General features: G+C 48.9%; 36 protein-coding genes. 11 read left to right on the top strand and 25 right to left on the bottom strand.

The window, feature by feature from the left end:
* Window positions 1–98 precede the first annotated feature (98 nt).
* From D515_RS02350 to D515_RS02335, 4 genes are read right to left on the bottom strand one after another with little or no spacing between them, the layout of a single operon-like run.
* A complete protein-coding gene (locus D515_RS02350) occupies window positions 99–533 on the bottom strand; it encodes a type IV pilus modification PilV family protein (RefSeq protein WP_039849513.1) in 435 nt (144 codons plus the stop codon).
* Window positions 523–1,887, bottom strand: a complete 1,365-nt coding sequence (locus D515_RS02345; RefSeq protein WP_002535688.1) for a hypothetical protein — start codon at window positions 1,885–1,887, stop codon at window positions 523–525. The genes D515_RS02350 and D515_RS02345 overlap by 11 nt, the downstream gene beginning before the upstream one ends.
* A gap of 5 nt (window positions 1,888–1,892) precedes the next feature.
* Entirely contained in the window at window positions 1,893–2,549 is a 657-nt protein-coding gene (locus tag D515_RS02340) for a PilW family protein (RefSeq protein ID WP_002535687.1), read from the bottom strand.
* On the bottom strand, window positions 2,546–3,085 hold the full coding sequence (locus tag D515_RS02335; protein ID WP_039849509.1) for a pilus assembly FimT family protein: 540 nt from the start codon (window positions 3,083–3,085) through the stop codon (window positions 2,546–2,548). The genes D515_RS02340 and D515_RS02335 overlap by 4 nt, the downstream gene beginning before the upstream one ends.
* A 91-nt stretch (window positions 3,086–3,176) precedes the next feature.
* Here D515_RS02335 and D515_RS02330 point away from each other — a divergent pair, with 91 nt between their 5' ends.
* Complete coding sequence (locus tag D515_RS02330; RefSeq protein WP_239643922.1) at window positions 3,177–3,629, top strand: type IV pilin protein; 453 nt, start codon at window positions 3,177–3,179, stop codon at window positions 3,627–3,629.
* A 46-nt stretch (window positions 3,630–3,675) separates the two neighbouring features.
* Here D515_RS02330 and dnaJ read toward each other — a convergent pair whose 3' ends face one another.
* From dnaJ to grpE, 3 genes are all read right to left on the bottom strand, one after another.
* Window positions 3,676–4,815, bottom strand: a complete 1,140-nt coding sequence (dnaJ, locus tag D515_RS02325; protein ID WP_002535684.1) for a molecular chaperone DnaJ — start codon at window positions 4,813–4,815, stop codon at window positions 3,676–3,678.
* Window positions 4,816–4,989: 174 nt separating this feature from the next.
* A complete protein-coding gene (gene dnaK, locus D515_RS02320) occupies window positions 4,990–6,906 on the bottom strand; it encodes a molecular chaperone DnaK (protein WP_002535682.1) in 1,917 nt (638 codons plus the stop codon).
* Window positions 6,907–7,104: 198 nt separating this feature from the next.
* On the bottom strand, window positions 7,105–7,710 hold the full coding sequence (grpE, locus tag D515_RS02315; RefSeq protein ID WP_002535681.1) for a nucleotide exchange factor GrpE: 606 nt from the start codon (window positions 7,708–7,710) through the stop codon (window positions 7,105–7,107).
* A gap of 184 nt (window positions 7,711–7,894) precedes the next feature.
* On the opposite strand from grpE, the gene nadK reads away from it, so the two are divergent.
* From nadK to bamE, 3 genes are all read left to right on the top strand, one after another.
* A complete protein-coding gene (gene nadK, locus D515_RS02310) occupies window positions 7,895–8,776 on the top strand; it encodes an NAD(+) kinase (RefSeq protein ID WP_002535679.1) in 882 nt (293 codons plus the stop codon).
* Between the two features lie 193 nt (window positions 8,777–8,969).
* Window positions 8,970–10,637 carry a DNA repair protein RecN gene (gene recN / locus D515_RS02305; protein ID WP_002535678.1) on the top strand — a complete coding sequence of 556 codons (1,668 nt, stop codon included), beginning with the start codon at window positions 8,970–8,972 and terminating at the stop codon, window positions 10,635–10,637.
* A gap of 134 nt (window positions 10,638–10,771) precedes the next feature.
* The gene (bamE, locus tag D515_RS02300) at window positions 10,772–11,128 is read left to right on the top strand and encodes an outer membrane protein assembly factor BamE (RefSeq protein WP_002535677.1); all 357 of its coding nucleotides are present in this window, start codon (window positions 10,772–10,774) and stop codon (window positions 11,126–11,128) included.
* A gap of 80 nt (window positions 11,129–11,208) precedes the next feature.
* Here bamE and phoU read toward each other — a convergent pair whose 3' ends face one another.
* From phoU to D515_RS02280, 4 genes are read right to left on the bottom strand one after another with little or no spacing between them, the layout of a single operon-like run.
* Window positions 11,209–11,916, bottom strand: coding sequence for a phosphate signaling complex protein PhoU (phoU, locus tag D515_RS02295; RefSeq protein ID WP_039849517.1), 708 nt, complete (start codon window positions 11,914–11,916; stop codon window positions 11,209–11,211).
* Window positions 11,917–11,933: 17 nt separating this feature from the next.
* A complete protein-coding gene (pstB, locus tag D515_RS02290; protein WP_002535674.1) occupies window positions 11,934–12,752 on the bottom strand; it encodes a phosphate ABC transporter ATP-binding protein PstB in 819 nt (272 codons plus the stop codon).
* A gap of 23 nt (window positions 12,753–12,775) precedes the next feature.
* Window positions 12,776–14,422: a phosphate ABC transporter permease PstA gene (gene pstA, locus D515_RS02285; protein ID WP_002535673.1), complete on the bottom strand. Its 1,647-nt coding sequence runs from the start codon at window positions 14,420–14,422 to the stop codon at window positions 12,776–12,778.
* Window positions 14,423–14,460: 38 nt separating this feature from the next.
* Complete coding sequence (locus tag D515_RS02280; protein ID WP_002535672.1) at window positions 14,461–16,629, bottom strand: ABC transporter permease subunit; 2,169 nt, start codon at window positions 16,627–16,629, stop codon at window positions 14,461–14,463.
* A gap of 242 nt (window positions 16,630–16,871) precedes the next feature.
* On the opposite strand from D515_RS02280, the gene D515_RS02275 reads away from it, so the two are divergent.
* From D515_RS02275 to ppx, 3 genes are read left to right on the top strand one after another with little or no spacing between them, the layout of a single operon-like run.
* Window positions 16,872–17,381, top strand: coding sequence for a glycine cleavage system transcriptional repressor (locus tag D515_RS02275; RefSeq protein ID WP_002535670.1), 510 nt, complete (start codon window positions 16,872–16,874; stop codon window positions 17,379–17,381).
* Window positions 17,382–17,398: 17 nt separating this feature from the next.
* The gene (gene ppk1 / locus D515_RS02270; protein ID WP_002535669.1) at window positions 17,399–19,495 is read left to right on the top strand and encodes a polyphosphate kinase 1; all 2,097 of its coding nucleotides are present in this window, start codon (window positions 17,399–17,401) and stop codon (window positions 19,493–19,495) included.
* Window positions 19,488–20,996, top strand: coding sequence for an exopolyphosphatase (gene ppx / locus D515_RS02265; RefSeq protein ID WP_002535668.1), 1,509 nt, complete (start codon window positions 19,488–19,490; stop codon window positions 20,994–20,996). Before ppk1 ends, ppx begins: the two co-directional genes overlap by 8 nt.
* 211 nt (window positions 20,997–21,207) lie before the next feature.
* On the opposite strand, the gene D515_RS02260 is transcribed toward ppx, so the two are convergent.
* From D515_RS02260 to sbcD, 5 genes are all read right to left on the bottom strand, one after another.
* Window positions 21,208–22,161 (bottom strand): PstS family phosphate ABC transporter substrate-binding protein, encoded by a 954-nt coding sequence (locus tag D515_RS02260; protein ID WP_002535667.1) that lies wholly within the window; start codon window positions 22,159–22,161, stop codon window positions 21,208–21,210.
* Complete coding sequence (gene phoR / locus D515_RS02255) at window positions 22,155–23,450, bottom strand: phosphate regulon sensor histidine kinase PhoR (RefSeq protein ID WP_002535665.1); 1,296 nt, start codon at window positions 23,448–23,450, stop codon at window positions 22,155–22,157. Before phoR ends, D515_RS02260 begins: the two co-directional genes overlap by 7 nt.
* Window positions 23,451–23,508: 58 nt before the next feature.
* A complete protein-coding gene (gene phoB, locus D515_RS02250) occupies window positions 23,509–24,198 on the bottom strand; it encodes a phosphate regulon transcriptional regulator PhoB (RefSeq protein ID WP_002535663.1) in 690 nt (229 codons plus the stop codon).
* A 210-nt stretch (window positions 24,199–24,408) separates the two neighbouring features.
* Window positions 24,409–28,083, bottom strand: coding sequence for an AAA family ATPase (locus D515_RS02245; RefSeq protein WP_002535662.1), 3,675 nt, complete (start codon window positions 28,081–28,083; stop codon window positions 24,409–24,411).
* Complete coding sequence (gene sbcD, locus D515_RS02240) at window positions 28,080–29,315, bottom strand: exonuclease subunit SbcD (RefSeq protein WP_002535661.1); 1,236 nt, start codon at window positions 29,313–29,315, stop codon at window positions 28,080–28,082. The genes D515_RS02245 and sbcD overlap by 4 nt, the downstream gene beginning before the upstream one ends.
* A gap of 122 nt (window positions 29,316–29,437) precedes the next feature.
* On the opposite strand from sbcD, the gene rdgC reads away from it, so the two are divergent.
* Window positions 29,438–30,349: a recombination-associated protein RdgC gene (gene rdgC, locus D515_RS02235; protein ID WP_192815484.1), complete on the top strand. Its 912-nt coding sequence runs from the start codon at window positions 29,438–29,440 to the stop codon at window positions 30,347–30,349.
* Between the two features lie 72 nt (window positions 30,350–30,421).
* On the opposite strand, the gene D515_RS02230 is transcribed toward rdgC, so the two are convergent.
* Window positions 30,422–31,699: a peptidoglycan DD-metalloendopeptidase family protein gene (locus tag D515_RS02230; protein WP_002535658.1), complete on the bottom strand. Its 1,278-nt coding sequence runs from the start codon at window positions 31,697–31,699 to the stop codon at window positions 30,422–30,424.
* Between the two features lie 263 nt (window positions 31,700–31,962).
* Here D515_RS02230 and trhP point away from each other — a divergent pair, with 263 nt between their 5' ends.
* Together trhP and D515_RS02220 are read left to right on the top strand one after the other, a co-directional pair.
* Window positions 31,963–33,360 carry a prephenate-dependent tRNA uridine(34) hydroxylase TrhP gene (gene trhP, locus D515_RS02225; protein WP_002535657.1) on the top strand — a complete coding sequence of 466 codons (1,398 nt, stop codon included), beginning with the start codon at window positions 31,963–31,965 and terminating at the stop codon, window positions 33,358–33,360.
* Between the two features lie 3 nt (window positions 33,361–33,363).
* Complete coding sequence (locus D515_RS02220) at window positions 33,364–33,618, top strand: YfhL family 4Fe-4S dicluster ferredoxin (RefSeq protein ID WP_002535655.1); 255 nt, start codon at window positions 33,364–33,366, stop codon at window positions 33,616–33,618.
* A 63-nt stretch (window positions 33,619–33,681) separates the two neighbouring features.
* Here the strand turns inward: D515_RS02220 and mepA are convergent, their stop codons facing one another.
* The 8 genes from mepA to D515_RS02180 all read right to left on the bottom strand — a co-directional run bounded on the left by mepA (window position 33,682) and on the right by D515_RS02180 (window position 44,504).
* On the bottom strand, window positions 33,682–34,530 hold the full coding sequence (gene mepA, locus D515_RS02215; protein WP_002535654.1) for a penicillin-insensitive murein endopeptidase: 849 nt from the start codon (window positions 34,528–34,530) through the stop codon (window positions 33,682–33,684).
* 162 nt (window positions 34,531–34,692) lie between these two features.
* Window positions 34,693–36,624 (bottom strand): TonB-dependent receptor domain-containing protein, encoded by a 1,932-nt coding sequence (locus D515_RS02210; protein WP_002535653.1) that lies wholly within the window; start codon window positions 36,622–36,624, stop codon window positions 34,693–34,695.
* A 155-nt stretch (window positions 36,625–36,779) separates the two neighbouring features.
* On the bottom strand, window positions 36,780–37,484 hold the full coding sequence (locus tag D515_RS02205; protein WP_002535650.1) for a response regulator transcription factor: 705 nt from the start codon (window positions 37,482–37,484) through the stop codon (window positions 36,780–36,782).
* Window positions 37,485–37,592: 108 nt separating this feature from the next.
* On the bottom strand, window positions 37,593–38,459 hold the full coding sequence (locus D515_RS02200) for a sugar phosphate isomerase/epimerase family protein (RefSeq protein WP_002535649.1): 867 nt from the start codon (window positions 38,457–38,459) through the stop codon (window positions 37,593–37,595).
* A gap of 1 nt (window position 38,460) precedes the next feature.
* On the bottom strand, window positions 38,461–39,732 hold the full coding sequence (locus tag D515_RS02195) for a DUF6005 family protein (RefSeq protein WP_002535648.1): 1,272 nt from the start codon (window positions 39,730–39,732) through the stop codon (window positions 38,461–38,463).
* 9 nt (window positions 39,733–39,741) lie between these two features.
* Complete coding sequence (locus D515_RS02190) at window positions 39,742–40,998, bottom strand: AMP-binding protein (RefSeq protein ID WP_002535647.1); 1,257 nt, start codon at window positions 40,996–40,998, stop codon at window positions 39,742–39,744.
* A 7-nt stretch (window positions 40,999–41,005) separates the two neighbouring features.
* Window positions 41,006–42,727 (bottom strand): IucA/IucC family protein, encoded by a 1,722-nt coding sequence (locus tag D515_RS02185; RefSeq protein WP_002535645.1) that lies wholly within the window; start codon window positions 42,725–42,727, stop codon window positions 41,006–41,008.
* Complete coding sequence (locus D515_RS02180; RefSeq protein WP_002535643.1) at window positions 42,714–44,504, bottom strand: IucA/IucC family protein; 1,791 nt, start codon at window positions 44,502–44,504, stop codon at window positions 42,714–42,716. Before D515_RS02180 ends, D515_RS02185 begins: the two co-directional genes overlap by 14 nt.
* A 65-nt stretch (window positions 44,505–44,569) precedes the next feature.
* Here D515_RS02180 and D515_RS02175 point away from each other — a divergent pair, with 65 nt between their 5' ends.
* A complete protein-coding gene (locus D515_RS02175; protein ID WP_239643921.1) occupies window positions 44,570–46,072 on the top strand; it encodes an MATE family efflux transporter in 1,503 nt (500 codons plus the stop codon).
* Window positions 46,073–46,550: the final 478 nt, after the last annotated feature.

Here is a 46,550-nt window from a genome sequence, read left to right as displayed (position 1 = left end):
GAGCCGCTTGCCGTGTCGATGGGGCGCATTATAGGGAGGTCTCGGATTCTGGCAAGGGCTTTTTGCGAAAAAAATCACAAAAAACGATTAACCGTTCACTAATCCAGCAGGTTGGTGAATTTAGACACAGAAATCGGGAGAGAAAGGCTTTGAGCAGTGCCATTTCTGTCATTCCAGCTGACTTTAACATCCATTATCTTGGCATAGGTTGCGGCCACACCACCAGCTGGCGTGTGTTGAAGCGTTTTTGTGGGCGTCACTGAAAGACTATATAGAGAGCCTTCGTTCAGTGTTAGCTGACAGCTTTGAATGTTTTCTACCGTTTTGCCTTCGCAATCTGAACCTGTGGTATTCAATGTTTGCAGTAAAGCAATCTGAGACTCCGCAATTTGCTTTGCCTCAACAAACATAAGTGCGTTCGCCTTCTCGACTTCTAGGTGGCTATATAGCTTTAACGTTCCAACACCAGACAAAACAACGACCAATATAGCGATAAGCGTCTCGACAAGTGAAAAGCCTTTGTTAGAAGTCATGAATACTTCCTTTTACCAGCTTTGGCTCAGAGGGAAAGAATTCATCATCATCGATGCTTTCATCGTACCCTGGTTTGAAAGCGCCAAAGACCTTTGACGTTCCTTTTTCTACGTCCACAATGTAACTGCCTTTTGTTTCAAAGGAGCCATGGAATAGAAAAGGAAGATATTTCCAGTTATCCACTTCCATTCCTAATGCATCAGGCTCATTAAACAAATCACAAAAAGTTGCCATTGGACCCGATGTACAAGAAACGTTAGTTACCTTATTTCCTTCATCGTCAGTCGACTCGCTGACATCCAGCCATGAGTTTTGGAAGTCATTTCTTTCATGATTAAATTGAAAAATAGAACCATTGAAATTGGCCAAAGCACCGCTGTAGGCAATCACTCCATCTTTCACCACGATAAATACAGGATTGACACTATCGCTAGCCACTCCAGCCATATTGCAATCCCCATCGACCCAAACTGTTACCAATTTGCCTGGAGCGTGCCCTGCCCCCGCAACTATGCTATTTCTCTTATTCGTAATCGTCTTCCCACATAGCTCGACATTACTTTTTACTGTCTCTGTACCGTTACCATTGTCTATAGTCGTAGTACCCGAAGTACTGAACACTGCGTCAAAGTCATCCCTCACTTTTTCCCAGTTACTTTTGGGTTCTTGAAACTTATCTTTGAAGAGGTTCATATTGGGTTGCTGATACAAAATGTCAGACTCGAAGTCATTCATCTTTCGAGTTTTCGATGCGACAGTTGTACTGAAACCTTCTTTGCACTGCTCTAAATTGGTAGCCAGCAATTCTGATTGGAAAGTAGCGTTCGAGTCGCCGGTATCAATAGTAACGTCCCCACCAGCAACTATAGCTAAACACTCATAAATATTGATTTGCCCTTCCTTACCTACATGAGCCCCTTTGGCTGGTACCCAGGAGTTACCTCCCTCTATAACCAAGCTACCAGAAGTTTTGAAGGCAGATGCAGTCCCCCCGCCTCCACTGACCATAGCGCTATACGTTGCATAGCCTGAAGAAGACGTTAACAACCATGGACTTTCTGTACCAGAAAGCACAATTTGGCTGCCAGTCTTTTCTCTACAGTTGTCAGAAATAGTGGTTCCAAAACTTCCGTCACTTAGTGAAACTGCTGTCGGTCCATTCTGCTCAAACACAGAAATCGCACAGTCCAATCCGGCCTTTGCACTCGCTCTTTGCTTTGCATCCAAAATCTGGTTTTGCGTATTCTTAACGTCGGCTAGCCCAGAGTTCGCAACCGAAACCGCGAACAAAGCAACAATGAGCAAAATGCCGCTGACTACAGCGAGGGTTGCCATTCCTTTTTGACTGTTCATGCTTGTTAGCCATCCACATTCGGAAGTGATACGGTGAAATTCACGGTATCTTTGATTGAGCTATCATTTTTCAATGATGCAGTGATGGTCACATCAACCATTTGGGCCTTGTTGGTCGATGCGACTCCTTGTAGGAAAGTGCGTTTAAAAATAAGGCTCTCAATGACCAACCGGTCAAATGTCATATCTCGCCAATAGCCACTGTCACATTTCCAATTCGCTAACGCATCCCAGTTTTCGTAAACCTCGATTACCGAATTGTTTTTGCTATCCTTGCCTAATCGATATCCTTTAGCGTCATCTTTATTGATTGCTATAGCACCGGAACGTTTATCGTGGTTATAGGCAAACCGGATACATTCCCCGCCCTCAACCTTCGAAGCGCTGTCATCAATCAATACAGATGATGAAGCACCTGCCTCGTCATTCTTAATAAAAGGGTTCATCGACGTGCAGTCGTAGCAAAACCCTGCACGTGCTATCTCATTTTTCATCGTGTCTGCGACGATGTTTAATTGGGATCTCAGAAAGTCGTTTTGAAGTTGCTTGGTCCCAAATTCGGTATTGATGGTAAAAAGCGCCAGAGAGGAAGCCATGACAATCAAGCTGACGGTCACACCAACCATCATTTCTACCAGTGTATAACCGCGGGTACGTCTCATGATGGACACGATTCCCAACCGGTCACAGCGGTATTGCTACACCCTTTCAATCCGACATACCTGCGGATCATAATCCCTGATTCTTTGCCTGTTTCTTCTCCATGCGCTAGCTTCACCGTTTTGTCATTTGAAGGCATGCCGGATATAGGAGAGAAATAGAAAAGTTTTGCTGGATCTGTAAGTGCAGGCTCTTGGACATTAACCATCGCCCCTTTCTCCAAAATAACCTTCTGCAGACCTTCACTATCAGAACAGCTGAAGTTTGCGACTTCGGATTTTTCACTAAGCCCAATACACCCGTTATCCGTTGCACTTGAAGGAACATAGTGAACATAAATGTTGCGATGGCGCCTTAGAGACTCTGACTGTCCAACTTCCAGTACGGAAAGCAATTGGGAGGCCTTGCTTTCAACAACAGCCGCTTTGTGGGAAGAGACATAGGTTGGCACAGCTACCGCTGTGACGACTGCCAATACCGACACCGTCGTTATCATTTCAATTAAGCTAAATCCGCGCTGTAGATTCCAATATCTCACAACAAATTCCTTTAGCGTCCGCTGTACCTTGTTTCCATACTATCAACGGCGATACCGTAGGTCTCTGGAATAAAAATGGATTTTCCGCATAGTGAACCAAAAAATGACGCTGAGAACTAAGACATTACATCTAGGTATGACGTTGATCGAAATCTTGATTGCCGTGGCCATCATCGGTGCCATCACTACGATTGCGGTCCCAGCCGTGGGGGATTATTTGATTAAGTCAGAGCGCAGTAGAGTTCAGGTGGACTTGTATCAGTTACAGACCCACATCGAGCAAACTTTTACGTCAACAGGTAGCTACCCAACGAATACCACGTTAGTTTGCGCAAAATGCCAGGTTTCTGATGACTATGATTTCTCAATTACAATAGGCGGTTCTGGCAACAATGTTTACAAGATCCAAGCAAAACCCAAATCCACTTCTAGACAGGATAAAGATACTGACTGTCATACCATGGTCATTAATGCTGCATCAGAGCAGCTTAATTTCAAAAAAGATGCGAGTGCCATCTCTGACAACAGCAAATGCTGGATATAAAAAAACCGGCGAATTCGCCGGTTTTTCATTTTTCTCTCTCTGACTGTTAGCTGGTCAGATCGTCAAAGAATTTCTTCACGCCATCGAAGAAGCCTTCTGATTTAGGCTTGTGCTTTTTCGCGGCACTGCCACCCAGTGATTCTTCGAACTCACGCAACAATTCTTTTTGTTTGCTGCTGAGGTTAACCGGGGTTTCTACCACCAATTTACAGATCAGGTCGCCAAGGCCACCACCACGCACTGACTGCACCCCCTTGCCACGCATGCGGAACATACGGCCAGTTTGAGTTTCTGTCGGAACCTTCAGATTCACGCGTCCGTCCAGTGTTGGTACTTCTACTTCGCCGCCCAATGCTGCCATCGTAAAGCTTACTGGTACTTCGCAGTACAAGTTGTTGCCGTCACGGGTGAAGATGTGATGATCACGCACGTGTACCTGTACATACAAATCGCCGGCTGGTGCGCCAAATTCTCCGGCTTCACCTTCACCTGTTAGACGAATACGGTCACCCGTGTCTACGCCTGCAGGGATTTTCACGCTAAGGGTCTTGGTCTTCTGAACACGGCCTTGGCCATGACAGCTATCGCAAGGGTCTTTGATGATTTTGCCGCGACCGTGACAGGTTGGACAGGTTTGCTGTACAGCAAAGAAGCCTTGACGCATCTGCACTTGGCCTTGGCCGTGACAGGTTCCACACGTTTGTGGCGATGAGCCTGGTTTTGCACCACTGCCACCACATGGGTCACAGCTTACGTAAGTCGGGACATCAATCTCTTTGGTCACACCACGGACTGCTTCTTCTAAAGAAAGCTCCATGTTGTAGCGAAGGTCTGCGCCACGCTGGGCACGTGCCTGACCGCCACGGCGACCACCACCAAAGATGTCGCCAAACACGTCACCAAAGATATCGCTGAAGTCTGCGCCGCCACCGAAGCCACCGCCACCGCCCATTCCACCTTGTTCAAAGGCTGCATGGCCGTATTGGTCATAAGCTGCGCGTTTTTGATCGTCTGTGAGGATTTCGTACGCCAGCTTCACTTCTTTAAATTTCTCGGCTGCCGTTTCATCACCTGGGTTTTTATCCGGGTGGTACTTCATCGCAAGACGCTTGTACGCCTTTTTGATGTCACGCTCACTGGCGTCGCGGCTTACGCCAAGCACTTCATAAAAATCACGATTTGACATGTTTTGCTTGTCACCTGCTTCTATACCGGGCAAAAAAGTTAGCCCCGTATCATACAACTACGGGCGAAGGAGAAAATCCTCCTGCGCCCGTGCGAAATAAAAATGGTTAAATCTTTCGATTCAGGTCTTGCTGCTTTTCAGTCGCAAGACCTGCTTCTGGGATGTTATCCAGTCTTATTTTTTGTCGTCTTTTACTTCTTCAAACTCAGCATCAACAACGTCGTCGTCTTGCTTAGTTTGCTCTGCACCGGCGTCTTGAGCTTGCGCAGCTTGTGCTTGCTGCTGAGCCACTTCCATCAGCTTCTGAGATGCTGCGATCAGTGCCTGCACTTTTGCGTCGATAGCTTCTTTATCTTCGCCTTTACGTGCTTCTTCCAGCTCGCTGATTGCTGCTTCGATCTTCTCTTTCTCGTCAGCTGGCAGTGCGTCGCCTGCTTCTTCGATTTGCTTGCGAGTACCGTGAACCATTTGGTCAGCTTGGTTGCGCGCAGACGCCAGTTCTTCGAACTTCTTGTCTGCTTCTTTGTTCGCTTCCGCTTCCTGAACCATTTTCTCGATTTCGTCGTCGCTCAGACCGCCCGATGCCTGGATAGTGATCTTCTGCTCTTTACCTGTGCTCTTGTCTTTCGCAGATACGTGCAGGATACCGTCAGCATCCAGGTCGAAGATAACTTCGATTTGTGGCATGCCACGTGGTGCTGGGTTGATGCCTTCCAGGTTGAATTGACCCAGAGACTTGTTGTACGTCGCCTGCTTACGCTCACCTTGCAGTACGTGAATCGTTACTGCACTTTGGTTGTCTTCAGCAGTAGAGAACACTTGGTTCGCCTTAGTAGGGATAGTGGTGTTCTTCTCGATGAGCTTAGTCATCACGCCGCCCATGGTTTCGATACCCAGAGACAGTGGCGTTACGTCCAGCAGCAGAACGTCTTTCACGTCACCTGCCAGTACACCGCCCTGAACCGCTGCACCAACTGCAACTGCTTCGTCAGGGTTCACGTCTTTACGTGCTTCTTTACCAAAGAATTCAGCAACTTTCGCTTGAACCATTGGCATACGAGTCTGACCACCAACCAGGATTACGTCGTTGATGTCGTTTACAGACAGGTCTGCGTCAGCCAGTGCAACTTTCAGTGGCTCCAGTGAACGTTGAACCAGATCTTCAACCAGTGACTCCAGCTTCGCACGGGTCACTTTAACGTTCATGTGCTTAGGACCAGTCGCATCTGCAGTGATGTATGGCAGGTTCACGTCAGTTTGCTGTGCAGAAGACAGTTCAATCTTCGCTTTCTCAGCTGCTTCTTTCAGACGCTGCATTGCCAGTGGATCTTTACGCAGGTCGATGCCTTGGTCTTTTTTGAACTCGTCAACCAGGTAGTTGATCATGCGGTTATCGAAGTCTTCACCACCCAGGTGAGTATCACCGTTGGTTGCCAGTACTTCGAACGTCTTCTCGCCGTCAACTTCGTCAATCTCGATGATAGAGATATCGAAAGTACCACCACCCAGGTCGTAAACTGCGATAGTGCGGTCACCACCTTGCTTGTCCAGGCCGTAAGCCAGTGCAGCAGCAGTTGGTTCGTTGATAATACGTTTAACTTCCAGACCCGCGATGCGGCCAGCGTCTTTAGTCGCCTGGCGCTGTGCGTCGTTGAAGTACGCAGGTACTGTGATAACTGCGCCAGTTACTTCTTCACCCAGGAAGTCTTCTGCAGTTTTCTTCATTTTCTTCAGGACTTCAGCTGAAACCTGAGGAGCTGCCATTTTCTGGCCTTTAGCTTCTACCCATGCATCGCCGTTGTCAGCCTTAACGATTTTGTAAGGCATGATTTCGATATCACGCTGAACTTCTTCGTCTTCGAAGCGACGACCGATCAGTCGTTTGATTGCAAACAGCGTGTTTTCTGGGTTGGTCACTGCCTGACGTTTTGCTGGCTGACCTACCAGAGTTTCACCGTCCTGGGTGTACGCGATGATTGATGGCGTTGTGCGATCGCCCTCTGCGTTTTCGATTACGCGTGGCTTGTCACCGTCCAGTACTGCTACACATGAGTTGGTAGTACCCAAGTCGATACCAATGATCTTACCCATTTGGTTTTCTCCGAAAATTCGTCTTACGTCTATGTTGCGTTAACCCATATATGGGGGTCGCGGTTTAGGGTTCAACCCTGCACAAGAAAAATTTTTAAATTTTCTTTTTGATGCACCTTAAATAAGGGCGACTTATTGGCTTTCAAGGCCTGAAATGAAAAAAACCCGCAAAAAGCGGGTTTTTCCTTAAATTCGGTCTTATGCCTGCTCGTTCACGTTACCAGCAGCGGCTTTTGAAACCATTACCATGGCAGGACGAACAACACGACCATTCAGTTCATAGCCTTTCTGCATAACGAACATCACAGTATTTGGCTCGTGATCTGCGCTTTCCTGAATAGACATTGCCTGATGGAATTCTGGATTGAACGGTTCGCCGTGTGGGTTCAGCTCTTTCAGGCCGAACTTTTCCACTGCATCTTTCATGGTCTTCAGCGTTAGCTCAACGCCTTCGATCATCGGCTTGAGGGCGTCATTTTCTTTGTCCGCCATCTCTACTGCGCGTTCCATGTTGTCGATAACAGGAAGCAGTTCATTCGCGAAACGCTCCAGAGCAAACTTACGTGCTTTGTCGATTTCCTGCTCGGTACGACGACGCATATTTTCAATATCCGCACGTGCGCGCAGTACGCTGTCTTGTTGCTCTTTCACTGTCGCTTCACTTGCTTCAAGTGCAGCTTCAAGCTCAGTGATCCGGCTAATCATTGCATCAGTTTCAGCATCAAGGGCATTTTCTTCAGCCTGTGCTTCCACTGCTTCGTTTTGCAATTCTTCTTCCTGGATCTTGTTTTCTTCTTTGCTCATGCTCTCTCCGACACAATACACTGTGTTGAACCCCAAAAATCTCAAGGATTGGGGCATCAATCTCGACGGTTTTGCTTATTATGGGGATGAATGGTCACGTTTCAAGGTGTCTCTTGCCGCAATGCACGACAAGTGTAGGGCAATCACTTATACTCAAGCCACTAAACTGTGCAGGATCAATAAGATGTCAAAGCGTTTTAACACTATAGCTTTGGTAGGAAAACCGCGAAATCCAGAAGCGGTAGCAACCCATGAAAGCCTGTATCACTGGCTGACCCAACAGGGTTACCGCACATTGGTCGACAATCGTCTCGACAATTACCTCGATATTCCCGCTGATGATTTCCACGACTTGCTTTCGCTGGGCGCAAAAGCCGATTTGGCGATTGTGATTGGTGGTGATGGAAATATGCTTGGCGCAGCCCGTGTCCTTTCCCGTTTTGATATTTCCGTTATCGGTGTCAACCGGGGCAACCTCGGCTTTTTGACCGATCTCGACCCAGATGAATATGAAGATGCCCTGACGTCAGTATTGTCCGGTGAGTACATAGAAGATCACCGCTTCCTGCTTGAAGCAGAGGTGCACCGTCACGGTCAGGTGAAAAGCCATAACGCGGCGCTTAACGAAGCAGTGCTTCACCCTGGGCAAGTCGCCCACATGATCGAATTTGAAGTCTATATCGACGATAACTTCGCTTTCTCCCAACGTTCCGACGGCATTATCATTTCGACGCCAACAGGCTCAACGGCTTACAGCCTTTCCGGTGGTGGTCCTATCCTGTCACCGAGCATTGATGCGATTTCACTCGTTCCTATGTTCCCGCATACGCTGTCGAGCCGTCCTTTGGTCGTCGACGCTAAACGGCATATTAAGCTAGTGGTTTCACCGGATAACGGCAGCACCTTGGAAGTCAGTTGTGACAGTCAGGTCTCTTTGCCTGTTAATCCAGGGGATGAAGTACATATCTACAGAAGCCCTTCACTGTTGAAGCTTATCCATCCTAAAAATTACAGTTACTACAAAACGTTGCGAACCAAATTGGGTTGGTCGAGCAAACTCTTCTGATAAAGCAGGAAAGAACATTGTTTATGAAAAGAGTGGCTTAGGCTGCTCTTTTTTATTTTCATCACTCTCATTGCTCGTTTTTTAATCCGCATCACAATTTCATCGCGAATTCATACCTGATCATCTTTACTGTATACAAACACAGTATATACTGTATAAAACAACAGGTGTCGATAAACACAGGTATAGGCTCATGCTGGCACACATCACAATTCAAAACTTTGCCATTGTTAAAGCACTCGAACTCGACTTCCAACAGGGAATGACCACCATTACCGGCGAGACCGGTGCAGGTAAATCCATCGCTATTGATGCTCTGGGTTTGTGTCTGGGCGATCGCGCGGATGCCTCCATGGTTCGCCCTGGAGAGGAAAAAGCAGAGATCGTGGTGCTCTTCCAACTACAGAACAATCCTGCCGCGAGACGCTGGCTGGAAGACAATGAGTTGGTCGATGGTGATGAGTGCATTCTGCGACGTGTTATCACCAAAGAGGGCCGTTCACGCGCCTTCATTAATGGCAGCCCTGTACCTGCCTCCCAGCAAAAAGCACTGGGGCAACACCTTATCAATATTCATGGTCAGCACGCCCATCAGCTTTTGATGAAAAACGATTACCAACTGACATTGCTCGACCAATATGCTGGTCATCAAAACCTGCTCGCCATAATGCGCCAGCGTTATCAAGACTGGCGTGCCGCACGAAACGAGCTCAAACAGCTAGAAAAGAACAAAGAAGCGTTCGAAGCCCAACGCCAGCTTTTGGAATACCAGGTAAATGAGCTCAATGAACTGGCGTTAGGTGAAACCGAATATCCAGAGCTGGAAGCGGAGCACAAGCGCCTTTCCAACTGTGGCGACATTGCGATTTGCAGCCAAAGTGTCCTGCAGGCATTAAGTGAAGATGATGAAAACAACGCGATGCAGTTGCTGCAGTTTGCCCAGCAGAAGCTTGCCGAACTCGCTGCGATGGACAGCCGTTTTAACGATCTAACACAGATGCTGGACGAAGCTTGTATTCAAGTTCAGGAAACCAGCCACGAGATCTCAAGCTATATGGATAGCCTGGATATGGATCCTGCGCGCCTGAGCTATTTGGATGAGCGCATGGCGACCATAATGCGTCTTTCACGTAAACATCAGGTTTCTCCTGAAGAGCTTTTCACTTCCCATCAGTCTCTGGTAAATGAGCTTGAAAACCTCAATGACAGCGATAACCAGATTGAACAGCTTGCCGCTCAAGTCGAACTGAAGCACCAAGCTTGTCTTGCAGCAGCAGAAAAACTCAGTAAGAGCCGTAAGCGTTATGCCAAAGAGCTGGATAAGCTGATTTCTGCCAGCATGCATGAGCTCAGTATGCAAAACGGCAAATTCCATATTGCACTGGATAGCCAGCCAGAAAGTCATTTGTCACCGCTGGGCTTCGACAGTATCGAGCTTTTGGTTTCCACCAACCCAGGTCAGCCAATGCAAGCATTGGGGCGCGTAGCATCCGGTGGTGAGCTTTCCCGTATTTCTTTGGCAATTCAGGTTATTACTGCACAGAAAGTGGATACACCAAGCCTTATCTTCGATGAAGTGGATGTGGGTATCAGTGGGCCAACAGCTGCCATTGTCGGCAAACTGCTTCGCAAGCTAGGTGAGTCAACCCAAGTAATGTGTGTGACGCACTTGCCGCAAGTTGCCGGCTGTGGTCATCAGCAAATGTTCGTGGCGAAAGCCAGCGAGAAAGGGAAAACCACCACCAGCATGATCCCGCTGGATACTCAGTCCCGCGTTCAGGAACTGGCGCGACTGCTCGGTGGCAGCGAAATTACTGAGCACACACTCGCCAACGCTAAAGAGCTGCTTATTGCGGCATAGAGGCTCTTAGCCTAAAGAGAAAGAAACTTTTCCCTAATAGCACGGTCGAACAAGCAAGTTGAGACAAGAGTTTTTTACTTCTCTCACTTGCTTGTTTATCATCGTCCCCTATTTTGGAAATGAAGTAAGAAGTCATGCGTTGGAAACACATCGTTGCGGCATCCCTTGTTCTGGCTAGCCTCTCAGGCTGTTCTTGGGTTAACAAGCTGGTTTATCGCATAGATATTAATCAGGGAAATTACATCGACCAAACCGCGGTCGAAGAGCTCAAATTTGGCATGACCAAAGAGCAGGTTAAGTTCTTACTTGGTCCACCTATGTTGGTTGAATCCGGCTATCCAAATACTTGGTATTTTGTTCAATATCTGAAGCCTGGACATGACGAACCAGAACAGAAAGAACTGGTTCTTTCTTTCGACGACAACGGTCAGTTGGTTGGCATGAAAGGTGACTATCAGCCAGGTACTGGATTTTTCGAAGCCGTTCGTTAATTTGATGCCTAAATGCCAGAATAAAAAACCCGCTAATTGCGGGTTTTTTTATTGTCTTTGTACTCTAATTTCCTAAAGCGCTATTTCAGCATTTTTTCCAACTGTTCTTTGTTGGTATGGCGGATGTCTTTACCTTTCACAAAGTAAATGATGTATTCGCAGATGTTCTGGCACCTGTCACCCACCCGCTCAATCGCGCGAGCAGACCACATCACTTTAAGAACATTAGGAATAGAGCGCGGATCTTCCATCATGTAAGTCATCAACTGACGTATAATCGCTTCGTACTCTTTATCCAGATGGTCGTCGCTGTGGTAAACCTTCATTGCCGCATCCACGTCCATGCGCGCAAACGCATCCAGCACATCATGCAGCATACGTGCAGCTTTGTGGCCCAGGTTTTCCAGTGACACCAAAAACGGCTGTTGATGATTGGAAAAATTATCCAACGCCATCTTCGCAATACTGTCCGCGACATCACCAATACGTTCAAGGTCGGTAATGGTTTTAATAATCGCAATCACCAAACGCAAATCACCTGCTGTAGGCTGGCGTTTTGCAATGATTCGGGTACAGGCTTCATCGATAGCGACTTCCATCGAGTTGACCTTATGGTCTTCGCGGATCACCTGTTTTGCCAGCTCTACATCTTGATAATGCATCGCACGCAAAGCGTCAGTCAGCTGTCGCTCTACCAATCCACCCATCGCGAGCACATGGGTGCGGATAGCTTCCAGTTCAGCATTAAACTGACCCGAAATATGGCGGCTGATATTTTGGTTATCCATCATTTGCGTGCAATTCCTTAGCCGTATCGGCCAGTGATATAGTCTTCAGTTTGCTTGTTTTTCGGTGTGGTAAACAGCGTATCTGTATCGGCGTATTCTACCAGTTTACCTAGGTTGATAAAGGCAGTTTGATCAGATACACGCGCAGCTTGTTGCATATTATGGGTAACGATCACCACAGTATATTTACGTTTAAGATCGTTGATGAGTTCTTCAATCGTCAGCGTGGAGATCGGATCCAGTGCCGATGTGGGCTCATCAAGCAAAAGGACTTCTGGCTCAATGGCGATAGCGCGCGCTATCACCAATCGTTGTTGCTGGCCGCCAGACAAACCAAACGCGTTGTCATGAAGGCGATCTTTCACCTCATCCCATAACGCTGCCGCTCGAAGCGAACGTTCAACCGCGTCGTCCAGCGTACGTATGTTTTTCACGCCTTGCAGTCGCAATCCGTAGATAACATTTTCGTAGATAGACTTTGGAAAAGGATTCGGTCGTTGGAACACCATGCCCACCTGACGGCGAAGTGCTGGCACATCCACCGTTTCATCATAGACATTGGTGCCATGAAGCAGAATTTCCCCCTCTACCTTACAGCCATCCACCAAGTCATTCATACGATTGATGCAGCGAAGCAGTGTAGATTTCCCACAACCGGAAGGGCCGATAAACGCCGTGACCTTACCTTTAGGAATACGCATATTAATATCGAACAATGCCTGAGAATTGCCGTAATGGAGATTCAAATTCTGGATAACCAGCGCCGTCTGCTCATCTGGAAGCGATGACAGATCGACAGGTCCCGGTAATCCAATGTTGGCATTGATAGATATCATTTCGTCGCGATGTCCTCTAACGCTTAAATTTCTTGTTCCAGCGCGCGGTACTTTTCGCGCAGGTGGTTTCGGATGGTGATAGCCGCCAGATTCAGACTGACAATCACAGTGACCAACAGCAAGGATGTGGCGTAAACCAACGGCCTCGCCGCTTCAATATTCGGGCTTTGGAAACCCACATCGTAAACGTGGTAACCAAGGTGCATGAACTTTCTGTCTAAATGCAGGAACGGGAAGTTTCCATCGAGTGGCAGACTCGGTGCCACCTTTACTACACCTACCAGCATAAGGGGGGCCACTTCACCCGCTGCGCGGGCGATAGCCAGAATCAGTCCCGTCATAATAGCAGGACTCGCCATAGGTAAAACTATACGCCAAAGCGTCTCAGCCTGTGTGGCGCCAAGTGCCATAGACCCGTGACGCACAGAGGTCGGGATTCGAGCCAAGCCTTCTTCTGTTGACACAATCACCACAGGCAACGTCAGGATTGCCAGCGTCAACGACGACCACAATATCCCTGGCGTGCCGAACGTTGGGTTAGGCAGTGTCTCGGAGTAAAACAGTGAGTCGATACTGCCGCCGACGAAGTAAACAAAAAAGCCCAGGCCAAATACGCCATAAACGATTGAGGGCACACCTGCCAGATTCACCACCGCAATGCGGATCACGCGGGTGAAAGCATTCTTTCCGGCATATTCATGAAGGTAGACAGCCGCCAACACGCCGAGCGGGGTCACCATAATGGACATCAATAGCACCATCAGCACTGTGCCGAAAATAGCAGGAAAAACACCGCCCTCTGAATTGGCTTCCCGCGGATTATCTCTCACGAAGTTGGCAATCTGACTTGCCCAATGCAGCACCTTCTCAAACCCGCTCATGTCATTGGGATACCAAAGCCCGAGCACATTATTGAGTGCGATGCGGACATTGTTACCGTAGCGGTCTTTAACAATCAGGCTGTCCAGAGACAAATCCGCGCGGCGTTGCATTAAGACTTCTTCTAGAGATTGATAACGAAACGCCAAAGTGTCGATGCCATCCTGAACTTTCTCTGGCACCGCCTTACCATTGCTAAGGTAGGAGGCTTTCTCTTTTTTCAGTGCCGTGAGCTGGTAGTTCACCTTCTCTATTTCGCGTTGCTCGATGGCTGTGATTTCGCTACGCCGCTTTTCCGCCAACGCGATTTTTTCTTCAAAGAATGCATAGTTTGGTGAGGATGTGGTGACTTTTCCTTGGTCTAGGTATCCCACAGGAACACCATAGAAATCGCCATTTTCGATCCGTTCAATCACAGCAATATTGGGGTTGGCTACCTGCGACAGGATGTTTTGCTCAAGCACCGAAATAAAATCATGCGCTTCCCGTTCACGGTTGGCCACCTTTATCAGCAGTCTCTGATGCTCTTCCTGATTTGGCTCTTTGAGTACAACACCCGCCTCTTGTAACTGACGTGAAGAGATTGTCTCGACACCATAAATCTGACCAAATACCGTCTCTTCACCAAACGGAGTTTCAATCTTGAACTCGTAAACCGGAGCTGGCCAGAAGTACGCCAGACCTTTCCAGCCAATCAACAACATCACGCCCAGCACAGCAATCAAACAGAGGCTGACCATGCCTGCAGTCATCCACACCCAAGGAGAGCTGCTGTTTAAACGCTTAAGCATAAACAGACTCCAGATGGATTGAATTGAAGGCTAACGCTTTACAACGCACGGTACTTCTCTCTCAACTGCTGGCGAACAAATTCCGCCACAGTGTTAAATAGGAACGTAAATGAAAACAGAATAAAGGCTGTCAGGAACAACACGCGATAGTGAGAGCTTCCCACTTCAGATTCCGGCATTTCCACCGCAATGTTCGCTGACAAAGTTCGCAACCCCTCAAACGGGTTCCATTCCATTAATGGCGTATTTCCCGTCGCCATCAATACAATCATGGTTTCGCCCACAGCGCGGCCAAGTCCCATCATCACCGCAGAGAAAATGCCTGGGCTTGCGGTCAGCAACACAACGCGTGTCAGCGTCTGCCAATGGGTCGCACCTAACGCCAGTGATCCATTGGTCAGGTGACTGGGCACTGAAAAAATCGCATCTTCCGCAATGGTAAAAATAGTCGGGATCACCGCAAAACCCATCGCCAAGCCCACCACAATGGCATTGCGCTGATCGAAATTCACGCCCAATACGTCAGTCACAAACACCCGACTGTCCCCTCCCATAAAGGTATCTTCCACCCAGGGGCCAAGAGCAAATGCGAGATATCCCAACACCAGAATCAGTGGCACCAGCACAAACAAATGACCACCTGGTGGCAGTTTCTTGCGCACGGAGCGTGGCAGCGCCGTCCAGACGAATGCGGTCAACAGGAAGGAAACCGGCATGGCGACGAAAATCAGAAAGACTGCGGGTAAATGGGTTTCAACGATAGGCGCCAGCCACAATCCGGCTAAAAAACCCAAGATAACCGTTGGCAAAGCTTCCATGATTTCGATAGTGGGTTTCACCACCTTACGAAGACCAGACGGCATGAAATACGCAGTATAAATCGCACCACCGACCGCGAGTGGAATCGCAAAGAGCAGCGCGTAAGCTGCCACTTTAATCGTACCGAATACCACAGGAACGACACTCAGCTTGCCTTCAAAAGACTCGCTGCCAGACGTGGATTGCCAAACAAACTCCGGTTCTCCATAGCCTTCATACCATATGCGATTCCACAATGAACGGACGTTGACTTCAGGGTGAGGATTATCAACATTCAACAATGTCAGGGTATCGCCCTTCTCCACCAACAGACGATCTGCCCGAGGTGAGAAACCCAAGGTGTCAATTTGGCCAGCTATTTCGGGCAACTCAAAGTTGTCACGTATTTCACTTGGCGCATGCCAAAGCGTCAGGTCACCGCTCGGCGTCAGATTGGCGAATACATTGCGATGAGGCTCCACGGCAAGGAAGCCACCTTGAGTGTCAAACTCACGCACCATGGTCAGCGAACGCTCACCAGACTTCACCACATCAAACCACTGCGTCAGTCTGCCATCATCCAGACGCACCATCAGCGAATGTCCACCAGCCAGCAATGTCATAGACTCTGGCATCGCGCCGGTCACGAGTTCAATGTCCACTGACTCGCGCAAATCGATTCTACGATCTGACACCGAATACACATTGAGCTCATTACCGACCATCTCAAACAACTTCTGACCCCGGGGCGCAATCAGCACGCTGGCGTCTGTGCTTGTCGGGACAGCAGCATGCAGTATTTCATTGCCATCGCGCTCGATAACAATGTTCAGCCAGTCTCCTGCCACACCTGCAACAACGCGGTCATTGTGACGTTTGGCAAAGGAAAGACTGGAAATCGGTAGGCCATTGCTGAGTTTTACAGAACCCATACGCTGGAGATCCGGCGTGAAGGTTCTTTTTCCGTCTGCATAGTGAGACAAAAAGCGCAGGCGCTGAAAACTCACAGAGCCATCTTCAAGCCCATAGGCGCTAACACCTGCATAAGGTTGAGGTGCGTAAAAGCTGCTTGGAAATTCAGCGAGCTTCTCACGGGAAACCAACTGCCCTTTTCCACTCAAAGAGAAGATGGATAGAAACCCATCATCGGAATAGCGGAAGCCAAGTTGATTGTTGTCATCCATGCCAAGCTGGACGGCAGGGCTTTCAAAGCCGAGGTCGAAGGTGCCTTCAAGCGTGACCGACGGGCTTTTGAACAGGGGGAGAACCACATACGCGAGGTAGAAGAATATCAACAGCAATGCCAACAAAACAGCAATGCCACCTCCCTTCACGGATAGGCGCGCAAGTCTGTCTTTGAAACGCCGCCGGGAGTCTCCCTGAGTCAGCGCATGTGTGGCGTTTGCCATTGGTACCTCATATTTTGGTTAAGCGGCTCATAATATTTCTTTTTGATGACATAAATGTGACAGTCGAAAAATCAAGACAAGTTAAGCCCATGAAATAAAAGTGTAATAAAACATGTTTAGCCTCCCCTAACGTTGATGTGAGGCACAGTTCGGAGGTGCCTGCTTCGTCGAGGGGTAGACAGGGTTTTAAAACCGCCTTAATAATGACCTTTCCCCTCCGCTGTTGACGCAAAGGATCGACCATGAAGCAGTTAGTTATCACCCTCATCGGCACGGATCGCTCAGGTCTGGTAGAAACACTCTCCGACACCGTATTCCAGCATCACGGAAGCTGGCAAGCCAGTAGCCTTAGTAAACTTGCGGGCAAGTTCGCTGGTATTGTTCAGATTGATATTAAAGAAGAAAATGTCAAAGCGCTGACAGACGCGCTAAATAACATTCCTGATCTTAACGTTCTTATCGCAGAAGCTGCACATCAAGCAGAAACTGATACAACAACGCATACCCTGTCTGTTACAGGCAACGATCGCCCTGGCATTGTTCAGGAAGTGACAAGGGAAATCGCCAAGTTTGGTATCAACATCAACAATCTGGAAACCAATGCAGAAAGCGCAGCCAACTTTGGTGGCGTGATATTTAAAGCTGAGTTTGATCTCGACATCGCCAACAACATCTCGCTGGATGACCTTGGTACAGCTCTTGAAGGGCTGTCAGATGACCTGATCGTGGAGTTTGACGAAAGCGACATTTAATTAAGGAAAGGGGAAAAATGAGCGCGGATACGCTTTACGTAGACAAAGAGTTAAGTTGGCTGTCTTTTAACGAAAGGGTACTTCAGGAAGCTGCAGACAAAAACGTTCCTATCATCGAACGTGTGCGATTTCTCGGTATCTTTTCCAGCAATCTGGATGAGTTCTATCAAGTCCGTTTTGCTGACGTAAAGCGCCGTATCCTGATCAACGAGGAGCAAGGTGGCGACAGTAAAGCCAAGGAGCTCCTCAATAAAATTCAGGACAAGGTTCTCAAGCTCAACCAGGATTTCGACCACCTTTATAACGACATTTTACTCGAAATGGCACGTCGCCATATTTTTCTGGTTAACGAGCGACAACTGACGGAATACCAACAAAACTGGTTGAAAAGACATTTCGTCAGTAATCTGCTTCCGCACATCACCCCTATCATTCTCACCGACGACATGGACGTGCTCTCTTTCCTTAAAGATGCGTACTCTTACCTTGCCGTTGAAATGAAAAAAGAAGGCCAGCCTAACCGCTACGCACTGATTGAGATCCCAACGGACGAAATAGAGCGCTTTATCAAGGTGCCGGAGCCAAAGGGGAAGCGCCGCCGCAAGACCATCATCCTGCTCGATAACATCATTCGTTTATGTCTCGATGAGATTTTCAGTGGTTTCTTTGATTACGACAGTGTCGAAGCTTATGCCATGAAAATGACCCGTGATGCGGAATACGACCTCACCAATGAGGTTGACCACAGCCTGCTAGAAAACATGTCAGACAGCCTGGATCAGCGCTTAACTGCCCTTCCGGTCCGATTTGTTTATCAAAGGGACATGCCACAGGATATGGTAAAACATATCCTCAGCATGCTGAGGATCTCCGATTACGACAGCGTACTTCCCGGCGCCCGTTATCATAATTTTAAAGACTTTATCGGCTTCCCGAATGTCGGGATGAAATATCTGGAAAACCCTCCGCTACCGCCGATTGAATCTGCCGACTTCACCACCAACGCCAATGCATTTGACGCTATTCGTCAGCGTGATGTGCTGCTCTACTATCCCTACCACACTTTCCGACATATGACGGAACTGGTGCGTCAGGCGTCTTTTGACCCAAAAGTGCGCAGCATCCGCATCAATATTTATCGCGTGGCGAAAAACAGCCGCATCATCAACTCCATGATTGATGCTGCCAACAACGGCAAGCGCGTCACGGTTGTGGTAGAGCTTCAAGCGAGATTCGACGAAGAAGCCAATATCGAATGGGCGCGCGTACTGACCGACGCTGGCGTAAAAGTGGTATTCGGTACACCAGGGCTAAAAATTCACTCTAAGCTTTGCCTCATCACTCGTCGTGAAGACGATGGCTTACGCGAGTATGCCCACATAGGTACCGGTAACTTCCACGAAAAAACCGCGCGTATCTATACCGACTTCTCGCTGTTTACCGCAGATAAATCGATCACCACGGAAGTACGTAAGGTATTCAACTTTATCGAGAACCCATACAAACCAGTAAAATTCTCTCACCTGATTGTATCGCCGCGTAACTCGCGCACGCGCATTTATCGTTTGATCGAACGTGAAATCGAACATGCCAAGAACCGCAGGAAAGCGGGCATCACCTTGAAGGTGAACAATCTGGTGGACAAAGGCTTGGTGGACTTGCTCTACAAGGCGAGCAATGAAGGCGTAAAAATTCGCATGATTGTGCGTGGTATGTGTTCGCTTATCCCGGGTGTGAGAGGTCTTAGCCACAACATCAAAGCCATCAGTATTGTAGACCGTTTCCTTGAGCATCCACGTGTATTCGCGTTTGAGAATGGCGGCGATCGCGACGTTTACATTTCATCGGCAGACTGGATGACCCGTAATATCGATAACCGCATCGAAGTGGGTGCGCCTATCAAAGATGAGCGCCTTAAACAGCGCATCATGGACATTCTCGAACTTCAATTTGCAGACCGCGCCAAAGCACGTGTAATTGATAAAGACATGTCCAACGCTTACGTGAAACGCGGAAATCGCAAAAAAGTACGTTCACAAATCGAAATTTACGATTACCTTAAACAAGTAGAACGTACAGAAAAACGGCAAGCGAGCAAACAAAAGAATGAATGACACGACCCCGGCTGAAAAGCCAAGGGAAATCGCCGCAATAGATTTAGGTTCCAACAGCTTCCACATGGTCGTTGCCCGCGTCGTCGGGCAAGGCCTTCAAATCATCAGCCGCCACAAACAACGTGTGCGGCTGGCTTCAGGACTCGACGATTACCTCAACCTCGATAACGCCGCTATCAACCGCGGAGTGGAATGTTTGGCCATGTTCGCGGAGCGCCTTCAAGGCTTCGATGAAGCAAACGTCCGCGTTGCGGCAACATTTACCCTGCGTGAAGCGAAAAACAGTCATATTTTTGTGCAGCGGGCCCGCAATGTCTTCCCCTATCCGATAGAGATCATCCCCGGCGTCGAAGAAGCCCGTTTGATTTACCTTGGTGTTAGCCACACCCAGCCAGGTGATGGCCGAAAACTGGTGGTAGACATTGGTGGGGGCAGCACTGAGCTTGTTATTGGCAAAGGTTTTAGTCCAACACTCACCAACAGTAAACATATGGGTTGTGTCAGCTATAACCATCGCTTTTTCAAAGATGGACAAATTTCTATCAAACGCTTTGCTCAAGCCCAGCTCGCGGCAGAGCTGAAGTTAGAAAGCATCGCCAAACAGTACAAGGATTGCGGCTGGGGAGAAGCCGTAGGTTCCTCTGGCACCATCAAAGCTATTCGTGAAGTCTTGATTGCCAGTGGGCACGACGATGGCATCATCACCCGTAAGCGGTTGGATGGCTTAATTGAACAGGTACTGCAGGTGAAGTCGGCCAGCGAGCTGAAACTGCCCGGATTAACGGAAGACAGACAACCTGTATTTGCCGCGGGTCTTGCGATTCTCTCCGGCGTGTTTCACGCACTGAGCATTGAGAAGATGGTGTATTCCGATGGCGCGCTTCGTGAAGGCCTTTTGTACGAAATGGAAGACCGTTTCCAACAAAGCGATATACGGAGCCGCACCGCAGCAGACCTCGCAGAGCGCTATCATATCGACCGGCAACACGCAGAAAACGTCCAGCAAACTGCAGAGAGTTTTTATCTCCAGGCAGAGCCAAAACTTGGCACAAAAAAAGCCGAACTTGCCATATTGCTAAGCTGGGCAGCGCTGCTGCACGAAGTTGGATTAAGCATCTCGCACTCCGGTTTCCACAAACACTCGGCGTATATTCTGCAAAACACCAATCTACCCGGCTTTAACCAAGAGCAGCAAACCGTGCTGGCAACCCTCACCCGCTTCCACCGTAAAGCGTTGAAACTTGAAGAAATGCCAGAATTCACTCTGTTCAAGGCCAAGCAAATTTATCCGCTTATCCGCTCTTTAAGGTTGGCTTGTGTGTTGAATGTGCAGCGCAGTGGTGAACCCATGCCCGAGGTAAAGCTCGACGCTAAGGATGACAGTTGGTCACTCACGTTCCCTGAGAACTGGCTAAGCCAGAACAAGTTATTGGCTGCCGACTTGGAAGTAGAAAAGAACCTTTGGGATTCAGTGGGCTGGAAACTGTTGGTTAATGATTAATACCAATCGTAGTAAATATCTGCTCATCCTAGCTTGTTAAAATGCTCGATAACTGCGTTGAAAAACTTGATTGTAGAATAACTACTTATCGAAATTTTCCGCCTTGTTCTCGAGCATTTTTCCTGCGCTATTTCTGATCAGCCACCTACTATGATTGGTATAAAACACTCTAACCAACAACAATAAAAAAACGGTGCAGAGGCACCGTTTTTTATTTTTCCAATCCGAGCAGGATTAGTTGCTGTTCGATCAATTCATCCGGTAGCGGCACAAAGCCTTCTGCTCCCACCAAAGCCTGTCCCTGACGGGAAAGGATAAGCTTAACGAATTCCGCTTCCATTCTCGGTAAAGGCTTATCCGGCACCTTGTTCACGTAAACAAACAGGTAACGTGAGAGCGGATAAACACCGGAGATGACATTATCGACGGTGGCATAAACCTGCTCGCCCTCGACATCCAGTGGCAGCATCTTCGCCCCCGCTGTGCGATAGCCCACCCCAGCATATCCAACCGCGTTGAGTGATGAGCTTACCGATTGCACCACAGAAGCAGAGCCCGGTTGCTCATTCACATCCGGGCGAAAATCGCCATCGCAAAGCGCCTGATCTTTGAAAAATCCATAAGTGCCTGACACCGAGTTGCGGCCAAACAGCTGAATATTTCGCTTTTTCCAGCTTCCCGGAAGACCGAGCTGCCCCCATTTATCAATCCGCTCGTTGGAACCACAACGCAGCGTTTTGGAAAACAAGGCATCAACCTGCGTCATGTTCAGTACATCAAGCGGGTTGTCTTGATGAACAAATATCGCCATTGCATCAATAGCGACTTTAATCGCCGTTGGCGGATAGCCATACTTTCGTTCAAACAGTTCAATTTCACGCGGACGCATTTCCCGACTCATGGTGCCAAACTGCGCCGTTGCTTCAATCAACGCTGGCACCGCAGTAGAAGAGCCCGACGTCTGGATTTGCACATTGACGCTTGGGTAATACTTTTTGAAAAGCACGCCCCATTGAGTGACCAAGTTGGCCAAGGTGTCTGAGCCGACCGTCGAGAGGTTACCGGAGATATTATCTACACGGTGATATAGAGGGAGGTGATCGTCAGCGGCAGCAGGTGCCGCCGCTAATAGGAGTCCAATCAGGGTCAAAGCCCGTTTTAACATGCCAGACGCTCCGGAAGGGTGAACGAGAACGTACTACCCTGTCCCACCTTACTTTTGATTTCAAGCTCGGACTCGTGATGATTCAGCGCATGCTTCACAATGGCTAAGCCAAGCCCACTGCCGCCTGTTTCACGTGATCGCGCTTTATCAACGCGATAAAAACGCTCGGTCAGTCTATCGATATGTTGGGGCGCAATACCTTCACCACTATCAATCACCTCCAGTCTCGGTCCTTTGCGGGACTTAAACCATCGGACTTTAATTTTGGCGCTGGCTGGCGTGTGTTTCACCGCGTTATACACCAGGTTAGAAATGGCGCTGCGAAGCTGATCTTCATCGCCCAGCACTTTGAGTGAATGATCGATTTCAAACTCAAAGTCATGCGCCTGATCGCCACTGAGTGTCTGGGCTTCTTTTTCCAACACATCAAGCATTGCTGGCACGTCTACTTTCTGATCCAGCGCGATCTTCACACTCGCCTCAATTTTCGACAGAGTCAGAAGCTGTTCCACCAGACCTTCCATACGGGTCAACTGCTCGGTCATTACACCGTGAGCTTTACCCCACATTGGCCCCACCAGCATCTCTGGATCTTCAGACATTTCCAGATAACCACGCAGCACCGTCATTGGCGTACGAAGTTCATGGGAAACGTTGGCGAAGAAGTTGCGGCGCATACCTTCGAGCTGTTTAAGCTGGGTAATATCACGCACCACCATCAGGTACTCACCTTCGGCATAAGGCATGGTACGAAATTCGAGGGTTTTCGATGCGTGTAGGGTCGAGCGCATTTCGAAAGGTTCACCCAGCTCCGCACGGCTCAAGTATTCAATAAACTCCGGCGTACGGATCAGGTTGGCAATGTACTGACCGGCATCGTCAGGCATACGGAAGCCCAGTAGCTCTTGTGCCAGCTTGTTACACCAAACAATCGAGCCGTCGTGCTCAAACACTACGACCGCATCGGGCAGTGATTCTGCACCATTGCGGAAACGGCGGATAAGATTGGCAAGCTCTTTACGACGACGACGGTTACGCTTTTGCAGACGGTAGATACCGTTGAACAGTGGCGTCCAGCTTCCTGAGCCGGTTGGTGGTGTCAGGCTGCGCTCTTTCCAAAGCCAGTCAGAGAGTTTGAGTTGGTGATAGAAGTTCCACAGCAACACCAAAACCGTTGCCAATAGCAACAGCCAAGGCAGACCGCCAAAGAACCAGCCTATGAGAAACCAGGGTAGATAAAAAAAAGCCAGCTCAAGAGCCAGCTTTTTCCATGTAAGTCTTTCGACCATCAATGTCTCCAAGATGCCACCCGGTGGCCTTCGGATGACCTATGACAATAATGCGTTATCAGGTGCGCGTTGAGAAACGGTAGCCTGCGCCACGAACAGTTTGTACCAACTTGTCGTGACCGTCTTCTTCCAGCGCTTTTCTTAGTCGACGAATATGCACGTCAACGGTGCGATCTTCAACATAAACGTTAGTGCCCCAAACGTTATTCAGAAGTTGCTCACGACTGTAAACACGCTCTTGGTGGGTCATGAAAAAGTGCAACATCTTAAACTCGGTTGGACCCATTTCCAGCGGCTTTTCATTTGAAGTGACGCGGTGTGAAACAGGATCAAGCTTCAGACCATGCACATCAATCACGTCATCCAGCGACGTTGGTGATACCCGGCGCATCACGGCTTTCAGGCGAGCCATCAGCTCTTTTGGTGAGAAAGGCTTGGTGATGTAATCATCCGCGCCGACTTCCAAACCGCGTACTTTATCTTCTTCCTCGCCACGCGCTGTGAGCATCACAACTGGGATTTGGCGGGTCAGTTCATCACGCTTGAGATGTTTGATCAGGTTGATCCCTGAGCCGCCAGGCAGCATCCAGTCCATCAGGATCAGTTCAGGGTAAGGCTCGCAGATTTTTTCCAGAGCACTGTCATAATCTTCTGCTTCTACGGCCTGATAACCTTTTTGTTCCAGCACGAAACACAGCATTTCGCGAATAGGTGCTTCATCTTCGACAACAAGTATCCGTCTTACCATTTTTCCATACCCAGTTAGAGTGGTTTATTTGCATTTCTTGGACGCCATTATGTGATTATATTATGACATTTTTGTGACCTTTCGCGAGGTTTGGCGCGGTAGACAACCAGATACTGCCTTTTAATCCAGATATTTACTGACTGTTTTTCACCCGCCTAACCTACTGGACACAGCATCAGCCTTCGCTTCGGGCTAACTGCTTCTCTTTTATCAAGAAACGCGGAATTTGTTATCCAGCTCACTAACACCCAAGCCTGTTTTTTTCGAAACATGAAGCTGGGTAGGAATGCGTTCTTTCATCGCTTCAATGTGACTGATCACCCCGATCATCTTGCCGGATGCATTCAGGTTATCCAGTGCATCCAGCGCCACATCCAAGGTTTCACTATCCAGTGTGCCAAAGCCTTCATCGAGGAACAGTGAGTCGATGCTGGTCTTGTGACTGACGAGATCCGATAACGCCAAAGCCAATGCCAAGCTGACAAGGAAACTCTCACCGCCCGACAGGGTTTTAGTATCACGCTCAATATCACCCTGCCAGGTATCCAGCACGCTGAGTTCCAACCCTTCACCCTGTTTGCGGTTCAGTTGGTAACGTCCATGGATTCGGTCGAGTTGTTTATTCGCCAGATACACCAGATTATCCAGCGTCAGACCCTGCGCAAACTTACGGAATTTATCGCCTTTTTGTGAGCCAATCAGGGAATGCAGATACTGGATGTCATCGTATTCCGCACGCAGGCGTTCTATCTCGGCAAACAGCGCCTGTTGGTTCTCTCGTCTTTGATGATCAGATGCTAAAGCATGGCTTAGCTCACCACTTCTGCGCACAAGCGTTTCCACGGCCTCTGATTTTGCCGCTAGCGCAGACTCCACCTCATCATGCGGGGTTTGCTGCCAAACTTCTGCCCGGTCATGGGCTAGCACTTCAACCACATGCTGAAAGGCTTTCTCCAGCAGCACTTTTGCACCTTCAAGGGCATTTTCCAGCGCGCGTTTATCGGTAAGTAGCTGTTGTTTTTCTTCCTCCGGAAGCAATGCAGCCTGGAACATTTCCAGAGAATCAAAAGGCGAAGCCCCAAGACTTTCTTCCCATTGGGATGCATAACTCTGTGCCTCGGCATTCAGCGATGCCAGCGACTGAGTTTGGCTTGCCACTTCTGCCTGAATCGCGCGCAGATCGCCAAGACATTGCTGCGCAAAGGCTTGTGCTGCTTGATGGGAAGCTTCCCCTTGTTCCGTCTGAACAGCAGCGCGGCGCTTTTCCTCTTCCACCCGCTTGTCACCAAAGAGCTCAGTGCGTTTTGCTTTCGCAGCTTCAAGCTTGCCGGTTAGCGAATCAATCTCGGACTGAAGCGCGCCCAGCTGCTCAGCCAATGTATGGTACTCTTTCATACAATTTGAAAGCTCAGCCTCAAGCAATGCTACCTCTTTGGCCAAGACTTCTTTTTGCTGCTGGTTTTGCTCCCATTTTTCACCGTCTTGCTTTCTCGACGCCAACCAAACTTGAAGCTCATCATGCTCAGGGGCTTGGTAACCACTGTCTGCAATTTGCTGGCTCAACACGCTTTCGAGGGTCTCGAGGTAATCAAGCTTCTGGCGCTTATCAGCAGCCAGCTTCTGCGCTTCCTGTTTTTTGCTTTCAATCGTCACTGACAGAATGGAGAAGTGTTTCTCGGTGCTATCCCATGCACGGGTAGCCTCATCCCAATACTGTTTTGCCTGCTGCAGGGTTTTCTCTTGCGCTTTGAGTGCATTCAAAGTTTGAGTCAGTGCATCACGCTGCTGGATTTGCTGCTCGTTGAATGCAACAAAGGCGTCACGCTGATCGATAGTCAGAGCTAAGTTGAGTGGTACTGCCGCCTGGGCCCATTGCTCGCTAAGCGCCATTTGTTGCTGCTGACAACGCAGGAGATGCTTATCCAGCTCTTCGATGTAACGCTTCGCCGCCTCAAGCTTCATACCGGTTTCTTTGCCAGTGTGCCCCAGCTCTTCTAACGCCACCTCTGCCGCTGACTTTTGCTGCAGGGTTTCAGAGACATTGAGGATAGCTCCAGACAAGGCCGGATGCTCGGTGGAGCCACAAAGCGGGCAGGCTTCATGTGGCTGCAATGCCACACGATATTGCGAGAGATGTTCTTCCTGACTGACAAGCTTTGACAGTGCCTCTATCAGTTGCTTTTTGTCTTTGTATTGCTGTCGAAGCGAAGTAACTTCAAGCTCTAAGCCTTTGGCTTGTTGAGTCTGTTCCGCTAGCGTTTGGCGCTTTTCCGCGCTCTCTTTGTCCAGTTCCAGCCATTGCTGCTGCCATTGGCCTAACTGGAAGTAAGTGGAAAGTTGCGCATTTAGCTGCTCGCGCTGTTTATCCAGAGCGTCAACATCACCATTTGAGGTTGCTTGCTTAAACGCTTCTTGCTGTGCTTCCCATGCTTGTTTGGCTTGTTCGCTTTGGCTTAGTGCCGCCTGTTTTTCTTTCTCGGCATTTTCCGCTTTCGCGATCTCTGTCTGCAATTGGGCATTAAGCTCACTTTCGTATTGCGTCAGTTTGCCAATCGCATTTTGTTCTTGTGCGATCTGCTGGCCCATCTGCGCCCATTGACCAAGGTGTTGTTTAAGCTGGCCTGCAAACTGATTGGTGGTCAGGTAGGTGGAAACGGCTTCCAGAGCCTGCTTTTTGGTCTCAAGGTTCTCTGTGGTTTTTTCCTGTGATGAAGACAGAGTAACCTGCTTCGTTTTCAGGCCCACCTGTTGCTGCAAAAACTCCTGCAGCCGCAGAGATTGGTGTTTGATGTCGGTGTCGAGCGGCAAGACTTTCTCACTGATAAGCTCTTCCAGCTCGCTTTGCTGGGTTTTCGCCAGTGTGAGCGCTTCTGAAGCTTTCACTAACCCTTCGTCAGCCTGCGCGCTCTTTTCTGTGTTAGCCTTCAATGCTTCCTGTTTGGTAGCCAGCAATGCGGTCGTTGATTCCACGCTTTTCAACGATGACTGCCAACGCTCATAAGGCATGCGCAGCTTTTCCGCTGGCTCACTGTTGGTGAGTTTATCCAGTTGTGGTTTGGCTGCCTTCCAGTTTTCTTCTGCAGTTTGTTGCTGTGCTTCGGCCTGACTTTTCTCTTGATGGCTTTTTTGGTGCTCTTTCCACCATGTCAGGTGCGCCGTGAGCTCGGTCTGTTTTTCGCGCTCACTCTTGAGCAAGGCTTCTGTTTCTTCCTGTTCTTTTTCGAGAGCTTCAAGCTCCTCGCTACTCAGCAACTGCACGCCTTTCGCTTCGGCCTCTTTCTGGCTCAAAGCCTGTTTTGCTGCGGCAAAATGCTCATGCACTTTTTCAGAAATCCGGCCGTAAATTTCTGTCCCGGTCAGCTCTTCCAAAAGCTCCGCGCGCTCGTTTTCTTTGGCATTCAAGAAAGCAGCAAACTCACCTTGGGAAAGCATCATGGATTTGGTAAAGCGGGCAAAGTCGAGACCCGTAACACGCTCAACCAATTCATTTTTCTGCTTCACCTGTGTAGCCAACACCTTGTCGGTTTTCGCGTCCACCAGCTCCACATCTGCTGGCTGTAAATTACCGTCCACTTTTCCACGGGAACGGCGCATGCTCCAAAACGCGCGGTAGGGGTGGCCTTTTACTTCGAATTCTACTTCGGCAGAACACTCCGCCGTGCCACGGGTCATGATTTCATTGCTGGAATTGGAGATCAGCCCCAATCGCGGGGTCTGGTGATAAAGCGCCAGACAAATCGCATCAAGCAATGTGGTTTTACCCGCGCCCGTTGCGCCGGTAATGGCGAACAGGCCATTGTCCGAAAATGGTGTTTGGGTGAAATCAATCTTCCACTCGCCTTTCAGCGAGTTCAGGTTTTTAAAGCGAAGGCTCAGGATCTTCATTCTTCACCCTCCGCATTCTCAACTTCCGCCACAATTTTGGTGAACTGGGTTTGGATCCGTTCTTTCCGCGCAAGTTCGTCCTCCCCTTCAAACACCTCGAGAGCCAGTCGCTTTTGGAAAACATCATTCGGTGTCAGCTCAGAAAGGGTTTCTTTCGCCTCTTGTGTCAGCGCCTGAGCTTTTGGCCCACGGGTGCGCTGAAGCTGTAACACCTCTACATTGAGCCCTTCAGTCATCAGTTGAATACGTTGTTGTAAATCAGACAGATAGTCCTGCACAGAGACCTCAATGTGCAGCCAGACAGCTTTTGGATCATCATGTTCCAAATACTCTGAAAGCTGCACTTCTATCTCTTCCAATGACCCTTTTAGGACACCCATAGGCTGAAAGCTCGGAACGCTGATCGGTTCGATACGCACGCGCTGGTCGCCGTCGAATTCCACCAGCACCACCTGCTTGTTGAATTTGAGTTCATCAAAGCTCAAAGGGATCGGAGAGCCGCTGTATCGGATATGGTCTGACTTGGCGACAATTTGAGGGCGATGGATATGCCCCAGGGCAATGTAGTCGGCAGGCGGAAAGCCATCTGCCGCAAAGCCATCGAGCGTACCAATGTAGATATCACGCACGGATTTAGATGGGCTAACGCCTAGCGCGGTTAGGTGGCCCGTCGCGATAATTGGCACCTGCCAGCCGTTATCATCGCGCAGCTTCACTGCTGCCTGATACAAGTCGTGATAGTGGGATTTAATAGCATCACCGAGCGCCTGACGCTTTTCCGTGCCGGATTCGCCAGCTTGACTGGTCAACACGTCGCGGGGGCGCACGAAAGGCACTGCACACACAATCGCACCGATTTCGCCATCGTGGTTTTTCAGGGTAATGAGTTGGTCTTGCAGATCCTCGCTGGTGTTTGCCACCACATGGGTATGCAGGCAAGCCAGCAGGGATTTGGATTCTCTGAGCGTGGAAACCGAGTCATGGTTACCGCCCAGCACCACCAAAGAACAGTTGCGCTGACTGATGGAAACCACAAACTGGTTATACATTTCACGGGCGTAACTTGGCGGCGAACCTGTGTCGAAAACATCCCCGGCCACGATGACGGCATCAATCTGATTTTTATCTATTTCCTGTAAAAGCCAGTCCAGAAAAGCCTGGTGTTCCTGCTTGCGGCTTTTGGTGAAAAAGTTTTGCCCTAAATGCCAGTCTGACGTGTGGAGTATTTTCATTGAAAGGTGTGCGCCTGTTCTTGTGCTCAGTGCCTGATTGTACCGTATTTGAAGCGACATTCTCTGCCTGATGCAATACCATGTGGCCTTTGTCATTACCGGATGGATAAAGCCTCGCCATGATTTGGTTCAAGAATATTTTCACCTACCGCCTGACCCGAGACATCGACCTCGACCCGGAGCATATTGAAAAACAACTGTCTGAATTCCGCTTCACGCCTTGTGGCAGTCAGGACATGCAAAAGTTCGGCTGGACCACCGCGCTGGGCAAACACGGCGACATGATGACGCACGTCAGCGATGGCAACATTCTTATCTGTGCCCGTAAAGAAGAGAAAATGCTGCCAGCCTCGGTGATCAAAGATTCACTGACCGCCAAAGTGGACGCAATGGAAAAAGAACAAGGCCGTCCGCTGAAGAAAAAAGAAAAAGACAGCATCAAAGATGACATCGTGATGGATCTGCTGCCACGTGCGTTCAGCCGCATGAGCCAAACCTACGCGCTGATTATGCCAAAAGCAGGTCTGGTACTGGTTGATGCAGGTAGTTCTAAGAAAGCAGAAGACATTCTCGCGCTGCTGCGCAAATCCCTAGGCAGTCTGCCAGTGGTACCTGTTGAAACCAACAAGCCAGTTGAGCTGGCAATGACTGAGTGGGTTCGCTCTGGCAACGCACCAAAAGGCTTCGAAATCGGTGAAGAAGCTGAGCTGAAAGCCATTCTGGAACAAGGTGGCGTGATCCGTTGTAAGCAGCAGGATCTATCGAGCGATGAAATTCTGGCTCACATCGAAGCAGAAAAGTTAGTGACTAAGCTGGCGATGAACTGGCAAGACCGCATTGAGCTGATGCTGTGTGAAGACATGTCCATCAAACGCATCAAGTTCTCGGAAGAACTTCGCGACCAGAACGCGGATATCGACCGTGAAGATGTGGCTCAGCGTCTGGATGCAGACCTGTCGCTGATGTGCGGTGAGCTGGGTGCTTTCCTGCCGAATCTTTACGAAGAACTTGGCGGTGTCGACAAAGGCGAGTAATCGTCTTCTACACTTTGCCAAAAACAGAAAACGGGGCTTAGAGCCCCGTTTTTTTATTTCTTTGGTTCGTGCTTACTTGAACTGCGCTTTCAGCATTTTCTTATCGTAAGCCGCGACAGATTTCTTAAAGTCGGTCATTTCGGCACGGGCTACTGAAGTGGCCATCGGGATCTTCGCCGTCATCGGGTTCACCGCGCGGCCACGAATCAACAATTCGTAGTGAATGTGCGGGCCAGTAACACGGCCACTCCGACCAGACAGCGCAATACGTTGACCGCGGGTCACACGCTGCCCTTTACGCACCAAAATCTTACTGTTGTGCAAGTAGCGGGTTTTGTACTGGTTACCGTGATCGATCACCACGTATTTGCCTGCGTAAGGGTGATTACGCACCATCACTACCACACCATCACCGGTAGAAACCACAGGCGTACCTGTTCTCACCGCGAAGTCAGTCCCGTTGTGCGGCGAAACACGGCCAGTAACCGGGTGTTTACGACGTGGGTTAAAGTGCGAACTGATACGCTCTTTACGATTGGTCGGATAACGCTGGAAGGCGCGTTGCAGACTCTGACCGTCTTTATCGTAGTAGTTACCATCGGTGTGCAGGTAAGCCGTGATGGGTCGGCCACGGCGTTCAATGCGGATCGCTTTAATTTCACGCGCTCCACTCGCCTGCCCATCCACAAATTGCTCTGCACGGACCACTTCAAACTTATCTCCGGCGCGAAGATCGCGGGAGAAGTTCATCTTGTCCTTGAGCAGATTGGTAATCACTTCCACATCGTTGTAGCTCAGGCCCGCACGACGCGCAGAGACCGAGAAGCTGCCTTCAATATCGCCAACTGTGACAGTTTCAACCCAAGTCCCCGGAATCGACACTTCGTTGAATTCATAGCTGCCATCATCAAGTTGTACATATTGCACTTTCGAGGCGATATTGAACTCAAGCTCCAGTTTTTGCAGATGTTTTCCATCAGGGTCAACCCAAAACCGCAGGATGTCATTGGGTTGCAGGGTATCGATGCGAAGGTGGTTAAGGTCAGCTTCCATCAGCTTTAACAGGTCACTATACGGAATGCCGAGCTTCATGAAAATTTCGCTCAGACTGTCGCCAGTCTGAATCGTGTATTCGTAAGCAGGAAGGTCGACGGCACTTTCCGTCTTTACTGGTTCTTCTTTCTGAATAAAAGAAGGGACGACAGATTCTGGCAGATTGAGAGGGACAACCCGGATCGGCTCTTGTTGTAGCGTATTAAAGGATACTGCTACCGTCACGAGCGACAAGCCCATCAGGCCAAGCATCGATTTAGACAGCATGCTAAATCTCTTGGTTTTCTTTTCGTACATCAGTCCACATCTCAATGTTGCAGGTTCTTTCGCCTTAAAAAAGCCGAGAATATCCTTACAACGTACATACCTTTTCAAACTTGTGTCAAATCATTCACTAAAAATGAATGTCGACCTGAATCATCCAAAAGACAACCTTTTCTGCAAATGGTTTCCCGATCGGAACTGGCTATGTTAACAAGATCACAGTAAAATCGCCCGCTTCCCCGCACCACTTTTTGATGCGGCCTGACTTATACTCAGAATTAGTAGAAGCAATGACTATGTTTGTACCAGAACTTTTGTCCCCAGCCGGTAGCTTGAAAAACATGCGCTACGCCTTTGCCTATGGCGCTGACGCGGTATATGCCGGCCAACCTCGTTACAGCCTTCGCGTGCGTAACAATGAGTTCAACCACGAGAACCTGCAAATCGGTATCGATGAAGCGCATGCGCTTGGCAAGAAGTTCTACGTGGTATGTAACATCCAGCCTCACAACTCAAAGCTGAAAACCTTTATCCGTGACCTGAAGCCGGTGGTTGATATGGGCCCTGACGCGCTGATCATGTCTGACCCAGGTCTGATCATGATGGTACGTGAAGCATTCCCTGAGATGGCTATTCACCTGTCCGTACAGGCGAACGCGGTGAACTGGGCGACGGTTAAGTTCTGGCAAACCCAAGGCGTTGAGCGTGTGATTCTTTCCCGCGAGCTGTCGCTGGAAGAAATCGAAGAAATCCGCAAAGAAGTGCCTGAAATGGAGCTGGAAATCTTCGTTCACGGTGCACTTTGCATGGCTTACTCTGGCCGTTGTCTGCTGTCTGGCTACATCAACAAACGTGACCCTAACCAAGGCACCTGCACCAACGCATGCCGCTGGGAATACAAAACAGAGAAAGCGACTGAAGACGAAACAGGCCAAATCGTTGAGATCCAGCCTGCAGCATCGGTTCAAATCCAAGAAGCTGAAGAGCGTCCAGACAACACCATTGGTCTCGGCAAACCTACTGATGAAGTGGTTCTGCTGAGCGAAGCGCATCGCCCAGACGAAAAAATGGCGGCGTTTGAAGACGAGCACGGCACTTACATCATGAACTCGAAAGATCTGCGTGCGATTCAACACGTTGATCGTCTGACTAAGATGGGCGTTCACTCGCTGAAGATCGAAGGCCGTACCAAGTCTTTCTATTACTGTGCGCGTACAGCACAGGTTTACCGTAAAGCGATTGATGATGCCGTTGCAGGCAAACCGTTCGATGAAACCCTGATGACCACACTGGAAAGCTTGGCTCACCGTGGTTACACCGAAGGCTTCCTGCGCCGTCACACCCACAGCGAATACCAAAACTATGACTACGGCTACTCAGTGTCTGACAGCCAGCAGTTTGTGGGCGAATTCACCGGTAAGCGCCGCGAAGGCATGGCGGAAGTAGAAGTGAAGAACAAATTCATCACTGGTGATTCACTCGAGCTGATGACGCCGAAAGGCAATGTCGTCTTCAAACTGGACGCGATGGAAAACCGCAAAGGTGAAACGATTGACGATGCTAAAGGTAATGGTCACTTCGTTTACATTCCAGTGCCGGAAGACATGGATCTGGAATTTGCACTGCTGATGCGTAACCTGACCGACGGTGCGAACACCCGTAACCCAAATGCTCCACAAGCGGTGAGTGCGTAATCGATGGCACTACTGATCACCGAGAAGTGCATTAACTGCGATATGTGTGATCCTGAATGTCCAAATGAAGCGATTACTTTCGGCGCAGAGATCTACGAAATTGATCCGGACAAATGCACGGAATGCGTGGGTCACTATGAAAAGCCAACCTGTCAGTCGGTATGCCCTATCACCAACTGCATCATCATTGATCCTGAACATAAGGAAACCAATGATGAGTTACTGGAAAAGTTCGTCAAACTCCAGGGTTTGGTTTAAGCCTTAATAGGTTAATGAAGAAAAGCGCCTTTCGGCGCTTTTCTTGTATCTAAACAAGGAAAATTACTGGGTTAATACCACCTCACACTGACCCGGTTTTATCTTCACCCGCTTTTTCTTGGTGGTGGTCGCTACTGTTTTTGTTTCGTCGACAGGTTTCGGGCGCCAACTGATTAACTCCGCACCGCAACCATCACCTGTTGGCGGTGCATTCTGGGAAATACAGTTTAAGCTGCCTTCAGGACATTGAAGCCTGACATGCATGTGGTAATGATGCCCCCACCATGGACGTACCTTGCGTAGCCAGTTTCTGTCTTCCCATGCCATTTCACACAAGGTCTCTTTAATCACAGGGTGGACAAAAATACGCGCCACCTCTGGCTCAGATGCCGCCACCTGAAACAAAATGGCATGTTCTTTCAGCCAGTTATCACGTTTCAGTGCGTAATTCTGCAAGTCCACCATGCTGACGGCCGTCGGACTTTCCAGGGAATCTTTGGTTAGCGATTCCGGCGCAAAACTCAGCCAGATATCAGCGTCTAATCCTGTCTGGTGGCTGGAATGTCCTTTGGTGAAATTACCACCGCGCGGCATCGAAATATCTGCAATCATCAAGTCGTCCAAGCCAAAACCTTTGGTTTTCTTGGCCAGCTTAGTGAGATAGGCAATCATGTTCGGGTGGCCGTAATAACGGTTCCTTGAAGGACGAATCACCTGATACCCTTCGCCTTTCAACGGCAAGGCTTCACCACCACTCAGGCAGCCATTGGCGTAACTCCCAATCGATTGTTCCACACCAAGATACGGTTCCTGCACCTCCTCCCAGGGATTGGCTTCTGCTGGCGACATTGCCATCCAGAATCCGAGAAGAAACATACAGATGAAAAGGATCATCAGAATGTCTTTTTTCATGATGTCACCACCTAAAAAGGGATTATTTCAATCTTAGCAGTCAGGACTTAGGACAATCACAGAAGGTTACGGAGAGTGCGGAATTATGCCGAGAAGATCAAAAACAGGTAGGCGAGGCAGAGGAGAAAAATAAAGGGGAGCCAAACTCCCCTTCATTGAGACTTAGAAGCCCCAGTTCAGTCCCAGACGGATGTTACGACCCGCTTCGAGTGGACCGTTGTAATCTTCGCTAAGGCTAGATTGATCACGGTAAGCCTTATCAAAGACGTTTTTCACTGACGCTGTCAGCGTCAGGTCTTCACCAGAAACTGGCATCCACTGTGCGTAAATATCATGCACGCCGTAGCCAGGTTTTTCTTCGGTACCTTCTGGCACATCTGTCAGGCGGTCAACAAAGCGGCCCGTCCAGCCAAACTCCAGATCGTCATTAGCATAGTAGCTCAATGAGGTTACCAGCGTGTCACCGATAGAAGTACCGATGTTCATGCTGCCATCATTGAGTGGCTCACCGTTAAATTCAGGTTGCGCTCGGCTGAAGCCAATCGTCGCAGTGAGGCTATCCAGCTGGTATGCAGCGGTGATGTTGAAGCCTTTGTTGTCCAGTGTGCCGCTGTTTTCGTAAACAGTGCTGTCGCGATCTACCACGTCTTCAATTTCGCTATCAAAGACCTGCGCTGACACATAACCGTTATCGAAGCTCCAGTTCACGGTAAACTCGGTATTTTTCGCCGTTTCGCCTTTACGGTCCTCCGAGCTATACACGTAGTCCAGCAGCCAAAGTTCGCCCACTTGAGGGCCACGGAACGCTTCTGCGTACCCCAACACGACATTCAGATCTTTGGTGATGTAGTAAGTCACTGCAGCATTCGGACTGAAACCGTTGTCTGAAATATCGGTGCCTTCAGAGCGGGTATCACCATCACGCAGATCTTCATCCAGAGAATAACGGTCATAGCGTGCACCAGCGCTCAGAACCAGTGATTCTGTTGCGTTGTAATCACCCTGAACATAGACACCAAACTGATCGCCCTTGTCTTCAAACGTTTGGCCACTGCCGCTGAATGTAGAGGTATCCTGACGGAAATCAGTACCATAAATCAGAGTCAGTTTTTCAAGCGCTGATGTGTTGCGGATATCACCACCGACAGTTTCAGTGTTACCGACATACGTTCCCCAACGAGGGTCATTCAAACGCTCAAGTTCAAGATCGGTGTAGTAAAAAGTGGTATCGAGGTTTAACCACTTACTGTTCGGCGCTAAGACATAATTCAGTGTCGCTGTATCGCGATAGGTTTCTTGCTCGAGCGGGTAGTTTCTCGAGAAGTCACCCATGTGAGGACGGGCATAGCGTGTTGCTTTGTCTTCTTTGCGCTCATAGCTGACGATAATTGTTTGGTCTTCAGTCAACTCACCAACGACTTTAGCGAATCCTGAGCCATTGCGGAAACCAGTGTGCTCAGCCGTGTCGCCGTTACCATCTTTATAGTCATCTTGGTCGTTATAACCCAGAGAAGCCAAGACACTCACACTGTCCGTTATAGCACCATAACCACTGGCGGTCGTTTTAAAACCATCAGTGTTGTCGTTAAAGACAGTTTTTACACGCCCACCGAAGTTTTCACCTGCGGCCAAAAGTGTACGTGGGTCTTTTGTCTTCATTCGAATGGCACCACCCAACGCACCAGCACCGTCAGTCGCGCGGCCAGCGCCAGCAGAAACCTCAATTTGCTCGAGCAGTTCAGGCTCGACAAACAGGCTACCTTGGTGGTGGAATAGCGAACCTGATTGAACCGCACCATCAATGGTTACGTTCAGCATGGTGTCTTCGAGACCACGAACATAGACTTTCTGCGCATAGTCAGTGCTACCGCCCACAGAGACTTCAGCACTTGAACGGAAGATATCGTTCAGGTCGTTCGCCTGAATGGCATCCAACTGATCAGAATCGACGAATACTTCTGGTGCTGCCTGGGTGTTTCCAGTGACAACGATAGTTTCGTGGTCATCAGTATTGGCGATGGCAGATTGAGAAAACAGAGCGGCGATAACAGCGGCACTGAGTGGAGAGATTTTAAAAGAGCTTCCTTGAAACATTACAACGTCCTGCAACTACAATGATAATGATTCGCATTATTATTCATTGATACGTTGTGCTGTAAACGCCTTTTACAACTGTTACAAAGTCAGCCTAATAAAACTAATTTATTGATAAGTAAGACATTTATAAAAATAGCGCCAGATGGCGCTATTTAAGAGAAGCAATACCCTTTTCCATGGGCGGTCTGTAATCGCTCAGCCGCCATGCCGACCCCCACCAGCTTCTTACGCACTCTGCTCAAATGCATATCAAGACTGCGATCGTACTTTTGGAAGTCCCTCGCCAATACCTGCCTGTAGAGAAAGTCTTTGGATAACACCTGATGCTGCTGGAACACCAATGTCCAGAGCAATTTGAACTGAATGGGTGTGACAGAGACTTCCTCTCCATCATAGAAAACAGTCTGATATTTTCTGTCCAGTACCAACTCGTCCACCACCAATTGGGTTTTGTTCTCCTTGGTAGGAATCTGAGCGCTTCGCCTTAGCACGGCAGCAGCACGCCAAACGATTTCATCCAGAGGCTGCTGCCTCGTTATATAGTCATCAGCGCCAAACAAAAAGCAGTTCATGCAATCATGGTGATTGTATGTATCATCCAGCATCAGAATCGGCGTTGCGGCCTCCTCCCGGTAGCGTTTCAGCAAACGAAAACCTTCCATTTCAGGCAGGTCGGCAGCAAAGATGACGAGATCGAGATTGGTGGTTCGATAGATGTCTGAAGCCTGTGAATCAGAAACACAACGCCTGATGGCAAAGCCTTTCTCATTGAAACGATGTATCAGCTTTTCGCAATACGTTCGGTTTCTGTCAACAATCAGGATTTGCCCTGCCGATGGTGCACTGTGTAGGGACATTCCGTTACCTAAAGGTTACTAACTCATAAACGATAATGATTTCGATTATCAATATCATTATTTAAAGTTAAAGCACGAACCTGCTTTAGGGAGACCGAGATCACATAATCAGGTTAAATAATCTGGGCAGCCAACAATTCTTGATGAGTTCTCTCTCAGTAAGCTCAGTTTCATCTCATCCAATGCCGCTTTGTCATCCAATAATGTCTGTTTCACATTATGTCCAAACCATTCCAATGAAGCCGTCGCTGCAGGCTTACCGAGTACCTGTGACAAAAACTGTTGGTAGTCCATTGCCCCTTCCAGCAACGGCACCATGCCGTATCGACTCCCTGCTGGCGAGTAGACGTTTTCCGGAGCGAAAACGGTTAGCAGTTCCCGCGACAGCACATTCTTAAGGTGGTAATGACCAACGTGCTCTTCTACCTGCTGGTGAAATTGAGCCGGATCCTCGCCGGACTCCCAAACATGCAAGGTGTCGTAATTAAGCTTCAGTGCTGGATGATCAACTTCATCAATCAACTGCATGATTGATGATGAGGTGTCGGCCAACGTACCGGGATGGGTTTCTACCAGCACATCCAAACCCTGATCGGCGGCGTACTCACAGATCCCTCTCAGGCGCTGTGTCATTTCCTTACGCGCTATTGCTCCCACTTCGCTACTCGCTTGGTGACCAGCAAAAGTGCGCACCTTCTTGGTATCCCACTGTTTTGCCAATCGACAGATATGGCGGCATTTTTGCCAGGCATTGCGCTTATCACCCGCAATGGGCAAATAGTCACTTAACATGGAAATCGATAGTCCCATGTCGTTAAGCCACTTGGCATCATATTGCGGCTGTGCCTCCAGGCTCAGGGCATGAGCTCCCCAAAGCTCAATACCCTGAAACCCGTGGCAACAAGCCCACTCCGCCAGATTGTCCATTGAAACAAGCTGGTGTCGGAATGAAATGGTACAGATTGAAAGCTGCATATCAGGCAACCTCTACTGCCGCTTCAAGCGGTAAATCGTTCAGTTCGCACCAATCACGATAGACTTCGTTGAGGCGTTTTTTGATGCGAAACTCCGTACGATCCTGCTTATTCAGCAAGGCGTAGATCTCGACCTGTAGATCCAGATCGCCAGTTTCTGCCAGCTTCATGATTTGGTATTGGATCCGACCATAGGTTTGGATGAGCTCTTCAATGACATCACACCAGATCTCAAAATCATCATCGGGCAGGCCTAGCGCGCGCCAGAAGAAAGCAAAGCCGTGCTCGTAGGCATATTTACGCACCGCAATCACCCGAATTTCACGCAATGCCAATGATAGGTCCGTGAGTTTTACCCCTGCATAACCGCGGACATGAGCGTCCAGAATGCGTCGAATGGCACTCGTCAGCGGATTACCGTCAGCAATAAAGCACGCCTCAAAGTAAGCTTGAACATCGCGATCATCCGCATGCTGTAAACCGGTTTCATCCAGCAGGTAGCCGCCTGCCACACTCGGTTGGGAAATTGCATTGAAGATACGCGCGCTTTCGAGCTCTCCTTCCCAACGGAAATCCGGATCGGACATAAACAGGGTTTTAGGATCATGGGTGTTCTCAAGCATCACGTAGTGTGGAAATGGGTTCTGATTGAACTTATTCTCGCGCTCCGGTAATTGATACATATCTAGCATCACCATCAAGTGTGAGGTTTCTGCTTTGGTTGCCAACAGACGCTGCATTTCTTCAATGTTGTCTTGTTTGGTTTTGCCTTCGTCATACCAAGGAGCCAGTGCCACACCATACAGGCGGTGGTACCATTCAAGGAAACTGCCATGGTTTATCTCGTCGGAGTGGTATTGAAGCTGGTAGTTCTCACTGATGGTGAAGGTCGCATCCCAAACGCCGAAGTAAAACGGACGGTGATCAATGCCTTTTCGCTTTAAAGACTCACAGACGCAACTGACAAAGCAATGTACTTTGACGTCTTCAAATTCTTCCTCCTGCGCCTTTTGCGCAGGCTCATTACGTTCAATACGACACAGGAAGTCCGCCAGACTGGAAACTGTCGCATAGTCTGCCGCGGTAATATTTTCCTCCGGCACGGTCAAACCCAAATCCAGCTCAAGATGCAGGATTAGCTGAAGGATAAGCACCGAATCCAGATAAAGGTCTTCATTCAGCCTTGCACTCTCACTGAATTTCTCCATGTGGGCATTTTGCATGTTGTCGCTCAATACCTGGCGAATGGATGCAATCAATTGTTCGCGTTCCATGGGCGCTCCTTAACCTATCGCTGGAATGGAAATTTTGCTTTGAGACAGCACGTTACGGTTGATCTTTCCGTTGGCCATTTTTTCAATCACTGTGCATTGCTCGATATCGACGGGCAGTTGGTAGGATGCCAGCCGTGTCGAACACCATTTTCGGATCCGGCTTGGTTCTAGCGTATCGCTTGCTACAAACTGCAGACAGACCCGTTCACCTGATAGCGGATCCGAGCGTTTGAAGACCACAGCTTCGGAGATCTCAGCGATCTCAAGTACCACGTTCTCAACGTCCTGTGGGTACACATTCAGGCCAGAAACATTAATCATGTCGTCTGCACGGGAAACGAAGATCAACTGACCCTGCTCATCGAAATAGCCAAGATCTTTGGTGAAGATGATGTCATCCCCTTTTTGCACCACGATCTCTCCCGGTCTTGAAGTGTCGATACCGGCATTGACCTTGAGATGTCCAAGCGGGGTACCGATGTGATTCGCCGCTTTGGTATCCGAGTTAATGGCAATACAGCCAGCTTCTGAGCAGCCATATTGCTGGAAGACATACTTGGCTTTTTCACGCAACGCCTCAAACCAGGCTTTGGGTAACACAGTGCCCGAGGTCATCACGGCATTCAGTTGTTGGCCTTTCGGGTAAAGCTGCACCACTGAGTGAATCAAAGCTGGGGACGAATACAGCAAATGATCCGGCGTAGTCATCAGCTTTTTCAGCAGGAATTTCGGGTTAATGTTGTTAATGATGACTGGTGATTGACCACGCTTCAGTGCCACAAATACACCGGCAATCAAGCCATAGGAATGGGTGATCGGGCAGGCAATCAGTGGAGTCATCTTGTTCGGCTTTTTGAACTTCGCGACGTAGCTTTCTACTTCTTCGTCGATTGAAGACCAGCTTCGGGTGATCACCTTTGGCTCACCGGTGGTGCCGGAGCTGGTTTGCACCAGCACAGCCACGTCATCATCACCTTCTTGCTGAAGCGACATCGCAGGTTGCCCTTGTTCAAATAGCAGGACGTGGCACTGGGCGCGTGTTGCTAATCGTTTGGCAGCAAGACGGGGCGTCGGGGCGAAAATGGGGTAAAAAGAGCCGCCATTGGCTTTAAGGTACAAACACACCGCCAGCAGATAAGCTGGGTCTTCTGTGCAAACAGCAAAGCGCTTCCCTGCGCAGCTGCCAAGTTCAGGGTGTGAGCGGAACGCTTCGTTACTGCGCTCAAAGAATTCATGACTGAAAAAGTCATCATTTACGTAAATCATAACGTCCCTATTTTTGAGAATATTTATGAAATGGGTTGGGCACCAAGTGGTGACACTCAGCCTGGCTTCCTTTGAACTTTCGGGTCATCAGAGACTCCGTCAGTACCTGCGCCTCGGTGTAGCCAAGTTGCTGCAAGCGGCTATCAAGTTCTGGGTGGTCATCGGCATAGTCTTCGAGCTTTTGGCCTACCATGTTCCAAAAGCTTTGTTCGCTCATGCCGTAGCTTTTTTCTATGAGAAAAGAGACCTCTGTCAGGCTGTAAACAAAGAGGGTGTCCATCACCAATTCACGCAATAACTCCACCGAACTCATGCCGTAGTAGTCATCGATCGGAGCATCTGCGAGGAAAGGTTCAATGGAAGCAAAATCTGGTAACCATTCTGGGTTGGCCAGAAATGGCAGGTGGTATTCCACACTTTCATGGAAATCCCGCACTATGACTCGTTCCGGCCAGCCATCACGATGAACCAACACCATGTTCTGACCATGAGGTTCAATACCAATGCCGTGTTTGACCAACAAGTGCCATACAGGTAGCACCACGACATCGATTAAACGGCTCAACCAGATATTCAAGCCATAGGTTTCTACCCAGCCAGCAATGAAAGGTAAGCCGTCGTCTTCAAGCATCATTAATGCGTTAAAGGGAATCGCTGACTCACCCTCATGCAATTTGGGCTGCACACTTTCGCGAAAGATAACCGCAACTTCTGAAGCCAACGGAGACGTTTCAGACGACATCTCTGGCACATGGAAACGGGCACCGGCGTACTCTTCCAAAATAGAGAGCGCCGACAGTTCGAAGTCACTTTCAATAATCCGGTTAAGCCAGGAAGAAACCACTGGCGCCAGACAAATAGAGTGCGGTGCCAATGTGCGCTTCGATGAGGTATTCACCATGCTCAAAGGCAATTTGATATTGGCTCTATCGGAATAGCTTGCATTCATTAAGGTGCGAACAGATTGCGATGCGGTGTATTGATCAGCTCCCAAGCCCAGAAATATGAGGGTTTGATCAGCAAGTGGCTCTAGCAATTGTTCTTGCTTCAACTGTTGCCATTGCCATGGATGCATAGGCAACAGCGAATATTCATCCCAACTTTTGTCCTGTGCACTCAGTGCCCCAGACAGTCTTAACCATTGAGTTCGGCCAAGCTCTCTGAGCCAGAAAGCGTCATGGGGCTGAGGCAAATTTTGTTTGATGTGAGTGCGCTTAACGGCGAGCCAACAAAGGTAAAAGGGCTTGGAAGATTCAGGGCCATAAGCCTCATGATCTGCAGCACTGAATCCGGTACGCGCCTTGAAGGATGGATGGTAAGGATGTCCTTCATCCAGCGAGCCTTCCAAGGTTTCAAAATTTTGGTATCGACGGGATTCAGGCTTACTGACGTATCGACGGTTCCATTCGCATAGAGCTGCTGTTTGTGAGAACTCTTCGGCAAGCGCGTACTTGGTTTTCTCTGTCGCAGGCAAATCTTCAATGATCTGCTGCCAATGCGCAGCAACATTGGCTCGAACACCATCGATACATAACGACTGAATATCGAGTCGATAGCGACCAAATGCGCCTCGCTGACCCGGGATGAGATATTCTCTTTCCCCAAGCTTCCAAGCGAACTTCCCCTCTTTATCAGAGGCTTCAACGCAATTTTCAAACAGTACCGCTTCTAACAGTTGCTTGATGACTCTTTCAATCGCTGACAAGTTCTGGCTATTAGGCAGAGGCATAGTTCACCTCCATCGGCTCTTCCAGACATGTCATCACAAGCGGGTTGGAAATCGTGCAATAGATAGCTTGTTCGTTGTCTGCCAGCAGTTCATCAACATCATGAACACGGGTTAACAAGTTGGCTTTTACTGGGATAGCTGATTCTGACAGCAGCTTTTCGACAAACAGTTTTCCCGCACCAGAAAGGGTGTTTCTCAGCGCATATAGCCTCTGCTGAACGAAGCTGATAAGAATTCGCTCTTCAACCAAACCATCTGCTCCCATGCGGCCAATGATGGAGAACAGATGGTTGATGAACAGGTAATAAGCAAAACGATCGCAGATAACATCGTCATCGAAATAGAGAGAGTCTACGGTGACAGAATCCGGCTCCATGGTTGCCAGATATCCACGATACGCTTTGGAAAGGTAGAACCCCTGGTTATCACGGAAGTAATAAACCGACGGAAGCCCCTCTTTCATCTCAATCAAACTGTTTTGCTGGTGAGCTTCAAGTGCAATGCCATGTTCGTCATAAAGCGCAATCATTGGCTCTATCGCGCATTCCCAGTATTTGGCAAACCACTTGATGGCAATGCGCAGGTAATCTGCTTCATTTCGGTTCGCAAGCTTGCTGATAACGTCATAAAGCATTGAGCTTTCACCTGGCATTGGAGACTGAGTCAATGCCGCGATGGTAACGACATATTGATCATTGCCTTCAGGGAAAGGATTCTCGCGTATGATGACTTCAAAACCACTTTCTTCCTGACCAGGCAAATCGACTGTGATGTATGCAGGATCAGTAATGACCTTGAAGCAGGCATGGCGCTCACTGAAACCCGTTTTGCGATATAAGGTCGCCATGACCACACCAGCATCCAGCTCATGGCGTTTGTTAACACGTAGTGAGTTGGTGATTTTTACTGGCAGGGAGAATTTGTACATCCAATCCAGATTCGGGTGATAGAGAGAGCGCACAGAAGATGTAGCAGTAAACTCTGGGCCATAACTTCCCAAATCCTTAATATCGCCTGCCTTTATCAACTCTCGAATATCATTTTGATGAAGAAGCCACTGCGCTTGAAGGGGATGCATGGGAACCACAATATGGGTTTCTGGTTTATCCGCCGCTGCCGGCAAAGATTCAGTGATCACTTCTTCTGCGGTCAACGGGATCGCAGACCGTTGCTTGATCAGAGCACGATCAATACTGAAGTAATGAAGGGGAAAGCGCCCTTTTGTTTCAGGTGCATAGAATGCGTGATGATATTCCAGCATTCCCTGACGGCTTTTCGGTGTGGGATGCTGCCAATGACCAAAAAGCAATGATTGCTCGGCATCAATGAAATTTGGCTTCCTGAGCGATGGATCGCCACGACGCTCTTCAATGTATTGCGTCATTAATCGCTGGCTTTCAATCACACGCAGCATGAGCTCTTGCTTGCACTCGAAAGCGGCTGATTTTGCGTGGAAAATCCCTTCGATCAGTTGTTGTAAAGCATGCGTCTCTGAGACCACTTTCCAAGAGAACTTATCAAATTGGATCATTACTTCGCCAAATCGGTGATTCCCCACCAATGAGCGGTACTCAACATTTACGGCAAGCTTTCCTACTAAATGTGGCAGTGAAATCTCGACAATCCACTTGTCTTTTGCCACATCCCCCAATCGGCCCACCGACATCTGCCAGCGTGAAGCGGGAGACCAATCTCCAGCGTCGACCTCTTTCAGATAACAGTTAAAGAATGCTTGAAAGGATGCTTTCTCTGCGATGTTGCTGGCTATCTGACTCACGTTTCCCTCGCCTTATACCAAGCGCGCCTGAATGGCGTTTAATCTGATAAGGCCAAGGATCCTAATTGATATTAATTCTCATTACACTAAAAGTTACCATTGTTACAACACGTCATAAGGTAAGTCCCACATCACCTTTACCACACGTGAAGGTGGCATCCTCTTCACGCATCATGACCATCCATTATTCTCTCTATACTAAGATTATGACTTCCAAGAACCGTGTGTTGGACGCACCGATAGTCCCTACCTTCTTCTATTTCGCCATCCCTTCATTTATTGGTCTCGTTGCTATTTCTAGTGCCAGTATTGTTGATGGGATGTTCGTCGGCAGATTTCTGGGTGCCGACGCGCTAGCAGCCATCAACCTGCTCATTCCTTACATCACGTTTGTTTTCGCCGTGTCTTTGATGATTGCAATTGGCGGGACTGTTCAAGCAGGGGAACATATAGGCAAGGACGAACTTGATAAAGCTAATGCTGCCTTCACGCAGTCTATGTTGGGCGCATTCGGGTTCAGTTCGTCGATGGCGATGATCAGCTCCATCTTCAGCACAGAACTCTTTTACTTTCTAGGCGCCCCAGCTTCACTTCATCCGCTCATGGAGCGCTATTTCAGCGTTCTCACCGTCTGCATGATTGTCCAGCTGACCACCATGGTGCTCTATTACTTTGTACGCGCTGATGGTTTCCCAATGCTCGCAACCTCTGCACTTATGGTTGGCGCAGCGACCAACATCACTCTTGATTACGTTTTCCTGGGAGTATTAGGACTCGGGATTGAATGGGCAGCATGGGCGACAACCTTTGCGCAGTTACTTCAGTTGTCGGTGCTTATTTTCTATTTCGCGAAGCCTTCGAGAACCTTGTCGCTCTCAAAGGCAGGATTAGAGATAAGGAAGTTTGTGAGCGCGCTTATCAATGGCGCTTCGGAATTCATTAATGAAATTTCAGTGGGTATCGTTATCTTCACCGTACATTGGTTACTAATGAAAAATGGCGGTCAGGAAGCGGTCGCAGGTTTTTCGATTGCCAACTACATTCTGTTCGTCAGTATGATGATGTTCTACGGCGTGGTCGATGCTATCCATATTTTAGTCAGTCAAAACAAAGGAGCGGGTAACCTATACCGTATCAATCGTTTCATGGCACTCGCCGCAACCACAATCGTATTTATTAGCAGTGCCTTGGTTTATCTCTGCCTTGTAAAGCCCGATACCGTTACCGAGCTCTTCCTGACAGATCTGGATGAGAAAGCATCTTCACACGCTCTCAGTTACATCGCCATCATATGGCCATGCCTGATGCTCAGCGGAATTAACGTTCTTATTTCCGCTTACTTCACCGCAATGCAACTGCCAAAACAATCAGCAGCCATCGCGTTGAGTCGAGGATTGGTACTGCCTGTTTCATTGATCTTCGGTTTGGTTATTTTCTTTAAAGACCAACACTTCCTTACTGCGCTTCCTCTCGCCGAATTCTTTACTCTCCTCATTGCCTGCGCGTTGTTTATCAGGCAGCAAAAGCACATGAGTATAAAAAGGCCTCTAGCGACCAGTAACGCATAAACGACAAAGCCCTGCTGAACCAGCAGGGCTTTAGTTTTAATAGCATCGAGTCATCTTCCTGCCTGTCCTTCGACAATCAACATCTACAGCAACCTGCCCAGTTGAATCACGAATTCATGGTCACACTTTAAAGAAGACTCAAACCATAAAGAAGTGAAGCTGAGGATGGGCTGCAAAAAGGAGCTCTAATCGCGCACGATAAGCACTACTTACTATGGCACGGCGGCTCAAAGTGAGCAGAATTATTCTGGATCGCAGATAGCTAAAAACTCAGACTTTCGTCCGAGACGCGTAGCCTGAGGTTTCTCGGAACGGCCGGGCTGGCGCACCAGTGGGACTCAACGGGGACGCCTAGTTGCGCACGTCCAGTGCCTCGCCCTAAAGTGCGAAGCACTTTTCAGGGCCACACATAGCAAAAAACCTCAGCATTTCTGCTGAGGTTTCTTTAAGAAGTGGCGGAGCGGACGGGACTCGAACC

This window comes from Grimontia indica, assembly GCF_000333895.2.
Classification (GTDB): domain Bacteria; phylum Pseudomonadota; class Gammaproteobacteria; order Enterobacterales; family Vibrionaceae; genus Enterovibrio; species Enterovibrio indicus.
The sequence above is the reverse complement of the archived record's forward strand: the minus strand, read 5'-3'. Positions and strand labels throughout refer to the sequence as shown.

Excerpts from the sequence above, each read along its gene's own strand:
- trhP (WP_002535657.1), top strand. The coding sequence starts at position 31,963 with ATGTTTGTACCAGAACTTTTGTCCCCAGCCGGTAGCTTGAAAAACATG.
- ppx (WP_002535668.1), top strand. The coding sequence starts at position 19,488 with ATGAATGACACGACCCCGGCTGAAAAGCCAAGGGAAATCGCCGCAATA.
- D515_RS02210 (WP_002535653.1), bottom strand. The coding sequence starts at position 36,624 with ATGTTTCAAGGAAGCTCTTTTAAAATCTCTCCACTCAGTGCCGCTGTT.
- D515_RS02245 (WP_002535662.1), bottom strand. The coding sequence starts at position 28,083 with ATGAAGATCCTGAGCCTTCGCTTTAAAAACCTGAACTCGCTGAAAGGC.
- grpE (WP_002535681.1), bottom strand. The coding sequence starts at position 7,710 with ATGAGCAAAGAAGAAAACAAGATCCAGGAAGAAGAATTGCAAAACGAA.
- phoR (WP_002535665.1), bottom strand. The coding sequence starts at position 23,450 with ATGGTCGAAAGACTTACATGGAAAAAGCTGGCTCTTGAGCTGGCTTTT.
- ppk1 (WP_002535669.1), top strand. The coding sequence starts at position 17,399 with ATGAGCGCGGATACGCTTTACGTAGACAAAGAGTTAAGTTGGCTGTCT.
- dnaK (WP_002535682.1), bottom strand. The coding sequence starts at position 6,906 with ATGGGTAAGATCATTGGTATCGACTTGGGTACTACCAACTCATGTGTA.
- bamE (WP_002535677.1), top strand. The coding sequence starts at position 10,772 with ATGCGTTGGAAACACATCGTTGCGGCATCCCTTGTTCTGGCTAGCCTC.
- D515_RS02345 (WP_002535688.1), bottom strand. The coding sequence starts at position 1,887 with ATGAACAGTCAAAAAGGAATGGCAACCCTCGCTGTAGTCAGCGGCATT.
- mepA (WP_002535654.1), bottom strand. The coding sequence starts at position 34,530 with ATGAAAAAAGACATTCTGATGATCCTTTTCATCTGTATGTTTCTTCTC.
- D515_RS02260 (WP_002535667.1), bottom strand. The coding sequence starts at position 22,161 with ATGTTAAAACGGGCTTTGACCCTGATTGGACTCCTATTAGCGGCGGCA.
- D515_RS02275 (WP_002535670.1), top strand. The coding sequence starts at position 16,872 with ATGAAGCAGTTAGTTATCACCCTCATCGGCACGGATCGCTCAGGTCTG.
- phoB (WP_002535663.1), bottom strand. The coding sequence starts at position 24,198 with ATGGTAAGACGGATACTTGTTGTCGAAGATGAAGCACCTATTCGCGAA.
- D515_RS02195 (WP_002535648.1), bottom strand. The coding sequence starts at position 39,732 with ATGGAACGCGAACAATTGATTGCATCCATTCGCCAGGTATTGAGCGAC.
- nadK (WP_002535679.1), top strand. The coding sequence starts at position 7,895 with ATGTCAAAGCGTTTTAACACTATAGCTTTGGTAGGAAAACCGCGAAAT.
- D515_RS02280 (WP_002535672.1), bottom strand. The coding sequence starts at position 16,629 with ATGGCAAACGCCACACATGCGCTGACTCAGGGAGACTCCCGGCGGCGT.
- D515_RS02205 (WP_002535650.1), bottom strand. The coding sequence starts at position 37,484 with ATGTCCCTACACAGTGCACCATCGGCAGGGCAAATCCTGATTGTTGAC.
- D515_RS02230 (WP_002535658.1), bottom strand. The coding sequence starts at position 31,699 with ATGTACGAAAAGAAAACCAAGAGATTTAGCATGCTGTCTAAATCGATG.
- D515_RS02185 (WP_002535645.1), bottom strand. The coding sequence starts at position 42,727 with ATGCCTCTGCCTAATAGCCAGAACTTGTCAGCGATTGAAAGAGTCATC.
- pstA (WP_002535673.1), bottom strand. The coding sequence starts at position 14,422 with ATGCTTAAGCGTTTAAACAGCAGCTCTCCTTGGGTGTGGATGACTGCA.
- D515_RS02220 (WP_002535655.1), top strand. The coding sequence starts at position 33,364 with ATGGCACTACTGATCACCGAGAAGTGCATTAACTGCGATATGTGTGAT.
- D515_RS02350 (WP_039849513.1), bottom strand. The coding sequence starts at position 533 with ATGACTTCTAACAAAGGCTTTTCACTTGTCGAGACGCTTATCGCTATA.
- sbcD (WP_002535661.1), bottom strand. The coding sequence starts at position 29,315 with ATGAAAATACTCCACACGTCAGACTGGCATTTAGGGCAAAACTTTTTC.
- pstB (WP_002535674.1), bottom strand. The coding sequence starts at position 12,752 with ATGATATCTATCAATGCCAACATTGGATTACCGGGACCTGTCGATCTG.
- dnaJ (WP_002535684.1), bottom strand. The coding sequence starts at position 4,815 with ATGTCAAATCGTGATTTTTATGAAGTGCTTGGCGTAAGCCGCGACGCC.
- recN (WP_002535678.1), top strand. The coding sequence starts at position 8,970 with ATGCTGGCACACATCACAATTCAAAACTTTGCCATTGTTAAAGCACTC.
- D515_RS02190 (WP_002535647.1), bottom strand. The coding sequence starts at position 40,998 with ATGATTTACGTAAATGATGACTTTTTCAGTCATGAATTCTTTGAGCGC.
- D515_RS02200 (WP_002535649.1), bottom strand. The coding sequence starts at position 38,459 with ATGCAGCTTTCAATCTGTACCATTTCATTCCGACACCAGCTTGTTTCA.
- phoU (WP_039849517.1), bottom strand. The coding sequence starts at position 11,916 with ATGGATAACCAAAATATCAGCCGCCATATTTCGGGTCAGTTTAATGCT.
- D515_RS02340 (WP_002535687.1), bottom strand. The coding sequence starts at position 2,549 with ATGAGACGTACCCGCGGTTATACACTGGTAGAAATGATGGTTGGTGTG.